The organism is Solidesulfovibrio fructosivorans JJ] (genome assembly GCF_000179555.1).
GTDB classification, from domain to species: domain Bacteria; phylum Desulfobacterota; class Desulfovibrionia; order Desulfovibrionales; family Desulfovibrionaceae; genus Solidesulfovibrio; species Solidesulfovibrio fructosivorans.
The window spans coordinates 1-46553 of the sequence record NZ_AECZ01000032.1 but is presented as its reverse complement, the minus strand read 5'-3'; the positions used below and the strand labels follow the sequence as shown (position 1 = coordinate 46553).

Here is a 46553-nt window from a genome sequence, read left to right as displayed (position 1 = left end):
GGGTAACCAGGAATATTTTAAAGGAGAAAAAAGGACAGTCGTTATCATTGACGAACTAGAAGAGATGCAAAAGGACGATAGGAATTTTTTGGCCCACTTAATAAAACAAAGTTGCGATCAAGAATTCAATACTCGCTTAATGTTGATAGGGATAGCAAGTAGCGTCCATGAGTTAATTGGGACGCATGCTTCTGTACCCCGTTATATTTGCGAAATAAGCCTTACACCCTTAGCTGCACAAGATTTGATTGATATTGTTAATGAGGCAGCAAAAGCAGTAAGCGTTGAGGTTGCCAAAGATATACTTTATAGGGTAGCAATCATCGGGAACGGATATCCTCATTTTGCACATTTGATTGGCAAATCGTTGCTCCATGAGGCTGTTATTAACAGGGAAAAACAAATATCAGATCGTATTTACAGGCAAGCGATATCGAGAGCAGTGGCAAGCAGTATTGAAGAATTGATGAATACATATAACACAGCAACACAACGACAAGATGATGTTAATCGACATTTGGTTTGGGCTTTGGCTGATGCAGATTGTGTAGATATGAGAACAAATGATTTATTTGAGCACTGTAGAACAATTGGGAAGAGAATGTTGTGGACATTACCAGATGATAAAACACTTGGAATACGATTGCAGCGTCTTGGGACTGAAAATCATGGCAAAATCATAATTAATACTCCAAAGCGTGGAGGAACTGATGAAATACGATATAGATATAAGCGATTCTCGAATAGTCTTATGCGCGGCCATGTTCGATTAATTGCAGAAAATGAAGGAGTACAGCTCGGTAATCGAACGACATTATGATGATCCTTACTATATGGATGAAAATGGCCCACGTTGTCCAAAAAAAATGTTTGGCGTGGGTCTTTATTTGTCTGTGGGTAAAGAATAATGCAAAGACGAGTTGTTTAACAGCATCAAATAACTGCTTTAAGTCAATATTTACAACGATCAACCCTTGCACTTTGTAGTTAAATGGATTCACGCTAAGTACGTGAGGTTGTAAATGAGTTTTATAACTACGCTGGTTGATCCTTTTAATATTACAGATTTGATTCGTGTATCTGTTCAACTTCTTAAGCAGACTACAGAAAGGTCTAGAGTTGAAAGAGAGAATTATGCAGCGAAGTTAGAAGCTGCGAGTGGGAACGATATTTTTAAGTATGTTTTATTGACAAATATTTCTGCACTTGATGGATATATAGCACAGACTAGAATCCAGGCGGCGCAAAGTTTTCGACTTTGTCAAATTGTTGCTGTGTTAGGTTTTATGCTGATTTTATTTGGTATCGGTCTCGGTGTGTATTTTTCGATGGTTATGAACGGGCAAGTGGATATTGCGTACCTTTCGGCGGGTGCAGGTCTGTTGACGGAATTTATTTCAGGGATTTTTTTCTATATGTATAATAAAAGTTTGAAGCAAATAAATAGGTTTCATGATAAGCTTGTAGTTATGCAACAGGCAAGCATAGCTTTTTTAGCTTGCAGTCTCATAGATGATCCAAGTAAACAAGATGATACAAAAATTGAACTTTCAAAAGGGCTGTTGAACGCTTCGTGCAACAACGGATCCTAGCGGTAAGATAAGATTTAGAGAAAATGTACGGGTGTACGCACGGTTTCCGGTAATACCAAGCTCTCGAAGAATGGTCTTCGTCTATCCCCAACGCTCCTGGCCAACTGCGGCTTCAAGCAGGGTGATGAGTTCAAGGTCTCCTGCTTGGAAGAGGGGAAGATCGTTCTGGAAAAGAAGTAGTTAGCTGGATTGTTTGGGAATAGTTGCGCGTCATGGCCCACGTCGTCCTGGGAAGATGGAATGTGGGGCTTTATTTCTTAATTTCTTCGATCACCTCACCTGCAGCAGCACCAGCAACTGCGCCTATCAATACCCCTGCTACAATTACTCCTAATCCTCCTGTGGCAACTGAAATAGCCGCGCCTGCTATACTACCAACAACAGCGGCTTTAGGATGTTTGTTAGCCAAGTGTGTTCCATGGTGGATAAGAGTTTTTATTATATGATTCATAATGTTGCGTCCATTCGTCTAGGTGGCATGCATAATTATTGCATAAATTCGTACTTTAGTAGGCCTTCAATAATCAAAAATATTAGATGTTAGGGCGAATGGCGATTTGAAAGCATTTCCTTGGAGACTTGTTTTAATGATTTAAATAAATTATAGCCATAAAATCCTATTTTTTGTTTGTAATATCCACTGACAACGCCTGACAGGCTGAGGAAGAAAGGGGATTGCGAAAAATAATATGTAGTAATAGCAGAAGGAGATATCGCTCCGTGGGTATTATATGCTTCTCGAATGGCATCCTCAAGCGATTTTCCTCTTTGCATGGCACTTCCAATTGTTTCTCCGTATTTTTCACCTTTCCACCAATTGAATATGGAAAATAAATTTACCATTGGAATCTCCAATGCAAGAATTATGCTATAGCAAAGTAAAAGATCGTATTTCTATCATAATTACTGAGTTTCATGTTTTTGGTTAATGCTAATCTCTGTTGTGCACTGAGAATAAACGAAGCAAAGTATAGTGGCTTGTTCGATTTCGTCATGTTATGAACTGTACCCGCGAAAGAATCCCCCAGCGAGGCTACCAAGGGCTTCCCAGAACCCACTTTTTAGGAAAGAGGAATCTGGCCCGACATCCTGAATCCCCTGGACCATCGTTCGCTCGAAAGCATTTATCTGATCGACGAGTCGCCTTAATTGATGGCGGATCGCCGCATCCTCGACTCCTCCTCTTGTGCCGATGTGTGACTCCAGTGCTATTATCCACTTGTCATCGCCAACTTTTGTCGTGTAGGCAAAGGTGCCGTGAGCATTATGGTCATTGTTATAGATATTGCTTACAATCATTGCGCTCACGCTATGGGTATCTGGTACAGACATCAGGATAGTTGCCACAGCTCTTTCTTCATTGAGAAGCTGTATAAACCCTGGAATATCGTCTCCGTCTTTGTCTCGATACTTAAATGTTATAGAATCATTATCCCGTTCTATTTCCTTAAGTTCGCCAATAGACTTAGTTATCCCTTCAAGCATTTCAAGATCCATGCGTTCACACATGGTTAACCCTTCCTTCTGGAGGTTATTCATTTTGGAAAGCTATAATCAAAAAAAATCAATTCCATACGAACTGTAATGTCAATTTTTGAATAATGAACTAGAGGAGGCCTCGTCTTTTCTAGTCTAACTGCCTGTCTCCTGTCTTGAGAATATTGCCTTAAAAAGTGATACAAATTCTTCTTGAGAATGGAAAGCTGTTCTCATTCTTTCTTTCAGCTCAGAGGCTCTTGTTGGTAAAATTATTTTTCGCATTTTACTGGCGTATACTCTGAATATTAAGTCATCTTCAATCTCTACTATTCTTAACTGTATATGTTGGGGTAGGCCAAGTGATTTTACTGTGTCAATGCTTAAAATTGCTGTATAAAGTAATGATATTGAGTTGCCGTTTGGATCGTTTAGATATTTTGTAGCACTTTTGAATGCCATTTTCCCAGTCAATAAGTAGCCATAATTATTATCGTCAGAAGCATGCTTGTTACCAATGTAGCTATTTTCATGATTAAAAGTTCTTTTGTGGTGTATTGGAATTTTTCTAATATCAAGCGAAAACTTGTTAGGCGGCCATAATATCTGATTATATTTTCTTTATGATAAGTTGGTCCAAAAAATAATAACATTCTTGCAGGTAAGGCTTGGTATAGAATGGCAGATGCAAATTGTTTTTCATCTTTTTTCAGTTTTTGTATATTTCAATGCTACTGGATCAAATAGGCTTGTATCTACTGTAGGCATTGGTAGACCACCTTCCTGATGCAAGTTTGTTGCCGAACTGTATTGATATTTATTTTTGCATCGTTAATCGCTGCCATCAGAACCATTTGAGTCTCCACTGAATAGCCCTATGGCAACAGTTAAAACACCAGTTAAAATTGCTGAACCAATTTTTATTATTTTTCCCGTGCTACTTGTTATTTTCCACTGCTTGCCACAATCGCGACAGGCGTAGTCCAACTCAGTAACATTGCTATTGAACATAGTTGTCTTCTCAGAGTCGCAAAACGGACAACGAATCTTTTCGTCCATAGCTAAGGCCCTAGATTTATTTGTTTTATGAATCGGCGTCCTTGGAAAGGCGTTTATATACAGAGTAGCAGAATATTGAATGCGTTTTCAAGAAAAAAATGTAAATTTATATCTATTATTTTCAGCCAGTTGCTCATTCCAATCGATTTATCTAAGTTTAACTTTTTGAAAATACCAATTTCACCTGCACCATGTAACTCCATAGCTCGTGTCGTTAATATACTAAAATCACTAACTATTTATCATCTCCAAACCTCTCCAATCCCCGTTTCTCTTTCCTCCGTGAAAAAATCCCAACAAACCCCTTGACCTCCCCGTACCAAATCCGTACTTACCCCGAGCCAACGACGCGCCAACGAAGCCAACGGTTTTGGCCCCCAACTTTTTCTTGGGAACGAAAGATTTGGGGTTGACTTCGGGACGAGTTTGGGGCATTTAGCCTGTTCCCTGATTCTGTTTATAGGACCGTAGCTCAGGGGGAGAGCGCTTGCTTGACACGCAAGAGGTCGGGAGTTCAAATCTCCCCGGTCCTACCAGCGTGCGACCAACAGGGAGGCCTCGGCCTCCCTTTCTTTATAGAGCGATAGGGTGGTAGCGCCACCCAAAGAAGGCAACGTGCTGGTCACTATAGAGGATTCATCCCTGGAGGCGGCTGCCGGCGAACCCTGCGGCCAGGTTTTGTCCCGGGGCATCTCCGGCAAGCGCATGAAAAATGCCGTGGCCTGTCTGGTCGACGGCAAGCCCCTTGATTTGACCGCGCCTCTTCCGGAAGGGGGTCGGGATCTCGCGCCGGTCGCGGCCGATTCCCCGGAAGGGCTGGCCATCATACGGCACTCGACCGCCCACATCATGGCCGAGGCCGTCAAGAAGCTTTTTCCCGCCGCCCAGGTCACCATCGGGCCGTCCATCGAGAACGGCTTCTACTACGATTTCGCTTTCGAGCGCCCCTTTACGCCTGAAGATCTCGAGGCCATCGAGGCGGAAATGCAAAAGAGCATTGCCGCCAACGCGCCTTTCTCCTGCACCTTCGTGCCCAAGGCCGACGCCAAGGCGCTTTTCGCCTCCCAAGGCGAGGTCTACAAGCTCGAGATCATGGACGAGAACATCGTGGGCGACACGGTTTCCCTGTATCGCCACGGCACGTTCACCGACCTGTGCCGCGGCCCCCATGTGCCGACCACGGGCGCGGTCAAGGCGTTCAAGCTGCTCTCCGTGGCCGGGGCCTACTGGCGCGGCGACGAAAAGCGCCCCATGCTGCAGCGCATTTACGGCACCGCCTTCGCCTCGGACGCGGACCTCAAGAAGTATCTGCGCCATCTCGAGGAAGCCAAAAAGCGCGATCACCGCAAGCTCGGCACCCAACTCGATCTGTTCAGCTTTTCCGAAGAGGTCGGCGCCGGCATGCCCATCTGGCATCCCAAAGGCGAGCTGATTCGCACGATTCTCGAGGATTTCGAGCGCCGGGAGCACTTGCGGCGCGGCTACCAGCTCGTGCGCGGCCCGCTTATCCTGCGCCGCGAACTCTGGGAGCGCTCCGGGCATTACGACAATTATCGCGAGAACATGTATTTTACCGAGATCGACGGGCAGGCCTACGGCATCAAGCCCATGAACTGCCTGTCGCACATGCTCATCTACAAGTCGCGCGTGCGCAGCTACCGCGATCTGCCCCAGCGCTACTTCGAACTCGGCGTGGTGCATCGCCACGAAAAGTCGGGCGTGCTGCACGGACTTATGCGCGTGCGCCAGTTCACCCAGGACGATGCCCATATCCTGTGCCGCCCCGATCAGCTTCTTGACGAGATCACGGGCGTGATCAAATTCGTCCAGGATGTGGTGGCGCTTTTCGGCTTTGACTACGAAGTGGATCTGTCCACCCGTCCGGAGAAGTCCATCGGCTCGGACGAGGATTGGGATCGCGCCACCAAGGCGCTCATCGACGCCATGGAGTCGCTCGGGCTTCCCTACGACATCAACGAGGGTGACGGCGCTTTTTACGGGCCGAAGATTGACATCAAGCTCAAGGATGCCTTAGAGCGCCGTTGGCAATGCGCCACGGTGCAGTGCGACTTTACCTTGCCGGAACGTTTCGACCTCGTTTATACGGATGCGGATGGGGAGCGCAAACGGCCCGTCATGCTGCACCGGGTGATCCTCGGCGCGGTGGAGCGGTTTTTGGGCGTGCTCATCGAGCATACGGCCGGGGCCCTGCCCACATGGCTGTCGCCGGAGCAGGCGCGCATCCTCATCGTTACCGACGCCCAGAAGGAATTTGCCGAAGAGGCTAAGGCCAAGCTGGCCGAGGCCGGTATTCGGGTCGAGCTGGACGAGCGCAACGAAAAGCTGGGTTTCAAGGTTCGCGAGGCCCAGATGGAGAAGGTCCCCTATATGCTTGTGGCGGGGGACAAGGAAAAGGAACTCGGCGGCCTGAACGTGCGGCTGCGGTCCGGGGAGAATCTTGGCGTCAAGTCCCTGGACGAGATTGTGCTCATGATCACGGCCGATTGCCTGGAACCGTTTAAGCGTGGAGGTATGCGCTATAACTTCCGCTCCCAGTAGTGATCCCCGGTGTAACCACCGGATTCGTGCCCGTGAAGTGCGGGTGATCGCCGACGACGGCGCCCAGGTGGGCATCATCCCCACCAGCGAGGCGCTGCGTATGGCGCAGGAAAAGGGACTCGACCTGGTCGAGGTCGCGCCCAACGCCGATCCGCCCGTGTGCCGGATCATGGACTTCGGCCGTTTCAAGTACCAGCAGCAGAAAAAGCTGCAGGAGGCGCGCAAGAAGGCTTCCACGGTACAGCTGAAGGAGATCAAGGTCCGGCCCAAGACCGACGAGCACGATTACCAGACCAAGCTCAAGCACATTCGCCGCTTCCTGGAAGAAGGGGACCGTTGCAAGGTCACGGTGTTCTTCCGCGGACGCGAGATCGTGCACAAGGACCGGGGCGTACTTATTTTGTCCCGCGTCGTGGCTGATCTGGGGGACCTGGCCAAGGTGGAGCAGGAGCCGCGCACCGAAGGCCGCATGATGACCATGCTGCTTGCCCCGCAAATCAAGAAAACGCCCGCGCCCGTGTAAGCGGTCGCGTCCAAGGAGTCCGATATGCCCAAGATGAAGACCAACCGCAGCGCGGCCAAGCGGTTCACCAAGACCGGTTCCGGCAAGTTCGCCCGTCGCCGTCAGAACCTGCGCCATATCCTGACCAAGAAAAACGCCAAGCGCACCCGCCGCCTGGGCCAGGGCACCCTGGTCGACAAGGCCAACGAGAAGGCCGTGCGCCGGCTTTTGCCCTACGCCTAGGCGACCTGGGCTGATCATACCACGCTAAAGGAGCCCGATCATGCGCGTCAAACGTGGACAAGCCGCCCATAAGCGGCACAAGAAATATTTGAAGATGGCCAAGGGCTTTGTCGGAGCCCGCGGAGTCCTCTACGAAACCGCCCGCGAGGTTGCCGAACGGTCGCTGGCCTATGCCTACCGTGACCGCAAGCAGCGCAAGCGCCAGATGCGCAAGCTCTGGATCATCCGCATCAATGCCGCCGCCCGCGAGAACGGCCTGTCCTACAGCGTTTTTATGCGTGGGCTGACCCTTGCCGGTGTGGAGCTGGACCGCAAGGTCCTGGCCGATATGGCCGTGCGCGAAAAGGACAGCTTCCAGAAGCTGGCGGAGCTGGCCAAAGCCAAGGTGAATTAAGTTGGGAAGCCAACCCACGCTCGTTGCCGAGCTAGAGGGCCTGGTCGGGGAGTGCGCCGCGCGTCTCGACCAGGCCCTGGCGCTTGAGGACCTCGAGGAAATCCGGGTCGCCTACCTGGGGCGCAAGGGCCGGCTGGCCGCGCTCATGTCCCAGCTCCCGGGCCTCGACCCCGATGCCCGCCGCGCGGCCGGACAGGCCGCCAACACGGTCAAGCAGTCGCTGACCTCCCTGTACGACGGAAGGCTCGCGGCGCTGAACCGGGCGGCCCAGACCGCCGCCCTGGCCGGGTTCGATCCCACCGAACCGGGGCTGACGCCTTTTGCCGGGAGCGTGCACCCCATCACCCTGGTGACGGCGGAAATCTGCAAGGCCTTCGGCGAGTTGGGCTTTTCCATCGTCACCGGGCCCGAGATCGAGACCGACTACTACAATTTCGAGGCGCTCAACATGCCCCCCGAGCATCCCGCCCGGGACATGCAGGATACGCTGTACATCACGGACAACGTGGTGCTGCGCACCCACACCTCGCCCTTGCAGGTCCGCACCATGCTGGCCCGGAAGCCCCCGGTCGCGGTCATCGCCCCGGGCAAGGTCTACCGCCGCGACTCCGACCTGACCCACACCCCCATGTTCCATCAGATCGAGGGGCTGCTCGTGGACGAGGGCGTGTCCATGGCCGATCTGCGCGGCACGCTGACCGCCTTTGTGCGCCGCATTTTCGGTCCGAAAACCAATGTGCGCTTTCGGCCGAGCTTTTTCCCCTTCACCGAGCCGAGCGCCGAGGTCGACATCTCCTGCGTCATCTGCGGCGGCAAGGGCGAGACCGAGACCGGCACCTGCCGGGTGTGCAAGGGCACGGGCTTCGTCGAGATCCTGGGCTGCGGCATGGTCGACCCCAACGTCTTCGCCGCTGTGGGCTACGACACCGAGCGTTACACCGGCTTCGCCTTCGGCATGGGCGTGGAGCGCGTGACCATGCTCAAGTACGGCATCGGCGACCTGCGCATGTTTTTTGAAAACGATATTCGGTTCCTAAGCCAGTTTTAATTTCCAGGGGTCCTTTCCCGCACCCTCCCGACGCCGTCGGGACATTCCTCCCTGGCTCTCCTTGAGAGTTTTTCGGGAGGGTGGGGTCCGGGGAGGGAACCCCTTTTTGCAAAAAGGGGTTCCCTCCCCGGCCGCCGGAGGCACACACATCATGTTGCTCAGTTTAGCCTGGCTGCGCGAATTCACGCCCTATGAGGGCACTCCCCAGCAACTTGCCGACCGTTTGACCATGCTCGGCCTGGAAATCGAGGAGATCAAAAATCCTTTCGAGGAGATCGCCTCGGTGGTCGTCGGCAAGGTGCTCACCTGTGAGGCCCATCCCGACTCCGACCACCTGTCCTGCTGCACGGTGGACGTCGGCGGGGAAGCGCCGCTTCCCATCGTGTGCGGCGCGCCCAATGTCGCCGCCGGCCAGCATGTGCCCGTGGCTACGGTCGGCGTGACCCTGCCGGGCGGCCTCCACATCAAAAAAAGCAAGATTCGCGGCCAGGTGTCCGAGGGCATGATCTGCTCCGAATCGGAGCTGGGGCTGGCCGAGGAGCGAAGCGGCGGCATCATGGTCCTGCCCGAGTCCGCGACCGTTGGCTGGAGCCTGCCTGACGCCCTGGGCCTCGACACCTGCGTGCTCGACGTTTCCATCACGCCCAACCGGGCCGATTGCCTAAGCGTCCTTGGCATCGCACGGGAAGTGGCCATGGCTTTCGACCTGCCGCTCACCCTGCCCGAGGTGTCCTATCCCGAGTCCGGCCCCGACGCCGCGACCCAGGTGGCCATCGAGATAGAGGACGCGGAGCAGTGCCCGGTCTACCGGGCCAAGCTTTTAACCGGCGTCGCGGTCGGCCCCTCGCCGGAGCGCATCCGCTGGCGGCTTCTGGCCATCGGCCAGCGCCCCATTTCCAATATCGTCGACGCCACCAACTACGTGCTGTTCGAACTCGGCCAGCCGCTGCACGCTTTTGACCGGGCCAAGCTCGCCGGAAACACGGTCAAGGTGCGAAACGCGGCGGAGGGCGAGAAGCTGACCACCCTCGACGGCCAGGAGCGACTGCTCACCGCCCGGGACCTGCTCATTTGCGACGCCGAGAAGCCCGTGGCCCTGGCCGGGGTCATGGGCGGCGAAAACAGCGAGATGGGCTCCGACAGCACCGAGGTGCTGCTCGAGTGCGCCGTGTTCCGTCCGGGCGCCATCCGCAAGACCGCCCGGCGGCTGTCCCTGCCGAGCGAGGCCTCCTACCGCTTCGAACGCGGCGTGGACCAGGTCGGCTCGGTGTACGCCATGCACCGCGCAGTTTCGCTCATGCTCGAAACCGCCGGCGGCACGGTCCTGCCCGGCGAGGCTGTGGCCGAACCCCATCCCTACACCCCGCGCGGCATCGGTTTCCGTCCGGCCCGGGCCAGCCTGCTTCTGGGCGAGGAAATGCCCGAGGATTTTTGCCGCAAGACGCTTACCGCGCTGGGCTGCAAGCTGACGGACACCGATCCGTCCGGAACCATGGCCGTGACCCCGCCGTCGTACCGCCTGGACCTCGAGCGCGAGGCGGACCTCATCGAGGAAGTGGGGCGGGTGTACGGCCTGGACCGCATCGCGCCGAAGCTTCCCCGGGTGTCCAAGTCCCTGGACGACGCCGCGCCCGAGACGGAATTCGGCTTCTGGGCGAGGCTTCGGGCTTACGCCGTGGGCTTCGGGCTTCGCGAGGCGGTCAACTACAGCTTTGTCGGCCACGGCGACCTCGACCTCTTATGCCTGGATGCGGCCTGTCGCGTCTCGGTGGCCAATCCGCTCTCCGAAGACCAAAACGTCATGCGCCCCATGTTGGCCCCGGGGTTGCTCGGCGCCGTGCGCCACAACCTGGCCCAGGGCAATGCCCACCTGCGCTTGTTCGAAGTGGCCCGGATTTTCACCGCTGACGTCGCCTCGGACTCCACGGCTCGGGAGGCCGGCCGGATGGGCATCGCGCTCCACGGCGCGCGCCATCCCGAAGCCTGGCCCTGGCCCAAGGACGTGGAAGCCGGCTATGCCGACATCAAGGGGCTGGTGGAAGGACTTCTTGCCCATTTTCATCTGCCCGAGCCGACCTTTTCCCGGGTCGAGGACCAGCCCTGGCTGGCGCCGCAGGTGGATGTGACCTGCGGTCCGGTGCGCCTGGGGCTCATCGGCCAGGTCACGCCCGAGGTGGCCGACGCGTTTCATGCCAGAAGTCCGCTGTGGATCGCCGAACTGGATATCGATGCCTTGCGGGTCCTGGTCGATGCCCAAAAGACGGTTTTCGCGCCGCTTCCGGGATTCCCGCCCGTGCGCCGCGACATCACCCTGGCCGTGCCGGCCGGCGTGACCGTGGGCGCGGTGCTGGCCGCCATCCGGACCGCCAAGGCGCCGATCTTCGAGAACGTGGTGCTGATCGACGCCTACGAGCCCGAAGGGGAGGCCGAGCGCCGGCTGACCTTTCGCATCACCTATCGCCACCTGGAAAAGACGCTCAAGGACAAGGAAGTGGACAAGGTCCACGAGGCGCTCGCCAAGGCCGTCCTGGCCGCGCTGCCCGTGACCCGTCCGTAGCGGGAAGGGCGGTCGCCGGCGTCGCGTACGCGTGGCGACGATACGAATGGAAGAGCCCCGGCGCTGGCGTCGGGGCTCTTTTGCGTCGCGTGGAGCGGAAGCGTTGCGGCGAAACTCCATAGCCCTGTTGAGGATTATTTGAGCAACCGCATGTCGAAGGAAAAGGGTTGTGGCGGAAAAGCGAGGATGGCTGTGAAGTCGGGATGGTTCGGGTTTAACAGGTAGTTTGTTTCCTGGGGTATCACGACGCTCGGCACGGCGAGCACGGGTGTTTGCCCCTGGTTGATCCAGGCATCGCCGATGCGTTTGCATTCGGGATGTTCAATGGTCTGCCAATCGGCGGGCAAGCCCTGCAAAGTTACTTCCGTCACGAGCGTGGGCGCGAACTCCAGTCGGATGCAACTGTATGGCGCTGCGGCAAGGAGTGTGTAGTCTTGCACGTGGACGAGGATTTCGAGCGCCGCCAGGGATAGGGTCGCGGCCGAGTAGACGAGAGCCTTGCCTTTGGTGTTCCAACGCCCGCCGTATTTTTGCGCGCCTTCACCAGACAGCGCTGTTGTGGCATGCCGCGTTTGGAAGACGCGCCAACCGATCATCAGCTGAAGACGCCGTATTCGATACGCCCTAAGATATCCAGGACAAAGTCCGCGCCTTCTTTTGTCTCGGCATACTGAAGGGGCGATTTTTTATGAAATACGGATAGAGGCTTGGAGAGCCACTGCTGTGCCTTTTCTTTGTTGCCAAAGACTTCTGTCGCACGCTTGATGATGTCGGCAATGAGAGAGATATCCTCTATGCTTTCAGTGTATATCGCGGAATTTTCACGTTTTTTTAGCTGGTACTTCTGAGAGCATACACCGCAAGTAGTGCTTCTTGTTCTGACGCTACTGTAGGTTAAGCTTGCGCGGGAGCGCTTTTCTTCGCAGAGTTCAAAAGCGCCGGAAGGAGTATCCCGCTTCACCCAGAACCGGGCGGTCTGCTTTCCCAAACGGGAAGAAACTGATTGTTTCAGTTTCGGATACACAGGCATGTGGAAAATCTCCTTCTCAGACTCATAAAGACGGCACTCAGCCATGTCAAGGAAGTGGGATCATTCGGAGTCCCCATGCGCTCAAACCGTTAGCCTTTGGCGTGTGGCGGGCCCCGGCGCGAGGCGTCGGGGCTCTTTTGCGTCTGGGGGAGAAGCCGGCTAACCCTTGATGAAGGCCAGCAGGTCGGCGTTGACCTTGTCCTTTTCCGTGGTGCACAGGCCGTGGGGCGCACCGGGATATTCCGTAAGCCTCGCGTCCCTGACCAGCTTGACCGCCGCCCGGGAGGAGGCGTCGATGGGCACGATCTGGTCGTCGTCGCCGTGCAGGAACAGCGTCGGTACGTCGATCTTCTTCAGATCCTCGGTCTGGTCGGTTTCCGAAAAGGCCTTGATGCAGAAGTATGCCGCCGCAAGGCCGGCCAGCATCCCCTGGCGCCAGAAGGATTCCCGGACGCCTTCCGAGACCTTGGCTCCGGGCCGGTTGTAGCCGTAGAAGGGGAGGGTGAGGTCCTTGAAGAACTGCGAACGGTCGTTTTGGACGCCTTCCCGGATGCCGTCGAAGACCTCCATGGGCAGGCCGCCGGGATTGTCCCGGGTCTTGAGCATAAGCGGCGGGATCGCGCCGATGAGCACGATCTTGGCCACCCGGGCCGAACCGTGCCGGGCCAGATAGCGGACCACCTCGCCGCCGCCGGTGGAATGCCCCACATGGATGGTCTCCCTGAGGTCCAGGGCCTCGGTCAGCGTGGCCAGATCGTCGGCATACGTGTCCAGGTCGTTGCCATGCCAGGTCTGGTCGGAGCGGCCGTGGCCGCGCCGGTCGTGGGCGATGACCCGGTAGCCGTGGGAGGCCAGGAAGAACATCTGGTCCTCGAAGGCGTCGCCGGTAAGCGGCCAGCCGTGGCTGAAAACCACCGGCTGACCCGTGCCCCAATCCTTATAATACAATGTCGTGCCGTCCTGAGTGGTGATGGTCGCCATTGTCGCATCCTCCTTTGGGCTGCGCCCTCGTCCAGGCCGGGGCGGGACCGATACGGCCGCCGGCCGGGCGCGGGTACGTCACATACTTCCGGCAGGTAGCGCATTCCGGGCGTTTGTAAAGGGCGCCGCTCCACAGGGTTGACCCGGGAAGGCGTCTGGCGCATGAACACCGGATATGCCGCAACGGACCTACAAGATAGGCGAAGTCGCCGGTCTGACGGGACTCAAGCCCTTTGTGCTGCGTTTTTGGGAGACCGAATTTCCACAGCTGACCCCGGTGCGCACCCAAAAGGGGCAGCGCCTCTACACCGACGAGCACCTCGAGCTGATCGGTCGCATCAAGACCCTGCTCTACGAGGAAAAGCTCACCATCGACGGCGCGAGACGCCGTCTGGCCGACGACGGCCGGGATGGCCCGATTTTGCGTCAGATTTACGACGAGTTGACGGCCATCCGGCGGCTGCTCGACGTCTGACCCTTTTTGTTTCGCCGGAAAAAACGCATATTGAAAATCGGTTACACGTCCGTTTCGAACGGACGCCGCGCCGCGCCCGGGGCCGGATCGCCTCCGGCCGGTCGAATCAAGGGTATTGGCTATGGACGTACCCTGATTTTTACATTATTGAGACTTCGCCGACGGTCGTGGAGAGAGACTGGCCGGGCGGCGAGAGGCGGGAAATTTTTAATAACTGCCGGCCGTGCTGGAAGTTATGTCCGGGTTCCGGACGGGCGGCGTGGAAACGCCGCGTCGCGTATCCGCCATGTTTGTCGCAATGCTCCCGCTGCTGCGACAGCCGGCCGCGGATGCGGATCGCGGCTCCATGGCGAGAAACCTGTTCAACACATGCAAGAGGATCCTATGAGCGGAATCAAGGCTCGGCTGGACGCGATTTCGGCCATCATCAATTACAAGCCGTCCCATGCCCCGCTGAACTTCAGCGAGACCAAGCCCACCGATGTTTTCGGCAGCAACGTCTTCAGCGACAAGGTCATGCGCGAACGGCTGCCCAAGGACGTCTACAAGTCGCTGAAAAAGACCATCGAGCTCGGCCAGAAGCTCGATCCGTCCATCGCCGACGCCGTGGCCAACGCCATGAAGGACTGGGCCATCGAAAAGGGCGCCACCCACTTCACCCACGTGTTTTTTCCGCTCACCGGCCTGACCGCCGAAAAGCACGACGCCTTCCTGGTCCCCGACGGCAAGGGCGGGGCCGTGGCCGAATTTTCCGGCAAGATGCTGATCCAGGGCGAGCCCGACGCTTCCTCCTTCCCCTCCGGCGGCCTGCGCACCACGTTCGAAGCCCGCGGCTACACCGCCTGGGACGTGACCAACCCGGCCTATATCCTGGAAAACCCCAACGGCACGTTCCTGTGCATCCCCACGGCCTTCGTGTCCTGGACCGGCGAGGCCCTGGACAAGAAGACCCCGCTTTTGCGCTCCAACCAGGCGCTTAACAAGCAGGCCATGCGCATCCTGAAGCTTTTCGGCGTCACCACCAAGCTCCCCGTGGTGTCCTATGCCGGCCCCGAGCAGGAATACTTCCTTATCGACCGCAACTTCGTCTTCTCCCGCCCCGACCTGCTGATTGCCGGCCGCACCCTTTTCGGCGCCAAGTCGGCCAAGGGCCAGGAGTTCGAGGACCAGTACTTCGGCGTCATTCCCCGCCGCGTGCTGGCCTTCATGATGGAAGTCGAGCGTGAGCTTTACAAGCTCGGCGTTCCGGTCAAGACCCGCCACAACGAAGTGGCCCCCAGCCAGTTCGAAATCGCCCCGATCTTCGAGGCCGGCAACCTGGCCACCGACCACAACCAGATGGTCATGACCGTGCTGCGTACCGTGGCCAAGCGCTACGGCCTCATCTGCCTGCTGCACGAAAAGCCCTTCGCCGGCATCAACGGCTCGGGCAAGCACCTCAACTACTCCATCGGCAACGCCGACCTGGGCAGCCTGTTCGATCCGGGCGACACCCCGCACGAGAACGCCCAGTTCCTGGTTTTCTGCGCCGCCGCCATCCGCGCCGTGCACAAGTTCGGGGCGCTGTTGCGCGCCACCGTCGCCAGCGCCTCCAACGACCATCGCCTGGGCGCCAACGAGGCCCCGCCGGCCATCATGTCCGTGTACCTCGGCGAGCAGCTCACCGACGTCTTCGAGCAGATCAAGAAGGGCAAGGTCGAGAGCTCCAAGCAGAAGGGCCTCATGAACATCGGCGTCGACACCCTGCCGCCGCTGCCCATAGATCCGGGCGACCGCAACCGCACCAGCCCCTTCGCCTTCACCGGCAACCGCTTCGAGTTCCGCGCCGTGGGCTCCTCCCAGTCCATCGCCGGTCCCCAGGTGGCGCTCAACGCCATGATGGCCGAGTCCCTGGACTTCATCGCCACCAAGCTCGAGGCCGCCACCGCCGGCGACCCGAGCAAGCTCAACAGCGCCGTGCAGACCGTGATCCAGGAGCTCATGAAGGAGCACGATTCCGTGGTCTTCAACGGCGACGGCTACTCCGAGCAGTGGCACGCCGAAGCCGAGAAGCGCGGCCTGCCCAACCTCAAGACCACGCCCGACGCCCTGCCGGTGCTGACCACTCCCGAGGTGGTCAAGCTCTTCACCACCTACGGCATCTTCAGCGAGGCCGAGCTCGCCTCCCGCAAGGAGATCTACCTCGAGCAGTACGTCAAGACCATCCAGACCGAGGCCGCCCTGGTCGTGCGCATGGCCAAGACCATCATCTTCCCGGCCGCCGTGCGCTATCAGGGCGAGCTGGCCGCCACCTGCGCCAGCCTCAAGGCCATCGGGCACGACTTCAAGATGACCACCCTGGAGTGCGTCACCGCCAAGCTGCGCGACCTGCAGGAGAGGGTGGGTTCCTTCGAGAAGCTTCTGGAGCACAGCACCGACGACACCCTGGCCGAGGCCAAGTACATGTGCGACACGATTCTGCCGGCCATGCTGGACGTGCGCGCCGTGGCCGATGAGCTGGAAGCCGTGGTGGCCGACGACCTGTGGTCCCTGCCGAGCTACCAGGAAATGCTCTTCATCCGCTAGAAACGCGATACCGTACCGGGCTTGCCCGGAGAAAAAGGCCGCCCTTCGGGGCGGCCTTTTTTATGGCTGACGCGCGGCCGTTGCTTACGCCTGGCGCTGCATGTCCAGCACAAGCTGCTGGAGCACATGGGCCTGTCGGGCCAGTTCGCCCACGGCCTGGGTGGCCTGGTCCATGGCCTGGGCCGTGTCGGCGGCGATGGCCGTGACGTCCTGGATCGAGCGGTCGATCTCATCGCCTTCGGCCGCCTCCCGCTGGGAGGCTTCGGCGATGGAGGCGACCTGGCCGGACGTCAGCTCGATGAGGCCCACGATGGCGGCCAGGGCCTCGCGCGAGGTGTTGGCGAGTCCGGTCGAGGCCTCGATGGCGGCCACGGCCCTGTCCACGCCTTCGATGTTGGTGCGCGCGCCCTTCTGGATGTCGTGGATGGCCACGTCGACTTCCTTGGTGGCCACCATGGTTTTTTCGGCCAGTTTTCTGACCTCGTCGGCGACCACGGCGAAGCCGCGTCCCGCGTCGCCGGCCCGGGCCGCTTCGATGGCGGCATTGAGGGCCAGCAGGTTCGTCTGGTCCGCGATCTCGTTGATCACGCCGATCACCCGGCCGATACCTTCGGCTTGCCCTCCCAGGGCCGCCATGTCTTTTTTGAGGCCCAGGGCCAGTTTTTGGGCCTCGGCGATGCCGGTCACCACCGAGCCGACCACGGTCTCACCCTGCTGGGCCTGTCCCTTGGCGTCCTCGGCCGTGCGGGCGGCCTGGCCGGCGCTTTCGGCCACGCCGGTGATGGTGCGCGACATGTCGTCCATGGCCGTGGCCGTGCCGCTGAGCCGGTCCGATTGCTTGGCCATGCCCTGGCTGGTCAGGGCGATATGGGAGGAGAGCCTCTCCGAGGCCGTGGTGACCACAGAGACCACTTTTTCGATTTCCGAGGCGGCCTGGGCGATGCCCCGGCGGGTGGCTTCGGCGGATTCGTTGCGGGCCTGCTCGGCGGCGGCCATGGCCACCCGGGCCCGGTCGGTTTCGTGGCTGGCCTGTTCGCCTTTTTCCGTGGCTTCGGCCAGAAGCCGTTTGAGTTCGTCCACCATGCGCGTAAGGGCGTCGGCGAGCTGGCGCAGCTCGCCGGAGCAGGTGACCTGCAACTCCCGGTCGAGCTGCCCCCGGCTCACGTCGTCGGCGTAGCGCACGAGGTTGCCCAGGGGACGGGTGATCATGCGGGTCAGCCCGATGCCGAAGGCCAGGGACAGCAGGGCGCCGATGATCATGCCGAGCAGGATGTTGCGCTTGTCGGCGCGGGAGGTGGCGGTGGCCTGTTTGTACACCTCGCCCGAGGCGGCCACGGCGGCGTCGATGGCGGCGTCGAGGGCGTTCAGGCTGGCCTTGTGGGTGGCCCGCATGTCCGTGGTGGTGGCCAGCACGTCCATCATGGCCAGCACGTCGGCCTTGTCCTTTTCCCAGGCCTCGATCTTGGCGAAGAGCGTGTCGTTGGCTTCGCGGGTCTTTTGCAGGATGGCGATCAGGGCGTCGATGCGGGCTTTTTCCTCGGCGGATTTGGGCGAGGTCGCGATGGCCTCCATGGCGTCCTTGATCGTTTCCCGGGCCTTTTTCACGGTGGCCGTCTGTTCGGCCGCGAACGCGCCGTCGATGCCGGGCACGAGCAGGGTGCGCTGGGCCACGATGATCTCGCGCAGGGCCGTGCCGATGCGCAGCAGCGCCGGTATCGTCGGCAGGCGCTCTTTGACGATGTCTTCCATGGAGCCCGACGTCTGGCGCAGGCCCTGATAGCCGATGGCGCCCACGGCCAGGGCGATGGCCGAGACGAGAAGAAAGGCTCCGATGATCCGCGTTCCCATACGCGTTCCGTTCATGGCGACCTCGTTTCGTCTCCGCAACAGGTGGTTACGGTTTGTAGATGCCGCAACCGACCAGGATGTCGCCGACCTTTTCCATGTACATGGACTTGGGCTCGATGAGCTTGGTCATGGGGTTGATGAACTTGTAGTCCTGCCAGAAGCTGTCGTGGGTCTTGGCCAGCTCCACCCGCTCCTTGACGAAGAACTTGCCGTCCGGGTCCCGCAGCCCGATGAGATCCTTGCCGATCTGCTTCGAGTTCGCCCCATGGGCCAGGCATTTGCCTTGCAGATCGTAGACCACGACATACAGGTCGCGGTCGCGAAAGGGGCCCTTGGGATCGTCGATGGCGGCAAAGGCCTTTTCCCTGCCGTCGGCCTTTATGGCCGCGACGGCCTTTTTGACCATGGCCTCGGCCTCTTTCTTGGTCCCGCGGTTCTGGGCCCAAAGGGGAGCGGCGACAAGGCTTAAGCCGACAAGGCACAAAAGGATAAGCGACAACCGTTTCATAGGAGCCTCCTTGGATGCGGGACCGACCCGCCGGTTAAAGGGGACATGCTATTTTACGTAGGAGGGGGGTGGAATATTGGCAAGGTTTTTTTTGAAATACGGGGTTGCCGCATACTTTCGGGCGCGTTTTTCACGCAAGGGCCTGGGCGGAGCGCATTCCCGTTTTCGCCTTTCCGCCGCGCCTGTGGGGAAGATTTCCGCTTGCTTGGCTGTCCGCGTCCGCGAGGCGTGGCCCGTGACGGTCCGATCGCGGTGCGGCGTCGACGGCGCGACGCGCGACGCGTGTTGCCAACCGGTCGGAAATACGGCATTCGATAATGGAGCATTCCGCGCCCGGACCGGGCGACGGCAAACAGCCAATAAGGAGCAGATATGAGTGATTTGATTGTCGTGGGTTATGACGACATGTTCGAAGCCGAAACGGTGCGCCTCAAGCTGCTCAAGATGCAAAAGGAGTATCTGGTCGATCTGGAGGACGCGGTCGTGGCCGTGAAGAACCAGGAGGGCAAGATCAAGCTCGAGCAGATGTACCACCTGGCCGCTTCCGGGGCCATCGGCGGCGGCTTCTGGGGCGCGCTGATCGGGCTCATATTCATGATGCCGGTTCTTGGCGCGGTGGTCGGCGCGGCTTCGGGCGCGGCCGCCGGGGCGCTGTCCGACGTCGGCATCAACGACGACTTCATGAAAAAGCTGGCCGACACCCTGCAACCCGGCACTTCCATGCTGTTCGTGCTCATCCGCAAGATGACCGCGGACAAGGTGCTCGAAGAGCTCAAGGGCACGGGCGGCAAGGTGCTCCAGACCTCGCTTTCCCACGAGGACCAGGACAAGCTGCAAGCCGCGCTCAGCGCCGCCCAGGCCGGGGCGTAACCGGAGAAAAGGACGCTTCCAACGAAAAGGCCCCGTCGCGCAAGCAACGGGGCCTTTCAGCGTCGGCGCGCGCCCCGGCTAGTCTTGCTCGATGGGACCGTAGAAGGCGATGGAGATAATCTCGTAATTGATCTTGCCCCGGGGCGCTTCCACCACGATCTCGTCGCCTTCGTATTTGCCGAGCAGCGCCTGGCCGACCGGCGACAGGATGGAGATGGAGCCCTTGCTCGGTTCGGCTTCGTCCGGGCCAAGCAGCGTGTATTTCTTGACGTCGCCGGTGTCCACGTCCTCGATTTCCACTGTGGCCCCGAAAATGACTTGTTCGCCATCCAGGGTGGCCAGATCGATGACGTTGAAGCGCGGCATGCGCGATTCGATGAAGTTGATGCGGGCTTCGAGCATCCCCTGGCGTTCGCGGGCGGCGTCGTAGCCGGCGTTCTCGCGCAGATCGCCCTCCTCGCGGGCCTCCTTGATGGCCAGGATCACTTCCGGGCGTTCTTTCTTGAGACGCTCCAGTTCGCGTTCGAGTCGCTTGAAGCCTTGGACGGTAATAGGAATGCTGTCCATTTCGTACCTTGGATCGGTTGGATTGTCGGGAAAAAAATTAACGACAACGGCCCCGCCCGGACGGACGCGGCCGTGAAAAAAGGGCGTGGGGAAAACGCGACCCCACGCACGGCTTCCTGGTTAGACGATCCCGCGGCGTCGGTCAAGGCGGCAGATGGGGGGGCGGCGCGGCCGGTTGCCCGGCCCGCTTCCGCGGACTATGGTGCCCCGGCGGCGTGGTTGCGCCGCAAAGGAGCAAGCTTATGCGCGTCTATCTGGCCGGACCGCTTTTCAGCCTGGCCGAGCGTCGGTTCATGGCCCGCCTGCGCGATCAGGCCGCCGCGTTGCCCGGAGTCGTCGCCCTGTGGCCCGGCGATTTTTTCACGGACGACGATTTGCCCGCCATGGGGCCGGCGGCCAAGGAGCACATTTTCCGGGGCTGTCTGGCCGGGGTCGACGGCTGCGATCTGGTCGTGGCCGTGCTCGACGGGGCCCAGGTCGACGACGGCACCGCGTTCGAAGCGGGCTACGCCCATGCCCGGGGCATCCCGGTCTGGGGCCTGCGCACGGATTTCCGTGTGGCCGGGGATACAGTCCATTCCCTGGTCAACTGCATGATCGAATGCGCCTGCGCCCGGACGTTTCGAGACGAAGCGCCGCTTCTGGAGGCCATGGCCGCTGTTGCCGCCAAATGACCGCCTGACGCCGTTGGCGGGCGCGTTTTCGCCGACCGGGGGCTGACCAAATTTTCATTTGCCAACGCTGTTCCGTTTGGCATAAGGTCCGTGACACTCACTGCGCACGCAGCGTCATGTCGCACAACCAATGAACACAGGGATGGCGCCGGTCATGACCGAAACATGCCAGGATCCGCTTCGCTATCTGGTGGAGTGCCTGTGCTGCCGCGTGTACCTCGACGGCGGCGACAACGTGCGTCTGGCTTTTTCCAGACGGCATGGACTCAAGGATATGATGACCGCCCAGGGCATCGCGCGATCCTACGCCGGCCCGCTGCGCGACCGTCTGCACCAGCTGCGGGAGGCCGGGGAAGCGTCGGCGGAACCCGCCGCCGCGCCGGCCGAAGCGCGCCCATGGGCCGAGCATGTCGCCACGGGCGCTTTTTGCCCGCTCATCTGACACCACCTTCCTTTTTCGCGACCGTGCCCGGATAAGCCGTTTGCACGGACGGCGGGCCGGCGCATTATTTACTGTATGCACGGCGGATTTCACACGCCTTTCTCCGACGTTCGTTGCACACCGTTGCCTCGTTTCGGGCCACCTTGCTGGTCGGGTCGGTCGGGCGTGCGCCGCCGGTTTCTGGGAATGGGCCGTACGGGGCGTACAGGGGGAGGAACACCGGGTTTTTAAAATATCTGTAAAATTTCGATATATTGACCGCGCTATCTCCAAAAAAAAGGGAGGGTGGGGCGAACTCTTTTTTCTCGAAGCGGACTGCGAACCTTGTTGACAATGATATTGAATATCATTTACACCATCCTCGCACCACGCAAAGGGCCCGATCACATCCGGGCCGGGGCGTGAAAGCGGCGGGACCATGCCGATTCCGAAGCGCCTGTCGCTGGAAAGGAGGGGAGACAAATGACGATTTCGATGCGGAAACTGTGCGTCAATCAGAAAGGATGTATCCGGGCGGTGACCGCCGGCGGCGAGCTGGGACGGCGTATCCGGGACATGGGGCTTGTGCCCGGCACCCAGGTCATGGTCATCGGCCGCGCGCCGCTGACCGATCCGGTTGAACTGCGAATGAAAGGATTTTCCTTGTCGCTGCGCAACAGCGAGGCCGACTACATTACCGTGGAGGCGCTCTAGCATGGCGCAGCCCATCCGTGTCGCCGTTTCCGGCCAGCCCAACTGCGGCAAGAGCACCATGTTCAACGCCATCACCGGCGGCCAGGCCCGGGTCGGCAACTATCCCGGCATCACCGTGGACCGCCTGGAAGGCACCTACCGGGACGCCGACCAGGTCAGCCACCTGGTGGACCTGCCCGGCACCTATTCCCTGACCTCCTATTCCATGGAGGAGCTCGTCGCCCGAAACGTCATCGTGGACGAGCATCCCGACGTGGTCATCAACATGATGGACGCCACGGCCCTGGAGCGCAGCCTCTATCTGGCCGTGCAGCTCATGGAGATCGGCGCGCCGCTGGTGCTCGGGCTCAACATGATGGACGAGGTCAAGCGCAGCGGCGTGACCATCGACACCGACAAGCTGTCCAAGCTGCTTGGCGTGCCGGTGGTGCCGTGCGTGGCCCGCGTCGGGCAGGGGCGAAAGGAGCTCATGCGGGCCGTGGCCGAGGTCGCGGCCAAGAGCAAGGGGCAGTGGACGCCGATCCGCCTCAACTACGGCCCGGACCTCGATCCCATTCTCGACCGCATGTCCGCGCTCATCGCTGACGCGAAATTTCTGACCGCCCGCCACGATCCGCGCTGGGTGGCCGTCAAGTACCTGGAAAGCGACGAGCAGGTCATGACCGAGGGCAAGGCCGCCGGCCCCACCCATGACGCGCTTTTGGCCCTTTGCGCCGAGGCCGAGGAGACCACCCGCAAAAACAGCGCCACCACCCCCGACGCCATCATCGCCGACTGGCGCTACGGCTATATAAACGGCATCATCAAGCAGGGGGTCGTGCTTGGCGGCGACGAGCTGCGCCGCAACAACTCCGACGCCATCGACCGTATCGTCACGCACAAGATGCTCGGCCCGCTCATCATGCTGGCCGTGCTGTATCTGATGTTCCAGGTGACGTTCGCTCTTGGGGCCTATCCCCAGGGCTGGATCGAGTCCGGTTTCGACGCCCTAAGCGGCCTGGCCACGACGTATCTGCCCGACGGCTACCTGCAATCGCTTATCGTCAACGGCATCATCGGCGGCGTGGGCTCGGTCATCGGCTTCACGCCGCTTATCTGCATCATGTTCGCCATGCTGGTCTTCCTGGAGGACCTCGGCTACATGGCGCGCGTGGCCTACATGCTCGACCGGGTGTTGCGCATTTTCGGCCTGCACGGCATGTCGGTCATGCCGCTGATCATGTCCGGCGGCATCCCGGGCGGCTGCGCCGTGCCCGGCGTCATGTGCGCGCGGACCCTTCGCAGCCCGCGCGAGCGGCTGGCCACCATCCTGACCGCGCCTTTCATGGTCTGCGGGGCCAAGACCACGGCCTATCTCATGCTTGTGGCCGCCTTTTTCCCGGGCAATTCCACCCGGGCCATGTTCTTCATCGTGCTGGCCGCCTGGGCCTTCGTGCTGCTCGTCTCCCGGCTTTTGCGCTCGACCCTGATCAAGGGCGAGAGCACGCCTTTCGTCATGGAGATTCCGCCTTACCGCCTGCCCACGCTGCGGGGCGTGGTGCTCCATACCTGGGAACGCGTCTGGCAGTACGTGAAAAAGGCCGGAACGGTCATCCTGGCCGTGTCCATCGTTATGTGGGCGGTCATGACCTTCCCGGAACTGCCCGAGGATACGGTGGCCAAGTACGATACCCAGAAGGAGCAGATCGCCCAGACGGTCAAGGCCGAGCATCCGCAGGTAAGCGAGGAGGAACTGGGGGCGCTGACCGAGGATGCCCAGAAAGGCGTCGAGGACGATCAGAACGAGGCCGCGCTCAAATATTCCGTGGCCGGCCGCGTGAGCGAGGCGCTCACCCCTCTGACCAACCTGGCCGGGTTCCCCTGGCAGGCCAATATTGCGCTTATCGGAGCGTTCGCGGCCAAGGAGGTCTTCGTCTCCACCATGGCCACGGCCTATTCCATGGGCGAGGTCGATCCGGAAGAGGCCCAGCCGCTCAGCGAAAAGCTGGCCGCCGACCGGGCCTGGACCATGCCGGCGGTGCTTTCGGTCTTTGCCTTCATGCTGCTCTATACGCCCTGCATGGTCACGGTGGTGGTCATCGCCAGGGAATCCAATTGGAAGTGGGCGACCTTCTCCGTGGTCGGCGGGCTGTGCTTCGCCTACGTGGTCGCGGTCGCCATCTACCAGATCGGCACGGCGGTCATGGCCTGACCGCCTTCCATCTCCCCCTGGCGCGGTGGTGTGCACCCCGCATCGCCGCGCCGCCGTCCTTTTCCACGCGCCCGTCGGCTCCTCGCCCCGGGCGCGCGGTTTTTCGGATCAAGCCGGGGAAACTCGTTTGCGGGCTTGCCCCGGTTCCCTTTTCTGGGCTAACGCGGGAAGTATCACAACAGGAGGCGTGCGCACCGGGCTCAACCCTGCATCAGGAGGTCTTGGCCGTGTTTCAAATTCTCGAAGGTACATCCGGAGACGTTTTGGCGGTGGAGATCAGCGGCGGGTACACCAAGGACGATGTGGAACAGTTCAAAAAAGCCTTCGAGGATGCCCTCAAGGCCGGGTATGACCGCATCAACGTGTTGTGCAAGATCGACAAACTCAAGGTCTCGCAAAGCGAGTTTGCCGCTTTTGTGGCCGATGCCCGCTACGGCTTTGCCAACATGGCCAAGATCCGGCATATCGCCGTGGTGGCGGACAGCGGCGTCATGAAGCTTCTGGTCAAGCTGGACAATGCCGTGTTCGGCGACCCGGAAAAGGGGCTGGTCGAAAAGTATTTCGACGTGGCCGATCTCGATGACGCCTGGGCCTTCGTGCGCGGCTGACAGCCCAGGGCGGAGACGCGAAGAGCGGGGGGGGGGCGGCCAAGCGGCAAATCGGCGATGTCCCGAGGCGATCGAGCCGTGCCCAGGCGCGCCGGCGTTTTATTGTCCCGGTGCCTGGGGCCTCCCCCTTCCGGTGGCGACTCAGACGTCGATCACCACCACGGCGGCCACGTCGTTGGCATAGATTCCGTCGCGCTTGTATTCCCGGTAACCGCTCGACATGGCGCAGCCGACGATGCGCCGCACGCCGTCGACCGTGACGATGTCCGAGCGTTGTTCCCCGTTTTCCAGCTCGAGCCGGAAATCCCCGAGCGTCAGCGTCTCCCCCACCTTCCAGGCCTCGTCGGTGCTGCTGATGATGCGCCGGTCCCGGTCCACGAAAAAGGCGCTGCATCCGTCCGAAACGTTCCCGTCCTCGTCCCGTGGTAGGGCGTCTTCCAGCATGGCCCGAAACTGCGGCTGGCTGTCGAAAACGATGGCGATGCCGCCGACGGCCGTGCCGCTCTCGTCCGGGTGCAGCACCGCGGCGTTGTAGATGTAGGTGTGGCGCGTCATGCCGTCCTTGCCGGCGTATTCCCCGCAGGCGTCGAAGTCGGAGACGCAGTACTGCTGCGGATCGCGCAGGCGCAGGCAGTCCTTGACGTAGCAGCCGGGGAGTTCCCTGCCGACGAGTCCCGAAGCCTCCGGGTCGGAGACGGCCACGACCGTGCCGTGCGCGTCGTAGAGGATGAGGGTGGAGTACACGGTGTAAAGCGCGTTGATGTAGGCCAGGATGTCGTGCAGCCGGCGGCGGTCCTCCTCCGTCGGCCGGCCGGCGGCTGCCAGCGTGCGGCGGAAGGTGGAGTTGAGCGCCCACCAGCGGCAGTCGTTGGCCCGCTCGTAGAGATTGCGGTCCATGATGTCGATGGCCAGCGAGGCGAGGAAGCGGGCGTCGTCCAGGCGCGAGGACCGGACCGTTTCCTGGAGACTGAGGATGGACTCGGCAAAGACGCCGCGAATCTTCTCGCCTACCTGGTGGATGGCCCCGAGCACGGGCGGCAGGGCGTTGGCCTCCTGGCGGATTACGGGGTCGGCGTTGACGATCTGCTTGGCGGCCATGACCTCGCCGTTTAGGACCACCAGCCCAAGGTCGCTTAAAATGTCGTCGGCGTCGTCGTCGATTTCCTTGAGCGCGCCGGAAAGGAATCCCGCGTCCTGTCCGTTGTCCGGGCCGGCCCGTTCCCCCGGTCCACTGTCGTCGTTGTCGCCAAAGGCCGTGTCCACCGGAAAAAGGATATGACCGAACCAGGGCAGGCCGACGAACCCCTGGTAGCCGTTGGTCCGGGCCGTCTTGGCCAGGTATTGCCGCCCCCGGATGTTGGCCAGGGCGAATTGACGGTCCAGGGCCATGGGGAGTGTCGCGCCGGGGGGGATGCGGCCGGGATCGCTCGTGGAGATGACCTTGCCGCGATCGTCCAGGATGCACAGGACCGCCTTGAGGTCGCGCAGGAGGTTTGTGGCGATGCCTGCCATCTCTCCGGTGAAATCGAAGGAGAGGCACAAGACGCCGAGCGCCTCTCCGGTGTCCGGGCGCAGGATGCGGTGGGAGTAGAGGAGCGCGGCGCCCTTGCCCGGCCGGATGTCGCTTGGGCGGAAGGTTTCCAGGTAGCCGTCCCGGGAAAGGGCTTCGGCCAGAAGCGGATCGGCGCTGCGGCGCACGTCGGCCGTCTTGTCCAGATGGGCTCTAATCCGGCCTTCGGTGTCGAGGATGACAATTTCGTCGTAGACCGTGTATTTGTCCCGGTAGGCCCTAAGCCGCGCTTCCATGCGCCGCACGCCGTCCGCGTCGGGTTCGGGCAGGCGGAGGAACTCGACGATGTCGTCGTCCGTGGCCAGAAACCCCACGTCGGCCGTGCGCTCGAACAGGTTGCGCTTCAGGATGTCGATGGCGACCTGGGACATGCCGGCCATGGCCAGGGCCGTTTTCTTGCTGTTTTCCTCGGCCAGGGCGGCGATGAGCTTGTCCTGGAGGATGAGGAACTTGCTTTGGGTGCCCTCCATGAAGTCGATCAGGGTGGCGGCGACCCGGTTGGAATTGATCTTGCCGGTGAGCGTCGTTCGAATCCACTGCTTATTGAGGGCGTTAAGCTCATCTTTATATGCCAGGACGCCGGGCATGAGCTGTAGGAGGGTATGGGTGTCGCGCGGGGTCTCGGTGGTGGTCATGGTGCCTCTCCGGGGGGCGTCGTAGAATGTGCATGTCGCCGGATCATATTTGATAAAAATTTACAAAAAACGTTATTTATATCAAGTCATCATGCCTGGGACGGAAGAGAATCATGGTGGAACTGTTTATGAATACACGAAGATATTTTTTTTAACATCCTCGAGACAAAGAGGTGAGTCCCACTTTTCGTCATATGCGACAGCCATGTCGGAGTTATGCAGGACCTGGCCGCAAGCGAGGGGAATGCGCCGGAATATTTTGTCTTGAACAGAAGTTATGGAGAAGAGCGGCATGACGGGCAGGACTTGAAATGCCGGGCAGGAAAAGATGCTTGAAGAGAAGTTATGATGGTTATATTCGCCATGGTCCATGGCGGGGCGGTCGTCGCGCCAAGAAGACGGCCTTGTCGCAACGGCATGTGGCGCGTCGGGCAATGTATTGCCGCGCGGGAGGTTGGATTGCCTCCGTTTCTCCCGACTGTTGCTTGATGCGCGATGCGGAACGGACCGGAAGAAAAGGGGAAGCCCCCCCGCTTGCGCGTTGCGTTGAAAAAGCGGGGCGTCCCACCCGGCCGGCGCGCCTGTTGGGCGTCGGGGCTTCTTGGGGACAACCGGGCAGCGCTGTTTTGCCTTCGGCGTATTTTGACAGATTTGTCATGCCGGGCGGGGCGACGATGACGGGGCCACGGCACAAAAAAAGGGGGCCGGCGGCCCCCTTTCTGTTGTAATGGCGGTATCCCGCCTACACCTCGAACAGCGACTCCAGGTCGGTCCTGGTCAGGGACTTGAATGCGTCCTGGCCCGGAATGATGGCCTCGGCCACGTCCTTTTTCTGTTCCTGCAGCTTGAGGATCTTTTCCTCCACCGTGTTCTGGCAGATCATCTTGTAGGAGAACACCTGCCGCTGCTGGCCAATGCGGTGGGTGCGGTCCGTGGCCTGGTTTTCCACGGCCGGGTTCCACCAGGGATCGTAGTGGATGACGTAGTCGGCGCTGGTGAGGTTGAGCCCCGTGCCGCCGGCCTTAAGCGAAATGAGGAACACCTTGATGTTCTCGTCTTCGTTGAACCGGTCGACCTGATCGAAGCGGTCCTTGCTCGAACCGTCGAGGTAGGCAAAAGGAATCTGGCTGATGGTCACCCACGAGCGGATGATGTGGAGCATCTGCACGAACTGCGAGAAGACGAGCACCTTGTGGCCTTCCTCGATGCAGTCCGTGATCAGGTCCTTGAAGGCGTCGAACTTGCCCGAGGGCAGGTTGGTGTTCACACCGGGCAGGTCGAGCTTGAGCAGTCTCGGGTGGCAGCAGATCTGGCGCAGCTTGAGCAGGGCGTCGAGAATGGACATCTGCGACTTGGCCATGCCCTTTTCGTCCACCGTGGCCAGCACCTGTTCCTTGAGCTTTTTCGCCAGGGCCGCGTAGAGGTCGAGCTGCTCGTCGAGCAGGTTGCAGTAGTAGACGTTTTCCACCTTGGGCGGCCGGTCCTTGGCCACCTCGGACTTGGTGCGCCGCAGGATGAACGGCCGCACCCGGCCGCGCAGGTAGTCGAGGGTCTCCTCGTCGCCGTCCTTGATCGGCTTGACGATGCCGCGCTGGAAGGCGTTCTGGCCGCCGAGAAAACCCGGCATAAGGAACTCAAAGAGCGACCACAACTCGAAGAGGTTGTTCTCGATGGGCGTGCCGGACAGGCAAAGGCGCGTCTTGCCGGACAGGCGCCGCACGGAACGGGCCGTGATCGTGTTGGGGTTCTTGATGTTCTGGGCCTCGTCCAGGATGATGGTGGCGAACTCGTGCTTGAGCAGTTCGTCGAGGTCCCGGCGCAGCAGGGCGTAAGTGGTGATGACCAGATCGGACTCGCCGATCTTCTTGAACATGTTTTCGCGCCGTGCGCCGTAGATGATGAGCTGGCGCAGGTCCGGCACGAATTTCCCGGCCTCGCGCTCCCAGTTGGGCAGGACCGAGGTCGGCACCACGATGAGGTTCGGGCCCTTGATCCCGCGCTCCACGTTGTGCTGGATGAACGACAAGGTCTGGATCGTCTTGCCGAGGCCCATCTCGTCGGCCAGGATGCCGCCGAAACCGTATTCCCGCAGGAAGTTGAGGTAGGACAGGCCCTGAAGCTGGTAGGGGCGCAGGTCGGCGGTGAGGCCCCGCGGCGGATGCACCTGCACGATCTCGCGGAAGCTGTGGATCTTCTGGCGCAGGTTGTTCCAGAACGAGTCCGTGCGGGCCTCGGGCAGGTCCTCGAGGATCTTGTCCAGCACCGGGGCTTCGAACTGTTTGAATTTCGTCTGGGGCGGCTTGTCCGTGTCGTAGCCGAGCGCCCGCAGCTTGTGGGCCAGCTTCTCCAGCCAGGATTCGGGCAGGCTGGTGTATGAGCCGTCCTTGAGCTGCACGTAGCGCTTGCCCTGGGTCCAGGCCTTCCAGATCTTTTCGATCGGTACGCGCTGGTCGTCGTAGGCCACCTGCAAGTCGAGGTTGAACCACTTCTCCTCTTCCTTGGACTCCACCTCGGCCACGATGACCGGGGTGGACAGGCGCACCTTGTAGCGGGCCAGGTTCTTTTCGCCGTAAACCCGGTACTTCTCCACCAGCTTGGGATAGGCGTCGAGGAGGAAGACGATGGCCTCCTCGGTCTCCAGGAACCAGTTGGCGTTGTTTCTGGCCTGGAAGCGCATGTCCATGAGCATGTTGATGAGCGTCTGCTCGTGGTTGCAGTCCCGGGCGATGAGATAGGAGCGGCCCTCGTAAAGGTAGGAGGCGGTCATGAGGTCGGGGTTGGGGCCCGGCACCGTGATCTCGCCGTGCTCGGTCTGGTAGATGTTCTGGATCTGCAAGGTGAGCAGGCTGCCTTCCTCGTCCAGGAATATCTTGGGATCGTAGGTGGCCGGCACGAAGAAGGGCTGCATTTTGACCAGGAATTCTTCCTGGCCGTACAGGTCGGCCATGGGCAGATGCGTCCAGACCCGGTCCAGGAATTCCGACACGTCGGCCGTGGGAATAAACGGCGGCTGCTGCACCATGTCCGAGACGAGCTGCGGCGGCAGCCCCGTCTGCACCGGATAGAAGGCGTTTTTCCAGCAGACCCAGATCGGCATTTGGCCGTAGAAATAGACTTCCTGGCCGAGGATCGAGAAGGGCGACTTGCCGGGGCTGCCGAGCAGGATGTCGAAGGATAGGCCGTCGTCGGCGAGTTTCGGGGCGAGTTGCAGGCGCATGGTCTTGGACTCGATGCGCACGGGCTGCTCGGTGTCGCGCCAGTAGAGGTAGTATTCCTTGCCGATGGCCCAGAAAAACCAGGCGAGCAGTCCCGGCGGCAGCTCCACCCGGTGCCCGGCGTAATCCAGGTGGTGGTAGAGCATTTCGGCCACCACCGGCAGCTTGGGCGACAGCTCGGACCAGTCCGGATTCTTGATGATCTGTTCCAGGGTGATCTCGGAGTGGACCTGCGAGATGCCGGACTTGTTTTGCCGGGCCCGGAAAAAGGCCACCTGGAGCCGGCCTGGCTCGGGGTGGAAGCGGAAGATGAGATAGTGGCGGCCGGGTTCCGGTTCGGGCTCCGAGGAGAAATAGGTGCGGAAGGTCTGTCGCCATTCGCTGCGCGGCACGGCCGGACTTTCGGCGTCGCCTCCCTCGGCGGCGTCCAGGTTTCGGATGCACTGCAGGGCCGTGGCCCCGACGTGGCGGCACACGCCGGAGAACGAATCCGGACAGTTGCAGAAGAAATTGATGGTGCCTTCCTTGAGGTTGACCGAGACTTCCGAGGCATAAACCTGGAAATCGTCGCCCTGCACCTGTCCTTCCACGTCCCAGTAGTGGTCGTGCTTGTTGATGGAAAGCTTTTGGATGCCGTCCGCGGCCACAATGGCGTGGGAGCCGTCCAGGATGTATTCCGGTATCGTTTCCCGGACGAACTCCGAGAGCAGTGATTTTATTTTCGTTTCTTCGGTTCCAGGGGCCATGGGCCTACGACTCCTTAAGGGGCATGGCTTGTCCCGTTGGGCACAGCTTTGGAAAAACGCGGTCGAAAACGGGCGGAACCCGGGACAAGGCGCGCCCAATAACAGATTCCGGACCGTTTGGGAACGTAATAATCGCGAACCTGCCCCTTGCCCGGGCGATGACGGGGCGCTGCGGCGGCCGAACGGGAAAAAGGGCTTTTATTTTGCGCTGGCCCCGTATAAGGCATAACACACGAGGCCTTGCGCATCCGGTTCAATATGGCGAATTTGGCGGATGATGCAAGCGAAAAGGAGAACTATGCGGGTGGCGCGCGTCGTTTTTTTGGTTTTTCTTCTTGTTACGGCGTTTTGTTGCGGCTGTCAGGGGCCTTCGGACCAGCCTGCGGGCGCAAAAAAAACGGCCAAACCGGCAACGGCCGCCGCGCCGGCCGTCTCCCCGGAAAAACCGGTCGACGGCGGCCGCATCGTCATAGCCAGCATCGGCGAGCCGTCGAACCTCATTCCCCCCCTGTCGACCGATTCCGCCTCCAGCGAGGTGGCCAACCTGCTCTACGTCGCCCCGCTGCGCTACGACAAGGACATCAAGCTCGAATGCTGGGCCGCCGAGCGCTACGAAGTGGACGAGGACGGCAAGCTCCTCAAATTCTGGCTCAAGCCCGGCATCCGCTGGACAGACGGGGTGGAGCTCACGGCCGCGGACGTGGAATTCACCTACAAGCTCATGATCGACCCCAAGACGCCCACGGCCTATGCCGGGGACTACAAGGCGATCAAGAGCTTCACCGTCACGGGCAAGTATTCCTTCGAGGTGCGTTACGCCGAGCCCTTTGCGCGGTCGCTTGTCACCTGGGCCTTGGCCATCCTGCCCGAGCATGTTCTTAAGGGCCAGGATCTCATGAACACCAAGTACGCCCGGGAGCCCGTGGGCGCGGGGCCGTACAAGCTGGTTTCCTGGGAACCCGGCCGGCGGCTGGTGCTCGACGCCAACCCGGACTATTTCGAGGGCCGGCCCCATATCGACCAGGTCGTCTACCGCATCATCCCGGACACCGCGACCATGTTCCTGGAACTCAAGGCCGGCGGCGTGGACATGATGGGGCTCACCCCCCAGCAGTACCTCTACCAGACCAAGGGACCTCGCTGGGAGGCGGACTGGCGCAAGTTCAAATACCTCTCCTTCGCCTACACGTATCTCGCCTACAACCTCAAAAGCCCGTTTTTCAGCGATGTCCGGGTGCGACAGGCCTTCGCCCACGCCGTGAACAAGGAAGACGTGGTCAAGGGCGCCGTGCTTGGCCTCGGCATGCCCACCGTCGGCCCCTACAAGCCCGGCACCTGGGTCTACGACACGTCCATTACGGATTATGCCTACGATCCGGCCCTGGCCAAGAAAATGCTGGCCGAGGCGGGCTGGAAGGACCGAAACGGCGACGGCGTGCTCGAGGACGCCTCGGGCCGGCCGTTTCGCTTCACCATTCTCACCAACCAGGGCAACGATCAACGGATCAAAAGCGCCACCATCATCCAAAGCGAGCTGGCGGCCATCGGCGTCAAGGTGTCCATCCGCACCGTGGAGTGGGCCTCCTTCATCAAGGAATTCGTGAACAAGGGCAATTTCGACGCTCTCATTCTCGGCTGGACCATCACCCAGGACCCGGACGCCTACGACGTGTGGCACAGCAGCCGCGCCGTGCCCGGGGGGCTCAATTTCGTGGGGTTCAAAAACGCCAAGGCCGACGCGCTGCTGGAGGAGGGCCGGCACACCGTGGATATGGCCAAGCGCAAGAAGATCTACGACGCCTTCCAGGAGATTTTGCACCGCGAACAGCCCTATCTTTTTCTCTACGCGCCCTATGCCCTGCCGATTTTGTCCTCGCGTTTTCAAAACGTGGCCGTGGCGCCGGCCGGCATCACCTACAACTTCACCAAGTGGTGGGTGCCGCGGGACAAACAGACCTTCCGCCTGGAAAAATAACGCTCCCACGCCCGGATGGACGAGGCCGGGCCGGTCATGATCCGCATAAACGAAATTCTCGACAAGACCGCCATATACTTGAGTGAGGCGGAACAGGCGCTGCTCACCAAGGCGTACGTGTTCTCCGCCGCGGCCCATGCCGGACAGGTGCGCCTGTCCGGCGAACCCTACCTGTCCCATCCCCTGGAAGTGGCGGGCCTTCTCGCCGACATGCGCCTGGACGCGGCCAGCATCGCGGCCGGGCTCCTGCACGACACCGTGGAGGACACCAAGGCCACGGTGGACGAGGTCGAGGAGCTTTTCGGCGACGACGTGGCCGACATCGTCGACGGCGTGACCAAGATCAGCCTCATCCCCTTCGAGAGCAAGGAAGAGGCCCAGGCCGAAAACATCCGCAAGATGATCCTGGCCATGGCCAACGACATCCGGGTGGTCCTGGTCAAGCTGGCCGACCGGCTGCACAACATGCGCACCCTGGAGTTCCAGAAGCCCTACAAGCAGGCGCGCATCGCCCAGGAGACCATGGACATCTACGCCCCGCTGGCCAACCGGCTGGGCCTGCACCGCATCAAGACCGAACTCGAGGACATCAGCTTCAAATACCTGAAGCCAGACGTCTACAACCAGATCAAGACCGGCGTCGACCGTCACCGCACCCTCGACGAATCCTACATCGAGCGGGTCATCTCCCAGGTCAAGGAGCTCCTGCGCCCCAACCATATCCGGGCTCGCATCTTCGGCCGCCGCAAGCACCTCTGGAGCGTGTTCAACAAGATGCGCGTCCAGGGGCTCACCCTGGACCAGGTCCACGACCTGGTGGCCTTTCGCGTCATCGTGGAGAATATTCGCGAATGCTACGCCGTGCTCGGGCTCGTGCACTCCATCTGGAAACCCGTGCCCGGGCGCTTCAAAGACTACATCTCCATGCCCAAGGCCAACATGTACCAGAGCCTGCACACCACGGTGGTCGGGCCTGACGGCGAGCGCATCGAGATCCAGATCCGCACCGTGGAGATGAACCGGTTGGCCGAGGAGGGCGTGGCCGCCCACTGGAAGTACAAGGAGCGCGAGAAGGGGAAGTTCAACCCCAAGGACGTGGAGCGCTTCGCCTGGCTGCGCCAGATCATGGACTGGCAGCGGGAGCTCAAGGATTCGCGCGAGTTCGTGGCCAACCTGCGCTTCGACCTGTTCCAGGACGAGGTCTACGTCTTCACGCCCAAGGGCGACGTCAAGGAGCTGCCCGAGGGCGGCACGGCCGTCGACCTGGCCTTTCTCATCCACACGGCCGTGGGCGAGCACTGCGCCGGGGCCAAGGTCAACGGTAAGCTGGTGACCCTCGAGACGCCGCTTAAAAACGGCGACACCGTCGAGATCATCACCGACAAGAACCGCCATCCCAACCGGGACTGGCTCAAGTTCGTCAAGACCGCCAAGGCCAGGACCCGCATCAAGCATTTCATCCGTACCGAGGAGCGGGTGCGTTCCATCTCCCTTGGCCGCGAGATGCTGGAGAAGCAGGGCCGCAAGGACGGGGTCAACATCCAAAAGGCCATCAAGGACGGCTCCATGCTGGCCGTGGCCCGGGAACTCTCCCTGCCCGGGGTCGAGGACGTGCTTTCGGCCGTGGGCTATTCGCGCATCACCCCGAAAAAGGTCATCGGCCGGCTCATCCCCAAGAAGGAGGGCGAGGAGGCCGAGGCGCCGCATGCCGCCAAGGCCGAGGCCCCGGCCGTCACTGCGGCCGAAAGCGTGGCCGGGACCGGCAAGGGCAAGCCCGGCGAGGGCGTGCGCATTCAGGGCGTGGACAACGTGCTCGTGCGGCTGGCCCAGTGCTGCAACCCCGTGCCCGGCGACCCCATCGTGGGCTACATTTCCCGGGGCCGGGGGGTCGTGGTCCATACCCACGACTGCCCCAACGTGCCCAATCTCGAATCCGAACGCCTTATCCAGGTCAATTGGGAAGGGGAGAAGGAGCAGCCCTACCATGCGGGGCTGTCCATCCTGGCCAAGAACAAGAAGGGCGTGCTCGGAAAGATTTCCCTGCTTTTGGCCGAAGAGGGCGTCAACATCGACTCCGGGGCCATCCATTCCAACGTGGACGGCACCACCCACCTCATTTTCCGGGTCGAGGTGCGCGATTCCAGCCATCTGTACCGGACCATCGACAAATTGAGCCGCCTCGACGCCGTCATGGCCGTCAAGCGCCGCGCCGTCACCGACGACCTTGGGGTAAGCCCCGAGGAAGAGGAAGAGACCCTGGGCGCATGATGGCGGGCCACCGGAACAAGGAGAGGACGTCGCGGACGGGGCGCCGGCTCGTTTTCGGGGGGCTTGTGTTTGTGCTCGTGGCGCTTTTGGTCGCACACGAGCGCCACGCCACGCCCTGGCGGGATTTGGCCCGGGACCTGGGGCCGGTGCCGCCGGCCTTCTTTCTGCCCCTGGATGCCCGCTCCAAGGGCGCGCAGACCGCCTTGGAGACCGGGCCGCACGGCGAAAAGATCCTCTGGGGCTACGGCCCGAAGACGCGGCTGCGCTTTCACACGCTTGCGCCCATGCGCCTGCGCCTGTGCTATGCCTTCACGTCGCCGGTGCGCGATCAGACCGTCGCGGTGGCGGTCAACGAACATCCGGTCGCCGCCTATGACGCCCGGAAAAGCGGGCTTCCCGACGACGCCGGCCATCCCGCCTGCCGCGACTTCACTTCCCGGGCCGGGGACAACCGGATCAGCTTCGCCTACCGGGCCTGGAACCACGGCGGCGACGATTTCGCCGCGGACGACCCCAGACCTCTTGCCGCGACCTTCACCATGCTCCAACTGCTGCCCGTGCCCGGCGATCCGGCGGTGTCCCCATGAGCGCCGACCGTCTGCCGCGTTTGACCGCCAAGGTCCTTATCGCCGGGCTGATCGTCTACGTCGCCTGGCGGGCCTTGAGTTTGTCCATGACCTGCGACGAGGCCTGGACCGCCGAGGCCTTGCCCTATCCCGGGTTTTTTTCCTTCATCACGCCTTCTTTTTTCGCCGGGCTCAACGTGCATCTGCTCAATTCCTGGCTGATCAACCTGTGCCTGACGGTTTTCGGCGAACACGACTGGGCGGTGCGGTTGCCGGCGCTGGCCGGCGGCATCTGCTATCTTTGCCTGGCCTACCGGCTAAGCGCCCGGCTTTTTGACGGCTGGGCCGTTACGGCCGCGACGGCGCTGCTGACGGCCAATCCGTATCTGCTCGATTTCTTCTCCGTCGGCCGTGGCTACGCCCTGGGCCTGGGACTGACCATGCTGGGCCTTTCCCGGCTGCTGGCGGCTCGGGATGCGCGGCGGCCGCCGTGGCATTTGGTTTTTTTCGCCCTGGCCGCCCTGGCCAACCTGTCCTTTCTCTACGCCTACCTTACCGCCCTGGCGCTGGCCGTGATCCGGTTTGCCTGGCAAGCCCGCCAGGGCTCTCGGCCGCGTGGAAGGGCGCTTGCCGCCGCCTGCCTGCCCGTCCTGGCGACGCTGGTCGGTCTGAGCGTCATCTACGGCCCGACCATGCGCATTGCCGCGAAGCATAACGAATACTGGTGGGGCAGCGCCGACGGGTTTGTCGGCGGCGGCTTGACCAGCCTGTTTGCGGTCACGCTCTACCGCACCGGCATCGACCCGGCCTTGCCCAGGCTTCTCGCCTGGATGGCCATGGGCCTTTTGACGGGGCTCGCGCTTGCCGCCGTGGCCACGCGCGCCTGGACGGGGCCACGGCGGCCGATCGCCACGGCCTTTTTCACGTTGCTGGCCTTTTACGGCATCGTCTGGGCCGGCGTGACCGTTGAACATGCCCTGTTCGGCACGCCGTACCTCATGGAGCGGGGGATGTTGTTTTTATGGCCGGTGCTGGTGCTGGCCGTGTGCGGCGGCATCGGCTGCCTGCCGCCGGGGAGGGCGTGGCGATGGGCCGGCGGGGGCCTTTTGGTCGGGCTGTGTCTGATCGCGTGCGGGAATTTCGCCCGGGCCGCCAATCTCGCCTATACGTTTACCTGGCGCAACGACGCCTGTTCACGGCCCTTTATGCGGCGCATCGCGCGCGAGAACTACCCGCGCAATTTCACCCGCGAGAAAATCGGCATCGCCGTGTCCCACATGGCCATACATACCCTGGATTATTACGTGCGCCATTTGCGCATGGCCTACGTGGACACGGTGCGGGGCCTGGAATACCTGCCCAAGGCCGCCTACGGCATCATGCCGGCCGATCTCGCCGCCACCCCGAAGGTGGCCGACCGCTTCGAGGTCATCATGACCTGTCCGGCAAGCGGCCTCGTCCTGACCCGCCGCCGGGGGGATGGGAAAAAGCATGCCGGGGGGAAACCTTTCTGAAGAAAGGTTTCCCCCCGGCACCCCCTTTCCAAAGACTTTCAATAAAATTAGAGTGTAACGGTGACCTCTCTGTCTATTGAAAACTTTAGGAAGGGGAGAGCGCGAGAGGGGAGAACCCTTTTTAAAGGGTTTCCCCTCTCGCATTCTCTTCTCATCTCTTCATCTTCCCTCATCTTCCCATCTTACGAGGTATCGTTGGCCAAAATATAGCCGACCAGGGCGGCGTTGAGGATAGCGCCCGAAGTGCCGCCGGTTGCGGCGGCGGCCGAGGCGGCGGCGAAGGTCGAGGCCGCTTGGGTGGAGATGGTCGGGCTGGTGATGCCCGAGGTGTCCATGCCGGCATTGGAGAGCATGGTTTTCAGGGACTCGGTGTAGCTGGCGGCCTGGGTATTCATGATATTCGCCCCGCTGGCCACGGCGGCGAGCCAGGCGGTTCCGGCGTTGGAGGCCATGGACGCGATGTTGGCCATGGCGTTGGAAATATTGATAGTGGCGTTGCTGGCTGTGGGCAGGGTGATGCCGCTCAGGGTGTCGTACAGGCTGGCCATCGCGGCTTGTCTGCCGGCCTCCGAAGTGGTCGAGGCCATCGCCGTATTATAGCTCGTGTAGGCCTGCATGTATTGCACCTGGACGCTCGATTGGACGTCCGTGGGCAGCAGGCTGATCATGGTATTGTTGAAATCGGCCTGGGCCGTCGCGATGTCGGCCCGGCGATTGGACGACGACGAGGCCGCGCTCTGGGCGGAGGTAAGCTTGGCGCAGGCAAGGCTATATTGATACGCCCAATTGACGACGTCGCTGGTGCTCACGGATGTGGTGGCCATATGTGCCTCCAGGCGGCAAGTTCGACCCGGTCCGGCGGGGACGGAATCGTGTGCCTGGAAGAGAGCAAGAAGGCTGCCAGTCCTCAAAATACGAGATAACCTCTTCGAATGGATTGAAGAATTTTTTTAAAACCCAAGGAATATTTTGCCGGCCGGGTGCAACTTCCGGCCAAAGCTGCCGTCACCTACTCTCCACACGGCCGTCACTCACGCTCCAAATCCCTAAGGCAAACGGATAACGCTCGGTTCCCGGGGGAGCCCCCGGAGAGTCCGGGCGTCCGTCAACCTTTCTCGCACTGGAGAAATGCCATGGGACATCTTGACGTGGATCGCTTCAAGCAGGTGCTCACCGAAATGCTCGAAACCCTCATCGGCCAGTCCCGCGACTCCCTCGACGTCATGTCGCAGGAAGTGGCGGCGTTTGCCGACCTCACGGACCGGGCCACGGCCGAGTCCGACCGGCACATGAACATCATCATGCGCGAGCGCGACCGCCAGCTCATCGGCGAGATCCACGAAGCCCTGGAACGGGTCAAGGACGGCGAATACGGCGTTTGCCAGGAGTGCGGCGAGGAGATCGGCATGGCCCGCCTGCGCGCCCAGCCCACCGCCACCTTGTGTGTCCACTGCAAGGCCATGCTCGAGGACATGGGCCGGCCCTATATGGCTCCGGCCGGAAACGAGTCCGCCTTTCTCGAGGAATAGCGGCGCACGGGCGATCGCCGGCCGCGCCGCCGTCAGCGGCGAGCCGGCCTCGCGCCGCGCCGGAAATTGCCGGCGTCTTTTGCAAGGATGCCGCGCCGTGCCGTGGCCCACGCCCGGACTGCCTTCCCGGGCGCGGCCGCGACCGCCCGATGCCGCCCGGAAGAAACGCCGGGCAGGGGAGGAGGCCGCGCCTCCATTTGGGAGGGCCGCCCCCGTCGGAGCCTGCGGCATTCCCTCTGAAAAGAGGCCGCGTTCACGGCCGCTGGATCAGGCCTTGGCCGACTCGGCCGGGACGTCCGGCAGCGTCAACTCCGCCAGGCAGCCGCCGCCCGGACGCTCGACGACGCGCAACACGCCGCCGAGTTCCTCGGCATTGCGCTTGGCGATGCAAAGCCCCATGCCGACGCCCACAGCCTTGGTGGTGAAAAACGGGTCAAAGATGAACGGCCGGATATCCGCGGCCACTCCCGGTCCCCGATCCTCCACGGCGAGGACGAGCGTTTCGCCTTCCCGGCGCGCGCGCACCGAAATCATGCCTTCTTCCGCCGCGTCGCAAGCCTCCAGGGCGTTGGCCAAAAGCTCGGCCAGCGTCTCCACCGTCAGTTCGGCGTCGAGGCGCGCCAGCCCCACGGCCGCGTCCACGGTGAAGGGCGCATTGCATCCCGTCCTGGACCGGGCCGTTTCCATGGCCCGCATGGCCAGATCGGCCGTGTCGGCCATGACCGGCACGGCCGGGCGGCGTTTGGCGTAGGACGACACGGCACGTACCACGGACTCGAGCCGCCTGGCTCCGTCGAGGATCATGGCAAGCGCTTCGGCGTCGGGATCGCCTTCGGGATGGCGTCTGAGTAGCCGTCCGGTGAAACCGCCGATGATCATGAGCGGATTTCTGATCTGATGGGCCACGGCCAGGGAAAAGCGGCCCAGGCTTTCGATGCGCTCCTGCTGGACGGCGTGGATGCCGAGCAGCATGTCGCGTTCCCTGGCGTGGAGCGCGAAGATCTCAGTCATGTCGTCGATCTCGAAGAGGATGCCGAAGATCTTTTCGTTTTCCAGAAGCAGCGAGCACGACAGGCGGAAATGGCGCAGCGTGCCGTCGGGATGGCGGTAGGTGAAGGTGATGGGCGCGGGTTTGCGGCCGTGCTTGATGGGGGCGGCCAGGAAGTGGGCCAGCCCGCGCGGGGTGTCCGACCGGGCGATGATGGCCTTGGCTTCGGCCGGGTCGGCCAGGGACTGGGGCGTCTCGCCGAGCAGGGTGGCGGCGGCCGGGTTGGAGGCGTAGACCAGCCCCTTGCTGTTGGCGATGACCACCCCGGCCGAAAAACCGCCGAGCAGGTCGTGGAAATAAGTGGAATGGGCGAAGGTCAGCATAGGGCGGCCTCGCTGATGTCGCGCCTCGGCAAAGGCCGGCGCGTGTTGCGGGGAGACGGGGCCAGTATGGGGCGCGCGGGTTACGGCTCCATGACGGACACCGAAAGGCGCGCAGGAACCATTTTGTCGCATGCCGTGACGGATTTGTAGGATTTTGGTGCTTTCCCTCCCGATCTGTAGATATATCATGTTGGAATAATAAAATAAATATTTGGAATGGATATTGCTTAAGGAAAAATATGGAAACACTGGAAACCCGCTATGGCAACCTGCCCGTGGACGGTCCGGTGGACCGTTACCGGGACGGCTCGCTTCGCGCCGTCTCCCTGGACGGCCCGGTGGCCCTGGAAACCTCGCTCGGGCGGCTCACGCCCCAGCACACCATCGACGACTCGCGGCGCATGCAGCTGCCGCAGCTGACCTTTTTCCCCAACGGGCAGGTGCGTTCGCTGCCGCTCGAGACCAGCACCGTGGTGGATACGCCGGTGGGGGAGCTTCCGGCCGAATTGGTCACATTTCACGAGAACGGGGCCGTGGCCCGGGTGTTTCCGCTCAACGGCAAGCTCTCCGGCTACTGGACCGAGGCCGACGAGGCGGGCCTGGCCGAGACGCTGTCCCTGGACACCTCCATCGGCCGCATCGCCTCCCGGTTCGTGTCCGTGGCCTTTTCCCCGGATGGGGAATTGCGCAGCCTCACCCTGTGGCCCGGGGAGGAGGTGACGGTGAAAACGCCGGTCGGCAACGCACCGGCGCGCTTGGGCCTGAGCTTTCATTCCGGCGGAGCCCTGCGTTCGCTGGAACCGGCGCGGCCCATGGAGACGCCCACACCGGCCGGCGTCATTTGGGCCTACGATCCCGACGCGGTGGGAATTTCCGGCGACGAGAACTCCCTGGCCTTCGACCTCTCGGGCACGGTTTCGCGCGTCGCCACCATACGCTCGCAGCTTGTGGCGCGACTTCCCGGCGAGGCTCCCCGCGAACTGGCCCCGGCCGTGCGCGAGAGCATCTGCGGCGACGGCGACCATGAGATCACGCCCCTGGTGCTGGAATTTACCGCCCAAAACCTCGTCGCCCGCCACGGCAGCATCGGCAAGCCCTTCGCCGTCCTGCCCCGGGCCAACGCGACCTTCGTGGCCAAGCCTTTCGTCTCGGCTTTCGCCGTGTCCTTCGCGCCGAAGCGCTGTTCCATGTAGGCCGGTTTTCCTTGACGACCTCCCCTTGCGGCCTGATATGAAAGGATGGCGCGTCCCGACCGGAGCATAGCGGGGCGCGTCGACGGCCGCCGCGTATGCCCGCGGCCGTAAAGCCACAAGGAGGTTTCTCGTGGTCAGAACAACCGGCATTTTGCTGGCTGTGCTTCTTCTTGTCTTCGCATCCGTGGATTTCGCCGCGGCCAAAAGGCTGGGCGGCGGCGGTTCCTTCGGCAACCGGCGATCGTTCACCACCACCCGTCCGAACAATTCCGGCGCGCCTTCGGGCTTTTTCGGCAGCCAACAGCAGCAGTCCCGGCCCAATCCGGCGACCGCGACCAATCCCGGCGGCCGGTTCTCCCGGCCGGGCATGGGCGGCATGCTGGGCGGCCTGCTCGTGGGCGGCCTGCTCGGCTCCATGCTCTTTGGCGGCGGCCATGCCGGCGGCTACGGCGGACCGGGCCTGCTCGACCTGATTTTGATCGGCGGCGGGCTCTTTTTGTTGTTCCGGTTCCTGGGCCGTCGACGGATGGCCTCCCAGTCCGGGCCGTCCATGGCGCGGACTTACGAGGCCAGTCCCATGCGTGAGGCGGCCGGCAGCGGCTGGGCCAATCTCGGCGCGGCGTCGTCCGGCCCCCAGGCCCAGGCCGCATCCGGGCCCAACGTGCCCCCGGGCTTTGACGTCGAGGATTTCCTGTCCGGCGCGAAAACGCTTTTCGGCCGGCTGCAACGCTCCTGGAGCGCCCGGGATGTGAGCGACATCGCCACCTTTGCCACGCCGGCCTTCATGGAGGACGTGCGACGGCAGGCGGCCGAGGACCCGAACCCCGAGCCCACCGACGTCCTGCTCGTGGACGCCAAGCTCTTGGAGGTTCGCAAGATGGGGGAAACGACCATCGCCTCGGCCTACTTCGACACCCTCATGCGCGAAGACCCCAAGGCCGGCCAGCCTGAACAGGTGCGCGAGATCTGGCATTTCGCGCGCCGCGACGACGTTCCCGGCGACAACTGGCGTCTCGACGCCATCCAGCAACTCGAAGGATAACGGGCTATTCGCCCCGTAAGGACCGGGCCCCCGCCATTTGGCGGGGGCTTTTTGTTGGCGATCTCGGAAGCGCCTTCGGATTTCCGGTTGCGCATTCTTTACGTCGTGCTAGCGTAAGTCATCTCTATCGGCCGCGTCGTTGTTTGGAGGCGTGGCGAGATAGTGTCGCAATGCCCTTAGGCGAGAGATGGGGAGGTGGCCGGAAATGACGCCGGTTCGCTTTGTGGCGCGGCTTTCCGGGTTCCCGTGAGGGAAGGCGCGTCACGGTAGACGGTTGTTTTCTGGGCGGGACGCGATGTGTCCCAAAAACAATGGATGCAGGCATCCAAGGAGGTTTCACTATGACTTCGCGGAAACTGCTGGCAATGATTTTCTCCCTGGCGGCGGTTCTCGTTCTCGGTTCCTGGAGCATCGCCGGCGCGCAGATGGGTCCGGGCATGATGTACGGCTACGGTTATCAGAACCTGACGCCGGAAAAGCAGGCGGCGGCGCAAAAAATCTATGGCGCGTATTATTCCCAGACGAGCGGCCTGCGCCAACAGCTCGTCGCCAAGCAATATGAACTGAACTCGCTGATTTACGGCGGCAAGGCCGACGACAAGAAGGTGCAGGCGCTGACCGCGGAAGTCAGCCAGTTGCGCTCGAAGCTCTACGAAGCGCAGGTCGCCCTCCAGCGCCAGCTGGCCAAGGAGGATATCCCGTTCATGGGCGGCTGGCACGGCGGCGGCTGGCACGGCGGCGGCATGTACGGAGGCGGCATGTACGGTGGCGGCATGATGGGTCCGGGCATGATGTATTAACGACAGGTTTTTCCGGGGCCGGGGATGGTCCGTATCCTCCGGTCATCTCTTGAAATCGTACATAACCTGCTTGTTTTCCCTGAAAAGTCTTTGGAAGGGGGCCCGGGGGAAACCTTTCTTCAGAAAGGTTTCCCCCGGCTCTTTTCTCCCTCTTACGCCGTTACCACAGGCAGCCCGGCCCGGGTCCAGGCGATCATGCCCCCGGCCACCGAGCGCACGTCGCTGCATCCTTTGGCGGCCAGGGCGCTGCCGATGATGTTGGAGCGGTAGCCCGAGCCGCAGACGACGACCACCGGGCCGGAGAAACACAGGTCCACCCCGCGTTCCAGGATGTCGGCAAAGGGCTGGTGCGCGGCGGCGGCCACATGGCCGGCCTCCCATTCCGCGTCGGTGCGCACGTCGAGCAGCGCCGGCGGGTTGTCCCCTTCAAGGGCCTTGGACAGGTCGCGCACCGACATCTGGGAAAGCGACGCCACTTCCCGGCCGCTCTGGGTCCAGGCCGGCATGCCGCCGCCCAGATGCCCGAGGATGGCGTCGTAGCCGATGCGGAAGAGTTCCAGCCGCACGGCTGAGGCACCTTCCCGGTCAGCCGCCACGATGAGGATCTTGGCGTCCGGGGCCACGGACATGCCCACCCAGTTGGCGAGCTGTTTGTCGAAGCCGATGTTGAGGCTGCCGGGGATGTGCGCCCCGCCGTAGGCGGCCGTGTCGCGGCAGTCGATGACGACCGTGTCCGGCGCGGCCATGAGTTCCTCGAACCGGTCCGGGGTGAGTTCGCGCTCCATGGGGCAGGCGTCGCGAAGCGGCGCGCCCTTGCGGTTGGTCTCGATGATGTGGCTGAAGCTTTTCGGCCGGGCCGGCAGGTGGGACAGAATGGCCGCCTTGAAGCTGGCGAAATCGGGGTAGCCGAGCATGGCGTTGGCCCGGCGCTCGTAGCCGAGGGTGGACACGCCCTTGGCGCTCATGCCCCGGCCGCAAAGCGACCCCTGCCCGTGGGCGGGGTAGATTTCCAGGTCCGCCGGCAGCTTGCCCAGCTTCTCGTAGAGGCTGTCGTAGAGGTTTTGCACCTGGGCATCGAGGATCGCCGCGCCCGGCAGGTCCGGCCGGCCGATGTCGCCGACGAACAGTACGTCGCCGGTGAGAAGCATGCACGGCTCCGGCGAGCGCACCAGGTCGCTGACCAGAAGGGACACGGAATTGGGCGTGTGGCCGGGCGTGTAGAGCACTTCCAGGCGGGCCGCGCCGGCTTCGATCACCTGGCCTTCGGCCAGCGGCTTGTGGGGATAGGTCACGCCGGCGTCGGGGTGGATGTGGATATCCGCCCCTGTGGCGGCGCGCAGTTCCTGGCCGCCGCTTATGTGGTCGGCGTGCAGGTGGGTCTCGATGATGCCGATGATGCGCATGCCCTCGTCGCGGGCGATCTCCAGGTAGCAGTCGATGTCGCGTTTGGGGTCGACCACCACGCAGACATGGGCGGCGGGGCAGCCGAGAACGTAGGAAAAACAGCCCAAACCCGGAGTCTGTATCTGCTTGAAATACATTGCTCTCCTCCTTCCGACTTTCGGTCGAACTTTCCTTAGAATGGCTGATTCCCGGCAGAGGGGCAAGGCTGGCGCCACAGAAAATCTGCTACAAGGCTCCTCTTATGAAAGTTTTTAGGGAGGGTGGGGGGCCGGGGGAGGGAACCCTTTTTTTCAAAAAAGGGTTCCCTCCCCCGGCGGCCTCCGCTTCTCTACGGAACTATCTCCAAGCCCGCGCCGGTGGGCGTGAAGTCGCCTTGGAAATGTTCGCGCAGATAGTCCAGCCCGGCTTGGCCCGTGCAGTGCCCGGCGTAGAGCCGCGTCACGCCGAAACGTGTCAGGGCGTCGACGGTTTCGGCCATGGCGGACTCGGGCGCGCCGATCAGGTGCAGCCCGCCGACCACCGTTTGGAAGCGCTTGATGCCGCACGCGTCCTTGGCCGCTTCCAGGCTGTTGGCCAGGCCGGCATGGCAGCAGCCAAGGAGCGCCAGCTTGCCCCCCGGCGCGTCGATGACCAGAAAAGCGTCGTCGGGCACGCGGTCCGGCTCATGGCCGGCGGTGTCGCGAAAAAGGTTGGCCGTGGCCGTGAAGTTGCCCGGCCGGCGAGGGATGTCGGTGACGAAGGTGATACCCGGGGCGAGGGTCTGGGCGTCCCGAAGGGGAACGAATTCGGGCAGGCCGTTCGGGAGCCGGCCGTCGTTCATGCCGGCGGAACGATAGGTGTTGGCGTCGCGACGGCTGTAACGTTGCCGCCAGACGTCCGGATGGCCGTGGACGGGGCCGGCGTATCCCGCGTCGAGCAAGGTCGCCAGCCCGCCGCTGTGGTCGTAGTGCCCGTGGCTTAGGGCGATGGCCCGGGCGGAGGTGGGGTCGATGCCGCAGGCGGCGGCGTTTTGCGCCACAAGGCCGGTCTGGCCGGTGTCCCACAGGAGACAGCCGGCCTCACCCGCGTCGATCCACACCGACCAGCCGTGCTCGGCCCCAAGGCGTGGATCGCTCGAGACGTTGTCCACCAGAACGCGCAGGGACCGAACAGCCATGGACTGTGCTCCCTAGGCCACCGCCGCGAGGGTGGCCAGCAAGTCCTTGGCCGCCGCCGCATCCGGGTTCGGAGGAAGACGCTTGAGAATGCCGAGTCCTTCGCCGGCTTCGTGGAAATCCGCTTCGGACAGGCCCGAGACCACCGCCGTGAAAATCATGGCGTTTTGCTGCATGAGCCTTGCCACCAGGGTGAATGGTTCGAGGTCGGGCAGGTTTTCGTCGGCCACGCACAAAACAGGGTGGCCCGCGGCGGCGGATTCCAACGCGGTGGCCGCGTCCGGGGCGATGGTGACATGAGCGCCTCCGGCGGCCAGGGCGGCGGTGAAGTCGGTGAGCACCCGGGGACGGGCGGTGACAAGCAGAATTTCCATAAACAAGGTCTCCCTCACGCCTTGCCGCAACACGAGCCGGGGCCGGCGCAACCGGCATGGCCGGGATGCGAACCGCAACAGCCATGGTCCGAAGGACCCGGCAACCCGGTCGCCGCCTTGCCCGTCAGCGAACTCGTGGCGGAAAGCAGTTTTTGCGCCGCGGCCCCGCATTGGGGACAAACCGGCGCATCCTCGGCCCGGGGCCGGATCACTTCGCCGCTGTACCCGCACGCCGGGCACGTAATGTCATAAATCGGCATGGTTATTCTCCTTTTGTGCGCCTCCTGGACCTCCCCCTGCCAGGGGCCCTGCCCC

43 protein-coding genes, 1 tRNA gene and 1 pseudogene are annotated in these 46553 nt (G+C 61.7%); 26 read left to right on the top strand and 19 right to left on the bottom strand.

What is annotated here, in order from left to right; all coding sequences use genetic code 11:
- The 3 genes and pseudogenes from DESFRDRAFT_RS22590 to DESFRDRAFT_RS23030 form a co-directional block, all read left to right on the top strand.
- Nucleotides 1-820: ATP-binding protein (locus DESFRDRAFT_RS22590; protein ID WP_005996019.1), on the top strand; the 820-nt coding region annotated here is incomplete at its 5' end.
- 202 nt (nt 821-1022) lie between these two features.
- A complete protein-coding gene (locus DESFRDRAFT_RS22345; RefSeq protein WP_005996018.1) occupies nt 1023-1592 on the top strand; it encodes a TRADD-N-associated membrane domain-containing protein in 570 nt (189 codons plus the stop codon).
- A gap of 36 nt (nt 1593-1628) precedes the next feature.
- Nucleotides 1629-1772 (top strand): annotated as a pseudogene (locus DESFRDRAFT_RS23030) (AbrB/MazE/SpoVT family DNA-binding domain-containing protein); the annotation flags it as partial.
- A 70-nt stretch (nt 1773-1842) separates the two neighbouring features.
- Here the strand turns inward: DESFRDRAFT_RS23030 and DESFRDRAFT_RS22340 are convergent.
- From DESFRDRAFT_RS22340 to DESFRDRAFT_RS22325, 5 genes are all read right to left on the bottom strand, one after another.
- Nucleotides 1843-2043, bottom strand: a complete 201-nt coding sequence (locus tag DESFRDRAFT_RS22340) for a hypothetical protein (RefSeq protein ID WP_144005070.1) — start codon at nt 2041-2043, stop codon at nt 1843-1845.
- A gap of 89 nt (nt 2044-2132) precedes the next feature.
- Complete coding sequence (locus DESFRDRAFT_RS22335; protein ID WP_144005069.1) at nt 2133-2435, bottom strand: hypothetical protein; 303 nt, start codon at nt 2433-2435, stop codon at nt 2133-2135.
- A gap of 153 nt (nt 2436-2588) precedes the next feature.
- On the bottom strand, nt 2589-3101 hold the full coding sequence (locus tag DESFRDRAFT_RS17080; protein ID WP_043795154.1) for a hypothetical protein: 513 nt from the start codon (nt 3099-3101) through the stop codon (nt 2589-2591).
- 123 nt (nt 3102-3224) lie between these two features.
- Nucleotides 3225-3530: a hypothetical protein gene (locus DESFRDRAFT_RS22330; protein WP_144005068.1), complete on the bottom strand. Its 306-nt coding sequence runs from the start codon at nt 3528-3530 to the stop codon at nt 3225-3227.
- Nucleotides 3531-3899: 369 nt separating this feature from the next.
- Nucleotides 3900-4079, bottom strand: coding sequence for a hypothetical protein (locus DESFRDRAFT_RS22325; RefSeq protein ID WP_233489643.1), 180 nt, complete (start codon nt 4077-4079; stop codon nt 3900-3902).
- 509 nt (nt 4080-4588) lie between these two features.
- Here DESFRDRAFT_RS22325 and DESFRDRAFT_RS17075 point away from each other — a divergent pair.
- The 7 genes from DESFRDRAFT_RS17075 (at nt 4589) to pheT (ending at nt 11430) form a co-directional block, all read left to right on the top strand.
- Nucleotides 4589-4663 (top strand) — tRNA-Val (locus tag DESFRDRAFT_RS17075).
- Nucleotides 4664-4742: 79 nt separating this feature from the next.
- The gene (gene thrS, locus DESFRDRAFT_RS17070; protein WP_005996016.1) at nt 4743-6686 is read left to right on the top strand and encodes a threonine--tRNA ligase; all 1944 of its coding nucleotides are present in this window, start codon (nt 4743-4745) and stop codon (nt 6684-6686) included.
- Nucleotides 6667-7209, top strand: coding sequence for a translation initiation factor IF-3 (infC, locus tag DESFRDRAFT_RS17065; RefSeq protein WP_043795160.1), 543 nt, complete (start codon nt 6667-6669; stop codon nt 7207-7209). Before thrS ends, infC begins: the two co-directional genes overlap by 20 nt.
- Nucleotides 7210-7233: 24 nt before the next feature.
- Nucleotides 7234-7431 carry a 50S ribosomal protein L35 gene (gene rpmI / locus DESFRDRAFT_RS17060; protein WP_005996013.1) on the top strand — a complete coding sequence of 66 codons (198 nt, stop codon included), beginning with the start codon at nt 7234-7236 and terminating at the stop codon, nt 7429-7431.
- Between the two features lie 40 nt (nt 7432-7471).
- Nucleotides 7472-7825: a 50S ribosomal protein L20 gene (rplT, locus tag DESFRDRAFT_RS17055; protein ID WP_005996011.1), complete on the top strand. Its 354-nt coding sequence runs from the start codon at nt 7472-7474 to the stop codon at nt 7823-7825.
- Nucleotide 7826: 1 nt separating this feature from the next.
- Nucleotides 7827-8873, top strand: a complete 1047-nt coding sequence (gene pheS, locus DESFRDRAFT_RS17050; RefSeq protein WP_005996009.1) for a phenylalanine--tRNA ligase subunit alpha — start codon at nt 7827-7829, stop codon at nt 8871-8873.
- A gap of 151 nt (nt 8874-9024) precedes the next feature.
- Nucleotides 9025-11430, top strand: a complete 2406-nt coding sequence (gene pheT / locus DESFRDRAFT_RS17045; RefSeq protein ID WP_005996008.1) for a phenylalanine--tRNA ligase subunit beta — start codon at nt 9025-9027, stop codon at nt 11428-11430.
- Between the two features lie 134 nt (nt 11431-11564).
- Here the strand turns inward: pheT and DESFRDRAFT_RS17040 are convergent, their stop codons facing one another.
- The 3 genes from DESFRDRAFT_RS17040 to DESFRDRAFT_RS17030 form a co-directional block, all read right to left on the bottom strand.
- Nucleotides 11565-12026 carry an RES family NAD+ phosphorylase gene (locus DESFRDRAFT_RS17040; protein ID WP_005996006.1) on the bottom strand — a complete coding sequence of 154 codons (462 nt, stop codon included), beginning with the start codon at nt 12024-12026 and terminating at the stop codon, nt 11565-11567.
- The gene (locus tag DESFRDRAFT_RS20870) at nt 12026-12460 is read right to left on the bottom strand and encodes an antitoxin Xre/MbcA/ParS toxin-binding domain-containing protein (protein WP_005996004.1); all 435 of its coding nucleotides are present in this window, start codon (nt 12458-12460) and stop codon (nt 12026-12028) included. Before DESFRDRAFT_RS20870 ends, DESFRDRAFT_RS17040 begins: the two co-directional genes overlap by 1 nt.
- Nucleotides 12461-12619: 159 nt before the next feature.
- On the bottom strand, nt 12620-13441 hold the full coding sequence (locus DESFRDRAFT_RS17030) for an alpha/beta fold hydrolase (RefSeq protein WP_005996001.1): 822 nt from the start codon (nt 13439-13441) through the stop codon (nt 12620-12622).
- 175 nt (nt 13442-13616) lie between these two features.
- Here DESFRDRAFT_RS17030 and DESFRDRAFT_RS17025 point away from each other — a divergent pair, with 175 nt between their 5' ends.
- Nucleotides 13617-13916 (top strand): MerR family transcriptional regulator, encoded by a 300-nt coding sequence (locus DESFRDRAFT_RS17025; RefSeq protein WP_005995999.1) that lies wholly within the window; start codon nt 13617-13619, stop codon nt 13914-13916.
- Between the two features lie 384 nt (nt 13917-14300).
- Nucleotides 14301-16481 carry a glutamine synthetase III family protein gene (locus DESFRDRAFT_RS17020; protein ID WP_005995998.1) on the top strand — a complete coding sequence of 727 codons (2181 nt, stop codon included), beginning with the start codon at nt 14301-14303 and terminating at the stop codon, nt 16479-16481.
- An 84-nt stretch (nt 16482-16565) separates the two neighbouring features.
- Here DESFRDRAFT_RS17020 and DESFRDRAFT_RS17015 read toward each other — a convergent pair whose 3' ends face one another.
- Nucleotides 16566-18344, bottom strand: a complete 1779-nt coding sequence (locus DESFRDRAFT_RS17015) for a methyl-accepting chemotaxis protein (protein WP_005995997.1) — start codon at nt 18342-18344, stop codon at nt 16566-16568.
- Nucleotides 18345-18375: 31 nt separating this feature from the next.
- Nucleotides 18376-18837 (bottom strand): cache domain-containing protein, encoded by a 462-nt coding sequence (locus DESFRDRAFT_RS17010; protein ID WP_005995996.1) that lies wholly within the window; start codon nt 18835-18837, stop codon nt 18376-18378.
- 372 nt (nt 18838-19209) lie between these two features.
- Here DESFRDRAFT_RS17010 and DESFRDRAFT_RS17005 point away from each other — a divergent pair, with 372 nt between their 5' ends.
- Entirely contained in the window at nt 19210-19707 is a 498-nt protein-coding gene (locus DESFRDRAFT_RS17005) for a DUF1269 domain-containing protein (RefSeq protein ID WP_005995995.1), read from the top strand.
- Nucleotides 19708-19785: 78 nt separating this feature from the next.
- Here DESFRDRAFT_RS17005 and greA read toward each other — a convergent pair whose 3' ends face one another.
- Nucleotides 19786-20274 carry a transcription elongation factor GreA gene (gene greA / locus DESFRDRAFT_RS17000; protein WP_005995994.1) on the bottom strand — a complete coding sequence of 163 codons (489 nt, stop codon included), beginning with the start codon at nt 20272-20274 and terminating at the stop codon, nt 19786-19788.
- Nucleotides 20275-20516: 242 nt separating this feature from the next.
- Here greA and DESFRDRAFT_RS16995 point away from each other — a divergent pair, with 242 nt between their 5' ends.
- The 5 genes from DESFRDRAFT_RS16995 to DESFRDRAFT_RS22585 all read left to right on the top strand — a co-directional run bounded on the left by DESFRDRAFT_RS16995 (nt 20517) and on the right by DESFRDRAFT_RS22585 (nt 24882).
- The gene (locus tag DESFRDRAFT_RS16995; RefSeq protein ID WP_005995993.1) at nt 20517-20948 is read left to right on the top strand and encodes a nucleoside 2-deoxyribosyltransferase; all 432 of its coding nucleotides are present in this window, start codon (nt 20517-20519) and stop codon (nt 20946-20948) included.
- A gap of 154 nt (nt 20949-21102) precedes the next feature.
- Complete coding sequence (locus DESFRDRAFT_RS16990; RefSeq protein WP_005995992.1) at nt 21103-21390, top strand: hypothetical protein; 288 nt, start codon at nt 21103-21105, stop codon at nt 21388-21390.
- 462 nt (nt 21391-21852) lie between these two features.
- The gene (locus DESFRDRAFT_RS16985; RefSeq protein ID WP_005995991.1) at nt 21853-22083 is read left to right on the top strand and encodes a FeoA family protein; all 231 of its coding nucleotides are present in this window, start codon (nt 21853-21855) and stop codon (nt 22081-22083) included.
- Nucleotide 22084: 1 nt separating this feature from the next.
- A complete protein-coding gene (gene feoB / locus DESFRDRAFT_RS16980; RefSeq protein WP_005995990.1) occupies nt 22085-24274 on the top strand; it encodes a ferrous iron transport protein B in 2190 nt (729 codons plus the stop codon).
- A 227-nt stretch (nt 24275-24501) separates the two neighbouring features.
- Nucleotides 24502-24882: a SpoIIAA family protein gene (locus DESFRDRAFT_RS22585; protein ID WP_005995988.1), complete on the top strand. Its 381-nt coding sequence runs from the start codon at nt 24502-24504 to the stop codon at nt 24880-24882.
- Between the two features lie 141 nt (nt 24883-25023).
- Here the strand turns inward: DESFRDRAFT_RS22585 and DESFRDRAFT_RS16970 are convergent, their stop codons facing one another.
- Both DESFRDRAFT_RS16970 and DESFRDRAFT_RS16965 read right to left on the bottom strand, forming a co-directional pair.
- Entirely contained in the window at nt 25024-27087 is a 2064-nt protein-coding gene (locus DESFRDRAFT_RS16970) for a cache domain-containing protein (RefSeq protein WP_005995986.1), read from the bottom strand.
- Nucleotides 27088-27829: 742 nt separating this feature from the next.
- Nucleotides 27830-31048 (bottom strand): DEAD/DEAH box helicase, encoded by a 3219-nt coding sequence (locus DESFRDRAFT_RS16965; RefSeq protein ID WP_005995985.1) that lies wholly within the window; start codon nt 31046-31048, stop codon nt 27830-27832.
- Nucleotides 31049-31346: 298 nt separating this feature from the next.
- Here DESFRDRAFT_RS16965 and DESFRDRAFT_RS16960 point away from each other — a divergent pair, with 298 nt between their 5' ends.
- The 4 genes from DESFRDRAFT_RS16960 (at nt 31347) to DESFRDRAFT_RS16945 (ending at nt 37371) form a co-directional block, all read left to right on the top strand.
- Nucleotides 31347-33023: a peptide-binding protein gene (locus DESFRDRAFT_RS16960; protein WP_005995983.1), complete on the top strand. Its 1677-nt coding sequence runs from the start codon at nt 31347-31349 to the stop codon at nt 33021-33023.
- A gap of 36 nt (nt 33024-33059) precedes the next feature.
- Complete coding sequence (locus DESFRDRAFT_RS16955) at nt 33060-35291, top strand: RelA/SpoT family protein (RefSeq protein WP_043795157.1); 2232 nt, start codon at nt 33060-33062, stop codon at nt 35289-35291.
- 65 nt (nt 35292-35356) lie between these two features.
- A complete protein-coding gene (locus DESFRDRAFT_RS16950) occupies nt 35357-35878 on the top strand; it encodes a hypothetical protein (protein WP_144005065.1) in 522 nt (173 codons plus the stop codon).
- Nucleotides 35875-37371 (top strand): glycosyltransferase family 39 protein, encoded by a 1497-nt coding sequence (locus DESFRDRAFT_RS16945; RefSeq protein WP_005995976.1) that lies wholly within the window; start codon nt 35875-35877, stop codon nt 37369-37371. Before DESFRDRAFT_RS16950 ends, DESFRDRAFT_RS16945 begins: the two co-directional genes overlap by 4 nt.
- A 182-nt stretch (nt 37372-37553) precedes the next feature.
- Here the strand turns inward: DESFRDRAFT_RS16945 and DESFRDRAFT_RS16940 are convergent, their stop codons facing one another.
- Complete coding sequence (locus DESFRDRAFT_RS16940) at nt 37554-38195, bottom strand: hypothetical protein (RefSeq protein ID WP_005995975.1); 642 nt, start codon at nt 38193-38195, stop codon at nt 37554-37556.
- 309 nt (nt 38196-38504) lie between these two features.
- Between DESFRDRAFT_RS16940 and DESFRDRAFT_RS16935 the strand changes: the two genes are divergently transcribed.
- Nucleotides 38505-38900 carry a TraR/DksA C4-type zinc finger protein gene (locus tag DESFRDRAFT_RS16935; RefSeq protein WP_005995973.1) on the top strand — a complete coding sequence of 132 codons (396 nt, stop codon included), beginning with the start codon at nt 38505-38507 and terminating at the stop codon, nt 38898-38900.
- A 267-nt stretch (nt 38901-39167) separates the two neighbouring features.
- Here DESFRDRAFT_RS16935 and DESFRDRAFT_RS16930 read toward each other — a convergent pair whose 3' ends face one another.
- Complete coding sequence (locus DESFRDRAFT_RS16930; protein ID WP_005995971.1) at nt 39168-40271, bottom strand: two-component system sensor histidine kinase NtrB; 1104 nt, start codon at nt 40269-40271, stop codon at nt 39168-39170.
- A 239-nt stretch (nt 40272-40510) separates the two neighbouring features.
- Here DESFRDRAFT_RS16930 and DESFRDRAFT_RS16925 point away from each other — a divergent pair, with 239 nt between their 5' ends.
- The 3 genes from DESFRDRAFT_RS16925 to DESFRDRAFT_RS16915 all read left to right on the top strand — a co-directional run bounded on the left by DESFRDRAFT_RS16925 (nt 40511) and on the right by DESFRDRAFT_RS16915 (nt 43306).
- Nucleotides 40511-41464, top strand: a complete 954-nt coding sequence (locus tag DESFRDRAFT_RS16925) for a toxin-antitoxin system YwqK family antitoxin (RefSeq protein ID WP_005995969.1) — start codon at nt 40511-40513, stop codon at nt 41462-41464.
- A gap of 130 nt (nt 41465-41594) precedes the next feature.
- Nucleotides 41595-42506 (top strand): Tim44 domain-containing protein, encoded by a 912-nt coding sequence (locus DESFRDRAFT_RS16920; RefSeq protein WP_005995968.1) that lies wholly within the window; start codon nt 41595-41597, stop codon nt 42504-42506.
- 341 nt (nt 42507-42847) lie between these two features.
- Nucleotides 42848-43306, top strand: a complete 459-nt coding sequence (locus tag DESFRDRAFT_RS16915) for a periplasmic heavy metal sensor (protein WP_005995966.1) — start codon at nt 42848-42850, stop codon at nt 43304-43306.
- A gap of 152 nt (nt 43307-43458) precedes the next feature.
- Here the strand turns inward: DESFRDRAFT_RS16915 and DESFRDRAFT_RS16910 are convergent, their stop codons facing one another.
- The 4 genes from DESFRDRAFT_RS16910 to DESFRDRAFT_RS16895 all read right to left on the bottom strand — a co-directional run bounded on the left by DESFRDRAFT_RS16910 (nt 43459) and on the right by DESFRDRAFT_RS16895 (nt 46498).
- Nucleotides 43459-44847: an MBL fold metallo-hydrolase gene (locus tag DESFRDRAFT_RS16910; RefSeq protein ID WP_005995964.1), complete on the bottom strand. Its 1389-nt coding sequence runs from the start codon at nt 44845-44847 to the stop codon at nt 43459-43461.
- A gap of 191 nt (nt 44848-45038) precedes the next feature.
- Entirely contained in the window at nt 45039-45866 is an 828-nt protein-coding gene (locus DESFRDRAFT_RS16905; protein WP_005995962.1) for an MBL fold metallo-hydrolase, read from the bottom strand.
- 12 nt (nt 45867-45878) lie between these two features.
- Nucleotides 45879-46238: a DNA-binding transcriptional response regulator gene (locus tag DESFRDRAFT_RS16900; protein ID WP_005995960.1), complete on the bottom strand. Its 360-nt coding sequence runs from the start codon at nt 46236-46238 to the stop codon at nt 45879-45881.
- A gap of 14 nt (nt 46239-46252) precedes the next feature.
- On the bottom strand, nt 46253-46498 hold the full coding sequence (locus tag DESFRDRAFT_RS16895) for an FmdB family zinc ribbon protein (RefSeq protein WP_005995958.1): 246 nt from the start codon (nt 46496-46498) through the stop codon (nt 46253-46255).
- Between the last annotated feature and the right edge of the window lie 55 nt (nt 46499-46553).

Bases quoted from the DNA above. Each gene is read 5' to 3' on its own strand.
- DESFRDRAFT_RS22345 (WP_005996018.1), top strand. From the start codon at position 1,023: ATGAGTTTTATAACTACGCTGGTTGATCCTTTTAATATTACAGATTTG.
- DESFRDRAFT_RS22340 (WP_144005070.1), bottom strand. From the start codon at position 2,043: ATGAATCATATAATAAAAACTCTTATCCACCATGGAACACACTTGGCT.
- DESFRDRAFT_RS22335 (WP_144005069.1), bottom strand. From the start codon at position 2,435: ATGGTAAATTTATTTTCCATATTCAATTGGTGGAAAGGTGAAAAATAC.
- DESFRDRAFT_RS17080 (WP_043795154.1), bottom strand. From the start codon at position 3,101: ATGTGTGAACGCATGGATCTTGAAATGCTTGAAGGGATAACTAAGTCT.
- DESFRDRAFT_RS22330 (WP_144005068.1), bottom strand. From the start codon at position 3,530: ATGGCATTCAAAAGTGCTACAAAATATCTAAACGATCCAAACGGCAAC.
- DESFRDRAFT_RS22325 (WP_233489643.1), bottom strand. From the start codon at position 4,079: ATGTTCAATAGCAATGTTACTGAGTTGGACTACGCCTGTCGCGATTGT.
- rpmI (WP_005996013.1), top strand. From the start codon at position 7,234: ATGCCCAAGATGAAGACCAACCGCAGCGCGGCCAAGCGGTTCACCAAG.
- rplT (WP_005996011.1), top strand. From the start codon at position 7,472: ATGCGCGTCAAACGTGGACAAGCCGCCCATAAGCGGCACAAGAAATAT.
- pheT (WP_005996008.1), top strand. From the start codon at position 9,025: ATGTTGCTCAGTTTAGCCTGGCTGCGCGAATTCACGCCCTATGAGGGC.
- DESFRDRAFT_RS17040 (WP_005996006.1), bottom strand. From the start codon at position 12,026: ATGATCGGTTGGCGCGTCTTCCAAACGCGGCATGCCACAACAGCGCTG.
- DESFRDRAFT_RS20870 (WP_005996004.1), bottom strand. From the start codon at position 12,460: ATGCCTGTGTATCCGAAACTGAAACAATCAGTTTCTTCCCGTTTGGGA.
- DESFRDRAFT_RS17030 (WP_005996001.1), bottom strand. From the start codon at position 13,441: ATGGCGACCATCACCACTCAGGACGGCACGACATTGTATTATAAGGAT.
- DESFRDRAFT_RS17025 (WP_005995999.1), top strand. From the start codon at position 13,617: ATGCCGCAACGGACCTACAAGATAGGCGAAGTCGCCGGTCTGACGGGA.
- DESFRDRAFT_RS17020 (WP_005995998.1), top strand. From the start codon at position 14,301: ATGAGCGGAATCAAGGCTCGGCTGGACGCGATTTCGGCCATCATCAAT.
- DESFRDRAFT_RS17015 (WP_005995997.1), bottom strand. From the start codon at position 18,344: ATGAACGGAACGCGTATGGGAACGCGGATCATCGGAGCCTTTCTTCTC.
- DESFRDRAFT_RS17010 (WP_005995996.1), bottom strand. From the start codon at position 18,837: ATGAAACGGTTGTCGCTTATCCTTTTGTGCCTTGTCGGCTTAAGCCTT.
- DESFRDRAFT_RS17005 (WP_005995995.1), top strand. From the start codon at position 19,210: ATGAGTGATTTGATTGTCGTGGGTTATGACGACATGTTCGAAGCCGAA.
- greA (WP_005995994.1), bottom strand. From the start codon at position 20,274: ATGGACAGCATTCCTATTACCGTCCAAGGCTTCAAGCGACTCGAACGC.
- DESFRDRAFT_RS16995 (WP_005995993.1), top strand. From the start codon at position 20,517: ATGCGCGTCTATCTGGCCGGACCGCTTTTCAGCCTGGCCGAGCGTCGG.
- DESFRDRAFT_RS16990 (WP_005995992.1), top strand. From the start codon at position 21,103: ATGACCGAAACATGCCAGGATCCGCTTCGCTATCTGGTGGAGTGCCTG.
- DESFRDRAFT_RS16985 (WP_005995991.1), top strand. From the start codon at position 21,853: ATGACGATTTCGATGCGGAAACTGTGCGTCAATCAGAAAGGATGTATC.
- feoB (WP_005995990.1), top strand. From the start codon at position 22,085: ATGGCGCAGCCCATCCGTGTCGCCGTTTCCGGCCAGCCCAACTGCGGC.
- DESFRDRAFT_RS16970 (WP_005995986.1), bottom strand. From the start codon at position 27,087: ATGACCACCACCGAGACCCCGCGCGACACCCATACCCTCCTACAGCTC.
- DESFRDRAFT_RS16965 (WP_005995985.1), bottom strand. From the start codon at position 31,048: ATGGCCCCTGGAACCGAAGAAACGAAAATAAAATCACTGCTCTCGGAG.
- DESFRDRAFT_RS16960 (WP_005995983.1), top strand. From the start codon at position 31,347: ATGCGGGTGGCGCGCGTCGTTTTTTTGGTTTTTCTTCTTGTTACGGCG.
- DESFRDRAFT_RS16955 (WP_043795157.1), top strand. From the start codon at position 33,060: ATGATCCGCATAAACGAAATTCTCGACAAGACCGCCATATACTTGAGT.
- DESFRDRAFT_RS16945 (WP_005995976.1), top strand. From the start codon at position 35,875: ATGAGCGCCGACCGTCTGCCGCGTTTGACCGCCAAGGTCCTTATCGCC.
- DESFRDRAFT_RS16940 (WP_005995975.1), bottom strand. From the start codon at position 38,195: ATGGCCACCACATCCGTGAGCACCAGCGACGTCGTCAATTGGGCGTAT.
- DESFRDRAFT_RS16935 (WP_005995973.1), top strand. From the start codon at position 38,505: ATGGGACATCTTGACGTGGATCGCTTCAAGCAGGTGCTCACCGAAATG.
- DESFRDRAFT_RS16930 (WP_005995971.1), bottom strand. From the start codon at position 40,271: ATGCTGACCTTCGCCCATTCCACTTATTTCCACGACCTGCTCGGCGGT.
- DESFRDRAFT_RS16925 (WP_005995969.1), top strand. From the start codon at position 40,511: ATGGAAACACTGGAAACCCGCTATGGCAACCTGCCCGTGGACGGTCCG.
- DESFRDRAFT_RS16915 (WP_005995966.1), top strand. From the start codon at position 42,848: ATGACTTCGCGGAAACTGCTGGCAATGATTTTCTCCCTGGCGGCGGTT.
- DESFRDRAFT_RS16910 (WP_005995964.1), bottom strand. From the start codon at position 44,847: ATGTATTTCAAGCAGATACAGACTCCGGGTTTGGGCTGTTTTTCCTAC.
- DESFRDRAFT_RS16905 (WP_005995962.1), bottom strand. From the start codon at position 45,866: ATGGCTGTTCGGTCCCTGCGCGTTCTGGTGGACAACGTCTCGAGCGAT.
- DESFRDRAFT_RS16900 (WP_005995960.1), bottom strand. From the start codon at position 46,238: ATGGAAATTCTGCTTGTCACCGCCCGTCCCCGGGTGCTCACCGACTTC.
- DESFRDRAFT_RS16895 (WP_005995958.1), bottom strand. From the start codon at position 46,498: ATGCCGATTTATGACATTACGTGCCCGGCGTGCGGGTACAGCGGCGAA.